Origin of the sequence: Bradyrhizobium sp. AUGA SZCCT0182, from assembly GCF_018130185.1 — a bacterium.
Classification (GTDB): Bacteria; Pseudomonadota; Alphaproteobacteria; order Rhizobiales; family Xanthobacteraceae; genus Bradyrhizobium.
Map to the genome: position 1 here is coordinate 166,847 of NZ_JAFCLY010000008.1, position 49,881 is coordinate 216,727.

Annotated in this window: 55 protein-coding genes and 1 pseudogene (1 of these 56 running past the window's edge); 18 read left to right on the top strand and 38 right to left on the bottom strand. The window is 62.9% G+C overall.

Annotated elements, in window-relative coordinates:
* The 4 genes in view from uvrA to JQ611_RS11905 are tightly spaced (at most 24 nt apart) and all read left to right on the top strand, a layout consistent with a single transcriptional unit that may run on beyond the window.
* Window positions 1-214, top strand: partial view of an excinuclease ABC subunit UvrA gene (gene uvrA, locus JQ611_RS11890; protein ID WP_212262791.1) — the 3' portion only. 2,786 nt of this gene lie to the left of the window's left edge; the window shows 214 of its 3,000 coding nt (coding positions 2,787-3,000); its start codon lies off the left edge, out of view; its stop codon occupies window positions 212-214.
* Window positions 215-238: 24 nt separating this feature from the next.
* Window positions 239-565, top strand: coding sequence for a DUF4258 domain-containing protein (locus JQ611_RS11895; protein WP_212262790.1), 327 nt, complete (start codon window positions 239-241; stop codon window positions 563-565).
* The gene (locus JQ611_RS11900) at window positions 562-774 is read left to right on the top strand and encodes a hypothetical protein (protein ID WP_212262789.1); all 213 of its coding nucleotides are present in this window, start codon (window positions 562-564) and stop codon (window positions 772-774) included. Before JQ611_RS11895 ends, JQ611_RS11900 begins: the two co-directional genes overlap by 4 nt.
* Before the next feature lie 19 nt (window positions 775-793).
* The gene (locus tag JQ611_RS11905; RefSeq protein ID WP_212465552.1) at window positions 794-1,234 is read left to right on the top strand and encodes a hypothetical protein; all 441 of its coding nucleotides are present in this window, start codon (window positions 794-796) and stop codon (window positions 1,232-1,234) included.
* Here the strand turns inward: JQ611_RS11905 and JQ611_RS11910 are convergent.
* From JQ611_RS11910 to JQ611_RS11930, 5 genes are all read right to left on the bottom strand, one after another.
* Entirely contained in the window at window positions 1,217-1,486 is a 270-nt protein-coding gene (locus tag JQ611_RS11910) for a HigA family addiction module antitoxin (protein ID WP_212262973.1), read from the bottom strand. The genes JQ611_RS11905 and JQ611_RS11910 overlap by 18 nt on opposite strands.
* Before the next feature lie 136 nt (window positions 1,487-1,622).
* The gene (locus JQ611_RS11915) at window positions 1,623-1,955 is read right to left on the bottom strand and encodes a PRC-barrel domain-containing protein (RefSeq protein ID WP_212465523.1); all 333 of its coding nucleotides are present in this window, start codon (window positions 1,953-1,955) and stop codon (window positions 1,623-1,625) included.
* Between the two features lie 99 nt (window positions 1,956-2,054).
* Window positions 2,055-2,996: a cytochrome D1 domain-containing protein gene (locus JQ611_RS11920; RefSeq protein ID WP_212465524.1), complete on the bottom strand. Its 942-nt coding sequence runs from the start codon at window positions 2,994-2,996 to the stop codon at window positions 2,055-2,057.
* A 2-nt stretch (window positions 2,997-2,998) separates the two neighbouring features.
* A complete protein-coding gene (locus JQ611_RS11925; RefSeq protein ID WP_212465525.1) occupies window positions 2,999-3,541 on the bottom strand; it encodes an SRPBCC family protein in 543 nt (180 codons plus the stop codon).
* Between the two features lie 157 nt (window positions 3,542-3,698).
* On the bottom strand, window positions 3,699-3,911 hold the full coding sequence (locus JQ611_RS11930; RefSeq protein ID WP_212262787.1) for a hypothetical protein: 213 nt from the start codon (window positions 3,909-3,911) through the stop codon (window positions 3,699-3,701).
* A gap of 267 nt (window positions 3,912-4,178) precedes the next feature.
* Between JQ611_RS11930 and JQ611_RS11935 the strand changes: the two genes are divergently transcribed.
* A complete protein-coding gene (locus JQ611_RS11935) occupies window positions 4,179-4,382 on the top strand; it encodes a hypothetical protein (protein WP_212390565.1) in 204 nt (67 codons plus the stop codon).
* A gap of 1,151 nt (window positions 4,383-5,533) precedes the next feature.
* Window positions 5,534-5,800 (top strand): hypothetical protein, encoded by a 267-nt coding sequence (locus JQ611_RS11940; protein WP_212269957.1) that lies wholly within the window; start codon window positions 5,534-5,536, stop codon window positions 5,798-5,800.
* A 45-nt stretch (window positions 5,801-5,845) separates the two neighbouring features.
* Here JQ611_RS11940 and JQ611_RS11945 read toward each other — a convergent pair whose 3' ends face one another.
* A complete protein-coding gene (locus JQ611_RS11945) occupies window positions 5,846-6,703 on the bottom strand; it encodes a PCC domain-containing protein (protein WP_212465550.1) in 858 nt (285 codons plus the stop codon).
* 35 nt (window positions 6,704-6,738) lie between these two features.
* The gene (locus JQ611_RS11950; protein ID WP_212465526.1) at window positions 6,739-8,379 is read right to left on the bottom strand and encodes an acyl-CoA synthetase; all 1,641 of its coding nucleotides are present in this window, start codon (window positions 8,377-8,379) and stop codon (window positions 6,739-6,741) included.
* A gap of 212 nt (window positions 8,380-8,591) precedes the next feature.
* Between JQ611_RS11950 and JQ611_RS42435 the strand changes: the two genes are divergently transcribed.
* Window positions 8,592-8,720: a hypothetical protein gene (locus tag JQ611_RS42435; RefSeq protein ID WP_283813479.1), complete on the top strand. Its 129-nt coding sequence runs from the start codon at window positions 8,592-8,594 to the stop codon at window positions 8,718-8,720.
* A 112-nt stretch (window positions 8,721-8,832) separates the two neighbouring features.
* On the opposite strand, the gene JQ611_RS11955 is transcribed toward JQ611_RS42435, so the two are convergent.
* Window positions 8,833-9,237 carry an SPW repeat protein gene (locus JQ611_RS11955; RefSeq protein ID WP_212465527.1) on the bottom strand — a complete coding sequence of 135 codons (405 nt, stop codon included), beginning with the start codon at window positions 9,235-9,237 and terminating at the stop codon, window positions 8,833-8,835.
* Window positions 9,238-9,381: 144 nt separating this feature from the next.
* Window positions 9,382-10,191: a tetratricopeptide repeat protein gene (locus JQ611_RS11960; RefSeq protein WP_312011938.1), complete on the bottom strand. Its 810-nt coding sequence runs from the start codon at window positions 10,189-10,191 to the stop codon at window positions 9,382-9,384.
* A 234-nt stretch (window positions 10,192-10,425) separates the two neighbouring features.
* Here JQ611_RS11960 and JQ611_RS11965 point away from each other — a divergent pair, with 234 nt between their 5' ends.
* Window positions 10,426-10,695, top strand: coding sequence for a GNAT family N-acetyltransferase (locus JQ611_RS11965; protein ID WP_212269953.1), 270 nt, complete (start codon window positions 10,426-10,428; stop codon window positions 10,693-10,695).
* Between the two features lie 132 nt (window positions 10,696-10,827).
* Here JQ611_RS11965 and JQ611_RS11970 read toward each other — a convergent pair whose 3' ends face one another.
* Entirely contained in the window at window positions 10,828-11,616 is a 789-nt protein-coding gene (locus tag JQ611_RS11970; protein WP_212465528.1) for a fumarylacetoacetate hydrolase family protein, read from the bottom strand.
* Between the two features lie 187 nt (window positions 11,617-11,803).
* Here JQ611_RS11970 and JQ611_RS11975 point away from each other — a divergent pair, with 187 nt between their 5' ends.
* Complete coding sequence (locus tag JQ611_RS11975; protein WP_212465529.1) at window positions 11,804-11,968, top strand: DUF1127 domain-containing protein; 165 nt, start codon at window positions 11,804-11,806, stop codon at window positions 11,966-11,968.
* Between the two features lie 81 nt (window positions 11,969-12,049).
* Here JQ611_RS11975 and JQ611_RS11980 read toward each other — a convergent pair whose 3' ends face one another.
* Window positions 12,050-12,424 (bottom strand): DUF3597 domain-containing protein, encoded by a 375-nt coding sequence (locus JQ611_RS11980; protein WP_192739852.1) that lies wholly within the window; start codon window positions 12,422-12,424, stop codon window positions 12,050-12,052.
* Between the two features lie 292 nt (window positions 12,425-12,716).
* Between JQ611_RS11980 and JQ611_RS11985 the strand changes: the two genes are divergently transcribed.
* Both JQ611_RS11985 and JQ611_RS11990 read left to right on the top strand, forming a co-directional pair.
* Window positions 12,717-13,742 carry a DUF2189 domain-containing protein gene (locus JQ611_RS11985; protein WP_212465530.1) on the top strand — a complete coding sequence of 342 codons (1,026 nt, stop codon included), beginning with the start codon at window positions 12,717-12,719 and terminating at the stop codon, window positions 13,740-13,742.
* Between the two features lie 182 nt (window positions 13,743-13,924).
* Window positions 13,925-14,740, top strand: a complete 816-nt coding sequence (locus JQ611_RS11990) for a lytic transglycosylase domain-containing protein (RefSeq protein WP_212465531.1) — start codon at window positions 13,925-13,927, stop codon at window positions 14,738-14,740.
* A gap of 57 nt (window positions 14,741-14,797) precedes the next feature.
* On the opposite strand, the gene JQ611_RS11995 is transcribed toward JQ611_RS11990, so the two are convergent.
* Window positions 14,798-15,061: a hypothetical protein gene (locus tag JQ611_RS11995; protein ID WP_192739849.1), complete on the bottom strand. Its 264-nt coding sequence runs from the start codon at window positions 15,059-15,061 to the stop codon at window positions 14,798-14,800.
* Entirely contained in the window at window positions 15,051-15,419 is a 369-nt protein-coding gene (locus JQ611_RS12000) for a hypothetical protein (protein ID WP_212465532.1), read from the bottom strand. The genes JQ611_RS11995 and JQ611_RS12000 overlap by 11 nt, the downstream gene beginning before the upstream one ends.
* 482 nt (window positions 15,420-15,901) lie before the next feature.
* On the opposite strand from JQ611_RS12000, the gene JQ611_RS12005 reads away from it, so the two are divergent.
* The 3 genes from JQ611_RS12005 (at window position 15,902) to JQ611_RS12015 (ending at window position 18,752) form a co-directional block, all read left to right on the top strand.
* Window positions 15,902-16,054, top strand: a complete 153-nt coding sequence (locus JQ611_RS12005) for a DUF1127 domain-containing protein (protein ID WP_016846063.1) — start codon at window positions 15,902-15,904, stop codon at window positions 16,052-16,054.
* Between the two features lie 135 nt (window positions 16,055-16,189).
* Window positions 16,190-17,623: a methylenetetrahydrofolate--tRNA-(uracil(54)-C(5))-methyltransferase (FADH(2)-oxidizing) TrmFO gene (gene trmFO, locus JQ611_RS12010; protein ID WP_212465533.1), complete on the top strand. Its 1,434-nt coding sequence runs from the start codon at window positions 16,190-16,192 to the stop codon at window positions 17,621-17,623.
* A 4-nt stretch (window positions 17,624-17,627) separates the two neighbouring features.
* Window positions 17,628-18,752 carry a serine/threonine protein kinase gene (locus JQ611_RS12015; protein WP_212269946.1) on the top strand — a complete coding sequence of 375 codons (1,125 nt, stop codon included), beginning with the start codon at window positions 17,628-17,630 and terminating at the stop codon, window positions 18,750-18,752.
* Here JQ611_RS12015 and JQ611_RS12020 read toward each other — a convergent pair.
* The 5 genes from JQ611_RS12020 to yajC all read right to left on the bottom strand — a co-directional run bounded on the left by JQ611_RS12020 (window position 18,749) and on the right by yajC (window position 23,183).
* Entirely contained in the window at window positions 18,749-19,612 is an 864-nt protein-coding gene (locus JQ611_RS12020; protein WP_212269945.1) for a phytoene/squalene synthase family protein, read from the bottom strand. The two genes, JQ611_RS12015 and JQ611_RS12020, sit on opposite strands and share 4 nt — an antisense overlap.
* The gene (locus JQ611_RS12025; RefSeq protein WP_212269944.1) at window positions 19,609-20,004 is read right to left on the bottom strand and encodes an Mth938-like domain-containing protein; all 396 of its coding nucleotides are present in this window, start codon (window positions 20,002-20,004) and stop codon (window positions 19,609-19,611) included. The genes JQ611_RS12020 and JQ611_RS12025 overlap by 4 nt, the downstream gene beginning before the upstream one ends.
* 45 nt (window positions 20,005-20,049) lie before the next feature.
* Window positions 20,050-21,051 (bottom strand): protein translocase subunit SecF, encoded by a 1,002-nt coding sequence (secF, locus tag JQ611_RS12030; protein ID WP_212269943.1) that lies wholly within the window; start codon window positions 21,049-21,051, stop codon window positions 20,050-20,052.
* A 122-nt stretch (window positions 21,052-21,173) separates the two neighbouring features.
* Window positions 21,174-22,778, bottom strand: coding sequence for a protein translocase subunit SecD (secD, locus tag JQ611_RS12035; protein WP_212392112.1), 1,605 nt, complete (start codon window positions 22,776-22,778; stop codon window positions 21,174-21,176).
* A 39-nt stretch (window positions 22,779-22,817) separates the two neighbouring features.
* The gene (gene yajC, locus JQ611_RS12040) at window positions 22,818-23,183 is read right to left on the bottom strand and encodes a preprotein translocase subunit YajC (RefSeq protein ID WP_192739505.1); all 366 of its coding nucleotides are present in this window, start codon (window positions 23,181-23,183) and stop codon (window positions 22,818-22,820) included.
* Between the two features lie 178 nt (window positions 23,184-23,361).
* On the opposite strand from yajC, the gene JQ611_RS12045 reads away from it, so the two are divergent.
* Window positions 23,362-24,333, top strand: a complete 972-nt coding sequence (locus tag JQ611_RS12045) for an ATP-binding protein (protein WP_212392113.1) — start codon at window positions 23,362-23,364, stop codon at window positions 24,331-24,333.
* A 174-nt stretch (window positions 24,334-24,507) separates the two neighbouring features.
* Here JQ611_RS12045 and JQ611_RS12050 read toward each other — a convergent pair whose 3' ends face one another.
* Entirely contained in the window at window positions 24,508-25,890 is a 1,383-nt protein-coding gene (locus JQ611_RS12050) for a peptidoglycan DD-metalloendopeptidase family protein (RefSeq protein WP_212392114.1), read from the bottom strand.
* A gap of 110 nt (window positions 25,891-26,000) precedes the next feature.
* Window positions 26,001-26,645, bottom strand: a complete 645-nt coding sequence (locus tag JQ611_RS12055) for a protein-L-isoaspartate(D-aspartate) O-methyltransferase (protein WP_409363352.1) — start codon at window positions 26,643-26,645, stop codon at window positions 26,001-26,003.
* A gap of 256 nt (window positions 26,646-26,901) precedes the next feature.
* Between JQ611_RS12055 and JQ611_RS12060 the strand changes: the two genes are divergently transcribed.
* Window positions 26,902-27,279 (top strand): response regulator, encoded by a 378-nt coding sequence (locus JQ611_RS12060; protein WP_212269939.1) that lies wholly within the window; start codon window positions 26,902-26,904, stop codon window positions 27,277-27,279.
* Window positions 27,280-27,408: 129 nt separating this feature from the next.
* Here JQ611_RS12060 and surE read toward each other — a convergent pair whose 3' ends face one another.
* From surE to JQ611_RS12120, 12 genes are all read right to left on the bottom strand, one after another.
* Window positions 27,409-28,176, bottom strand: coding sequence for a 5'/3'-nucleotidase SurE (gene surE / locus JQ611_RS12065; RefSeq protein WP_212465534.1), 768 nt, complete (start codon window positions 28,174-28,176; stop codon window positions 27,409-27,411).
* A gap of 91 nt (window positions 28,177-28,267) precedes the next feature.
* Window positions 28,268-28,798 (bottom strand): hypothetical protein, encoded by a 531-nt coding sequence (locus JQ611_RS12070; protein WP_212465535.1) that lies wholly within the window; start codon window positions 28,796-28,798, stop codon window positions 28,268-28,270.
* Between the two features lie 11 nt (window positions 28,799-28,809).
* Window positions 28,810-30,249, bottom strand: coding sequence for a serine--tRNA ligase (serS, locus tag JQ611_RS12075; RefSeq protein WP_212465536.1), 1,440 nt, complete (start codon window positions 30,247-30,249; stop codon window positions 28,810-28,812).
* A gap of 144 nt (window positions 30,250-30,393) precedes the next feature.
* On the bottom strand, window positions 30,394-31,221 hold the full coding sequence (gene tatC / locus JQ611_RS12080) for a twin-arginine translocase subunit TatC (RefSeq protein ID WP_211996703.1): 828 nt from the start codon (window positions 31,219-31,221) through the stop codon (window positions 30,394-30,396).
* Window positions 31,218-31,739, bottom strand: a complete 522-nt coding sequence (gene tatB, locus JQ611_RS12085) for a Sec-independent protein translocase protein TatB (protein WP_212392118.1) — start codon at window positions 31,737-31,739, stop codon at window positions 31,218-31,220. Before tatB ends, tatC begins: the two co-directional genes overlap by 4 nt.
* A 139-nt stretch (window positions 31,740-31,878) precedes the next feature.
* A complete protein-coding gene (locus JQ611_RS12090; RefSeq protein ID WP_192739514.1) occupies window positions 31,879-32,118 on the bottom strand; it encodes a twin-arginine translocase TatA/TatE family subunit in 240 nt (79 codons plus the stop codon).
* A gap of 230 nt (window positions 32,119-32,348) precedes the next feature.
* Window positions 32,349-33,080 carry an SMC-Scp complex subunit ScpB gene (gene scpB / locus JQ611_RS12095; protein WP_212392119.1) on the bottom strand — a complete coding sequence of 244 codons (732 nt, stop codon included), beginning with the start codon at window positions 33,078-33,080 and terminating at the stop codon, window positions 32,349-32,351.
* A 21-nt stretch (window positions 33,081-33,101) separates the two neighbouring features.
* A complete protein-coding gene (locus JQ611_RS12100; protein ID WP_212269933.1) occupies window positions 33,102-33,932 on the bottom strand; it encodes a ScpA family protein in 831 nt (276 codons plus the stop codon).
* Complete coding sequence (gene nagZ / locus JQ611_RS12105; protein WP_212392121.1) at window positions 33,929-34,951, bottom strand: beta-N-acetylhexosaminidase; 1,023 nt, start codon at window positions 34,949-34,951, stop codon at window positions 33,929-33,931. The genes JQ611_RS12100 and nagZ overlap by 4 nt, the downstream gene beginning before the upstream one ends.
* Before the next feature lie 47 nt (window positions 34,952-34,998).
* Window positions 34,999-36,453, bottom strand: coding sequence for an SPOR domain-containing protein (locus JQ611_RS12110; RefSeq protein WP_212465537.1), 1,455 nt, complete (start codon window positions 36,451-36,453; stop codon window positions 34,999-35,001).
* Between the two features lie 120 nt (window positions 36,454-36,573).
* The gene (argS, locus tag JQ611_RS12115) at window positions 36,574-38,367 is read right to left on the bottom strand and encodes an arginine--tRNA ligase (RefSeq protein WP_212465538.1); all 1,794 of its coding nucleotides are present in this window, start codon (window positions 38,365-38,367) and stop codon (window positions 36,574-36,576) included.
* A 23-nt stretch (window positions 38,368-38,390) separates the two neighbouring features.
* Window positions 38,391-39,599: a deoxyguanosinetriphosphate triphosphohydrolase gene (locus JQ611_RS12120; RefSeq protein WP_212392124.1), complete on the bottom strand. Its 1,209-nt coding sequence runs from the start codon at window positions 39,597-39,599 to the stop codon at window positions 38,391-38,393.
* 107 nt (window positions 39,600-39,706) lie between these two features.
* Here JQ611_RS12120 and erpA point away from each other — a divergent pair, with 107 nt between their 5' ends.
* Window positions 39,707-40,036 carry an iron-sulfur cluster insertion protein ErpA gene (gene erpA / locus JQ611_RS12125; RefSeq protein ID WP_212465539.1) on the top strand — a complete coding sequence of 110 codons (330 nt, stop codon included), beginning with the start codon at window positions 39,707-39,709 and terminating at the stop codon, window positions 40,034-40,036.
* 6 nt (window positions 40,037-40,042) lie between these two features.
* Here the strand turns inward: erpA and JQ611_RS12130 are convergent, their stop codons facing one another.
* From JQ611_RS12130 to JQ611_RS12140, 3 genes are read right to left on the bottom strand one after another with little or no spacing between them, the layout of a single operon-like run.
* Entirely contained in the window at window positions 40,043-40,882 is an 840-nt protein-coding gene (locus JQ611_RS12130) for an amidohydrolase family protein (protein ID WP_249133105.1), read from the bottom strand.
* A gap of 17 nt (window positions 40,883-40,899) precedes the next feature.
* Window positions 40,900-44,028, bottom strand: coding sequence for an efflux RND transporter permease subunit (locus tag JQ611_RS12135; RefSeq protein ID WP_212465540.1), 3,129 nt, complete (start codon window positions 44,026-44,028; stop codon window positions 40,900-40,902).
* A 3-nt stretch (window positions 44,029-44,031) separates the two neighbouring features.
* Entirely contained in the window at window positions 44,032-45,162 is a 1,131-nt protein-coding gene (locus JQ611_RS12140; protein ID WP_212465541.1) for an efflux RND transporter periplasmic adaptor subunit, read from the bottom strand.
* A gap of 157 nt (window positions 45,163-45,319) precedes the next feature.
* Between JQ611_RS12140 and xth the strand changes: the two genes are divergently transcribed.
* Entirely contained in the window at window positions 45,320-46,111 is a 792-nt protein-coding gene (xth, locus tag JQ611_RS12145; RefSeq protein WP_212392127.1) for an exodeoxyribonuclease III, read from the top strand.
* A 54-nt stretch (window positions 46,112-46,165) separates the two neighbouring features.
* Here the strand turns inward: xth and JQ611_RS12150 are convergent, their stop codons facing one another.
* From JQ611_RS12150 to JQ611_RS12160, 3 genes and pseudogenes are all read right to left on the bottom strand, one after another.
* On the bottom strand, window positions 46,166-47,026 hold the full coding sequence (locus tag JQ611_RS12150) for a tetratricopeptide repeat protein (RefSeq protein ID WP_212269925.1): 861 nt from the start codon (window positions 47,024-47,026) through the stop codon (window positions 46,166-46,168).
* Window positions 47,013-47,654: pseudogene (locus JQ611_RS12155) on the bottom strand (dihydroxy-acid dehydratase); the annotation flags it as partial. The pseudogene JQ611_RS12155 and the gene JQ611_RS12150, both read right to left, overlap by 14 nt.
* Before the next feature lie 322 nt (window positions 47,655-47,976).
* Window positions 47,977-49,218, bottom strand: a complete 1,242-nt coding sequence (locus JQ611_RS12160; RefSeq protein ID WP_212465543.1) for a cytochrome P450 — start codon at window positions 49,216-49,218, stop codon at window positions 47,977-47,979.
* Window positions 49,219-49,881: the final 663 nt, after the last annotated feature.

The following is a 49,881-nucleotide window of genomic DNA, read 5'->3' on the forward strand; positions in this document are numbered from 1 at the left end:
CGAGCACAACCTCGAAGTCATCAAGACCGCCGACTGGGTCATCGACCTCGGCCCCGAAGGCGGCGACGGCGGCGGCGAAATCGTCGCCTGGGGCCCCCCGGAGGACATCGTCAAGGCGCCGCGGAGCTACACGGGCAAGTTTCTGGAGCCGGTGCTGAAGCGGGCGGCGGGGAAGCCGAGGAAGAGTGCGGGGGCGAGTGAGGCGGCGGAGTAGCATGCCTGGACGAGGGCGGGAAAATTGAGTGATGTTCTTGCCCGGATCAAGATCCTTGTGGCACGCCGCGAGGTTCGTTCCTCTCTGCACGGCTTTCGCGAATTGGCGGCGGATGATATTCTGCTTGACGATCTACTCGACGGCATCGCATCAGCCGTTGTAATCGAGGATTATTTTGATGCAACTCGAGGTCCGACAGTTCTAGTATTGCAGCGCGACTCCTCTGACCGCCCCGTGCATGTCGTTTGGGGTATTCGGAGAGGCAGTGACGGCCCGGCCGTGCTTGTGACGGCCTATAGGCCCGATCCGCTGCGATGGTCGCCGGATTTCATGAAGCGCAGGACGCCATGACACGAACGAAAATCGAGCTGGTCCGTGACGGTAAATACGTCGCCGAAGTGTCCGTCGAACTCATCGAAGATGAAGGCGGATGGTCGCCATATCTTTCGCTTGATGATGCTAAGAAGCTTGAATCGGTTCGGCTTGCATTGCACGAAGGCGATATTGCCGAGGCGTCGAAATACGGCCGGGTATTTGAGCTGACTCCCCTATCCGCTTGATCGGCGCTTAGGCCGGAATATGGAATCGGAACGATATTTCTCTGGCGAGATCGTCGTCGTTCTTGCGGATGGGTCGCGGCGGTCCGCTAGAGTTACCGCCGATGAAATTTTGGAAGTCGATAAAGAGATATATCGGTTTTTTTTCGAGCAAGGCGCTGAAACCAAGGTCGCCGAGTCCGAAGAGGACTTCTTTGAGGCGCTGAAAAACCTGCGTCACGACTTGGAAAAAACTGGCGCATTGCTCCATTGCTTTGGTGCCAGCGAGAATGTTTATCCGTCTGGAATGCAGAAATCTATGGGGCCAGCGATCTTAGCATACAGGATGCACATAGGGTCTCCGGCCTTGCGGAAAGATATTGTCAACATTTTTGAAGCAGATCAAACGGTCGTTCCGTCCACGGTGGAGCAGCAGAAACAGTTTCACGAACGATGGATAAAAAGCTTATCCGGCAAAGCTTGAGCCTGATTTTCGGCTCCGCTCAACGACGCCAATATCGTATTGGCCCTGCAAGTCGAGCCAGAACTGCGCGCCATTGCCAAAATAGCAGCCAAGGCGCATCGCCGCGTCAGCCGTAATCGAACGGCGACCGTTGAGAATGCTGGTGACGCGGCCTGAGGGTACGCCGATGTCGAGCGACAAACGATTGGCGCTGCGTTTGCGAGCAGCCAGTTCGCGCTTCAATAAACGGCCGGGGTGAGCGACGGGAGCCATGACGGTCAACCTTTGTGGTAGCGCGTAGGATTGGGTCGAGCGCAGCGAAACCCATCACAGAATGGTGGGTTTCGCTTCGCTCTACCCACCCTACCCGCTCCGATTGGAGACTCGTGGGGCTAACCCCGCCGCCCCCCTACACCGTCCAATAATGCGGGTGCCGATACGATCTTGAGCGGTCGCCCCAGTCGAAGCCGTCTTCGTCGAACTCGGACGGGCCGGCGCGCAAATCGTCCAACGTCAGCTCGACCACGAAGGCCTGACGCGCGGGATCAAACCTGAGTTCGTCCCACCGCACCGGATAATGGTGGTGGGGGGCGAGCATGCCGCCGGTTTTGATTACGGCATACGCGACCGTTCCGCTCACCTTGTCCAGCATCAGACGTTCGATCGTGCCGAGCTTTGCGCCGTCTCGTCCGTAGACGTTCGCGTGCTCGACGCGATCACTTGGCACCAGGGTATGCTGCATGGCATCCTCCCTGTTTTCTCTGTTCTCCCGCCAATCATAGCACCAACGAGCCCGGCCTGCGCGCGCGTCCGGTTGCCGCGGAGCACCACCCAGTGCCGACTACCGCCGTAAAAACATCCCGAACGCCCGCGGCCCGTCGCCGACCTTGATTTCGCCGGTCACCTTCAGCTCGACTGCATCGATCACGCTGATCGAGTTGCTCTCCCAGTTCGCCACGATGATCTGCTTGCCGTCCGCCGTCGCCGCGATCCCTTCCGGATAGTCGCCGACATGGATGCGCTTGACCGGCGCAAGCGTTGCGAGATCGAACACGCTGACGGTGCCGTCATACTGGTCGCTGACGAAGCCGCGGCCCTGGGCGAGCGCGACCGCGTAGGGGCGCAGGCCCGTCTTCACGCGCCCGATCTCGCTGCCGGCGGCGATGTCGATCACGGAGACGTCGTTCGATCCGACATTGGCGGTGTAGGCCCGCCGGCCGTCCGCATCGATCGTGATGCCGAAGGGGCGCGTGCCGACCTTGATGACCGCCCGGCGTTCGCGCGTCGCGGTATCCACGACGGATACACTGTCGGCATCGCGGTCCGCCGAGAGCAGGAGCCGCCCGTCTGGTGTTACCGCAAGCCCCGACGGCGATGCGCCGACCGCGATATCGGCGATCACGCGCTGCTCTTTCGGATCAATCACCCGCACCGCCGCGGCGTACCAGTCGGCGACATAGACCGCGCCGCCATCCGGCGCCACCGCAACGCCGAGCGGACCACCGCCGACATTGATCCTGCCGACGACCTGGCGAGAGGCGGCATCGACCACGGTGAGCGCCTTGGCGTCGGGGCTCGTCACATAGGCGAAGCGTCCATCCGGCGTGATGGCAACCCCGGCCGGCTTGCCGCCGATCGCGATGGTCGCGACCGGCCGTGACGTCGCGAGGTCGACGACGGTGAGATTTTCGCTGAGCTGATTGGTGACAAACGCCTCCTCGGCCCGGGCGGCCCACACCGTGCCGATGCTGGCGACCGCAGCCGCCAGGACGATGGCCCGCACGATCAGCTTCCGCTTTCGACCTTCTTCTTCAGCGCCTCGAGGCCGGCTTTATAGAGACCGCTCACCGCCTTCACGGCGGCCTGGTCGCTCAGCTCCGGCGGCGGATCGTTGTTGGGAAAACCGCGGTAGAACGCGCCGGCCCACTCCAGGCTGCTTCCCTTGCCGTCGGCGCTGGGCGTGACCGTCAGGGTGGACGAATAGTTGGTGACCGGCAGCACCTTCACGTCGACGGCGGTGATCCGGTAGGAATAAGTCATCTTCTCGGCATCGTACTTGTAGAGTTCCTCATCGACGGTCGCACCGTCAGCCAGCGTCAGACGCCGCGTGGCCTCGATCGCGTTGCCTTTCGTGCCCTCGGTCTTGCCGACCGGCGGCAGCCAGCTCATGTCCTGGAAATTCCCGATCGCAGCCCAAACCTTGGCCGGCGGCGCGTTGATCTCGATCGATTCCCGCACCTTCTGGCGGGTCGGCCCGTGCGCCCAGGCCACCCCCATCACTGCCAGCGCCGCCACCACGGCCCCCACCCTCGCGGTCGTCATCCTCATGTCGTTTCCCCATAGTCGTTATCGCCGCGCAGGCACGCGGCGTTATCGTCACGCATTTTCATACCAAAGGAGGCTGGTTTGTGGCGCCGCCGGAACGCGCGGCGTATTCCGCCTGGGGGCACCGCTCGTGCGGCGCGATACGCTTCGCTATTGCGCCCTACTTCTCCCGCTTCTCCAACGACGCCGCGATCCGCTCCAAAAAGCCGTTCATCCGCCGGGTCTCCGCGACCTGCTGTTCGTACAGCTCGATCATGGTCGAACCGGACGATCCACGCGCCTGCATGCCGTTGCGGCGCGCGAACCAAAACCACACGGCGATCGCCGCCAGGAACGGCAACCATGTGACCAGCGAAGATATCCATTCATTCATGACAAGCGTCTCCGACTTCATTCTCACGGGGCTATTGAGAGCGGCAGCACACCACGGCGGCGGCTTGGTCTAAAGGCTCGCTCACATGTTCCCTTAGTAGCGGTCGGCAGCCTCAAGTTCACCCGGTGTGCAACGGGAGCTTTTGCCCCAGAACGAAGCCCCGCAAGTTCTCGAATGTGCCCGAAGTCACAGAGCGACGCGACCGCATCGCGTAGCCCTTATCATCGCGGCGGGAATGGTCTCGCCCCAGACAAAGAGGGGAATGACATGGCCAATCTGAACAACGACATTCGCGAACTCGCAACGGACGAACTGAACGGCGTCAGCGGCGGACGGTCCGACCTTGGTCAGCAACTTCAGCTCGCGCTTCAGGAAGCGAACAACATCTATACGCGGACATCGAAGGCCCAGTCGGACATGAGCTCAAAATGGTCCCAGACCCTCGACGGCATCGCCCAGAATTTGAAGTAACAGGCGCTCTGAAGGCCTGCTCTGTCGGCGGTCTCCTCAGGTAGTTTCGTAGCGCGCATGAGCGCAGCGAGATGCGGGAAAGACGAGACCCGGATATCGCGTTGCTCATCCGGGCTACGGGCTCTCTCCGTCATTGCGAGCGCAGCGAAGCAATCCATATTGCGCCAGGCCGAGGCTTGGATTGCTTCGCTCCGCTCGCAATGACGGCTGGCTGCGACAAATCAACCCGTCGGGCAAATCAGTTCTGATTTACGGAATTTGTGTCAAGTCCAGAATTTCCGAAAATCAAAAATATTTCCCTTTCCTTCGACCCAAATCACCGGCACATTCTCACCCATCCCGTCCCACTCAGAGGGGCGTCGGCCGTCGTCACGACGAGGGACGGGTCGCGGTGGACGCAGACGTTGCGATTGACGGTCGTGGCTGAAGCGTACGGCGAAAGCGTGTGGTCCTGGCGCCCGTAACGGCGTCAAGTCCTGCGGGAGCTAACGCTTCCGAGGGGCGACGGTGGCAATAGAGGCCGTCTCACCGGGGAGAGCGCGTCATAAGCCGTAAAGCCACTGCGCAGGGAATGTCGGATGTTCTCCGCTGCCCTGTATGCTCGTGTGCAGCTTTCTTTGCACTATTCGCACACGAGACCGCGGGTGCAGCGCGCATCCGGCATTCCCTGCGCCCTCTGAATTTCGAGGGCGGAAGATTTCGAGCAAGCCTCGGGCGCATCGCGCCGCGAGAATGCGAAGCTATTCCCGCGTCGTCCCGGCGAAGGCCGGGACCCATAACCCCAGGGAGTAGTTTTGCGGAAGGTCTCTGCTATCGAGCCACTATTGAGAGATCACGCGGTATGGGTCCCGGCCTTCGCCGGGACGACAGCAACATATATCTGAATGATCGTCTCTGTTTGAAATGTGAATCAGTACCTCGCGCACGAGATGCACGCCATCTGCATCTCTCACCCAGCAAAAAGGTTCAGGACAAACCCGCGACGTTCGATCTCGTCAGTGATCCAACTCACACATGATGCCGATTGCTCCGTGAACCCATGAAACTTTTCCCGCCACCAACCTCCCGCAAACAGGACGCCAGCAATCCAGCGAGCGGCCGTTGTGAAAACGCCCACGCGACAATCGCGCCGGGCCAACAGAGGAAGTGTCATGAAGAAGTTCGTACTCATCGCTGCCGCTGCCGCCGCGCTCGCCGTGTCCGCAGCCTCCCCGGCCAGTGCCCTCACCATCATCAAGCCCGGCGTTGTCGGCGGTGGCCACCACCATCACCACCACGGCCACGGCTGGTGGGGTGGCGGATTGTCGATCGGCCTGATCGGCGACACCGGCTACGCCAGCGATTGCTACTACGCGCGTCGCACCGCGTTCGTCCCCGGCATCGGCTACGTCGCCAAGCGCCAGCTGGTCTGCTACTAAACGTCGTTCAGGTGGGAGGCTGGATTACCAGCCTTCCCACGCTGATCAGAGCACTTCGAGCACCAGCTCCATCGTCATCAACACCGGATTGTCGCCGCGCATCAGCCGGCCTTCGGCGATGCCGCCGAGATAATCCACCAGCGCGACATCGAGCGCGGCCTCCAGCGTACCGTCCGCGGTTGACGTGACGGTGCCGGAACGGATCGCTAGCTCGGTCGCGAACGGCACGACGCATCGGCCATCGGTGAACTGCGCGCCGATCGTGCTGCCGACCCCGCCATGAATCCGGGCGTGAAAGATTCCGTGCTGCCGGCAGAAGGATTCCAGCGCGCACGCGAAATCCTGGTTCGGCCGCAACCGCAGCGCAAAGGCCCGGCTCGTGGTGTCGGCATCGGTCGCCTCGCGCGGCACCGGCCCGAACAATTTGAAATTGGTCTCGCTATCCACCTCGGCGATGAAGACAGCACCATCGACCCCGAACGCTTCCACCGCGAACGGCTCGGCGACGATGCTCTCCTCGGGCAGGATATGACCGCCATGCAGGTCGCCATCGATCTCCGTCCACAGGCCGTGGCAGTGGAAGAACGGCGCGCCGTCGCGCTCTCCAAAAGTCATCGCCGCGAATTTGAGCTGCGTGACGCCTTCGGGCCGGAAGGTGTCGCTGTAGAACGCGGCATTGGCGCCGGTCTTGGACAGCGCCGGCATCACATAGGCAAGCGGCCCGAGCGCCCCGCCCCGCATGCTCAGCACGCCGCCGGCAAATCCGGCCCCGGCAAAGCCGCGACGCACGGCTTCCAGCAGCGGCAGGCCGGCTTGCAGCGTGAACGAGAACGCGCGGCCGCGCGCCTCGACCCACTGGATGCGTTCAGGGTTGGGCGGACCGGGCTGGACGATGCTGCGCATCGGCTCGGGCGCCGGCCGGTTTGCCTTCGCCGCCGTCATCGTGGCGCGTCTTGATTGGTGAGGTCGAGCAGCCCGCGCGCCTCGAGTTCGTCGCGCACCAGCCGCTTCGGAATCTTGCCGTAGCCGGATTTCGGCAACGCCTCCCAGAAGAAGAACCGCTTCGGCATCTTGTAGCGCGGCACCTTCGGCGACAGGAACGCGGCCAGCTCAGCCTCGCTCACCGCAGCGGCACCCTCGCGCGCGACGCAGACGGCGACGCCCACCTCGCCCCAGAACGGGTCGGGGACCCCAAGCACGGCGACCTCGCCGATCCCGGGATGAGTCAAGATCTTCTCCTCGACCTCGCGCGGATAGATGTTGGAGCCGCCCGAGATGTACATGTCGGAGGCGCGGCCGGTGATGTAGACAAAACCTTCCTCGTCCATATGGCCGAGATCGCCGGTGCGGAACCAGCCGTCGCGAAACGCCTTCGCGTTGGCATCGGGGTTGTCGTAATAGCCGGCGAACACGGCGGGGCCGATCACGCAGATCTCGCCGGTCTCGAAAGCTTTAAGTTCGCGCCCGTCATCGCCCTGGATCGAGACCTGCATGCCGGTGCGCTCGAAGCCGCAGGTGCCGATCCGCGCATGCGGGCTATCCTCGGGATCATGCAGATTGGCCGGCATGACCGTGATGTTGCCGGTGACTTCGCCGAGCCCGAAATACTGCACCAGAACCTTGCCCAACTTGTTCAGCGCGGCCTTCTGGTCCTCGCGGTACATCGGCGCCCCCGCATAGATGATGAAGCGGAGCGAGGAATGGTCGTAGCGGTCGACCGCGGGATGCTCGACCATCATTTTCAAAATGGTCGGCACCGTAAAAATGTTGCTGACGCGATGCGCCTCGATCAGCCGGAACGCCTCGTTGATATCGAATTTTTCCGACGGCAGCAGGATGGTCGGCACCCCGCGCGCGGCCTGCACCAACTGGTGCACGCCGGCGCCATGCGACAACGGCGCCACCACCAGCGAGGCGTCCTGCTCGGTGGTGCCGGGCATCAGGTCGGCGAGATGGTTGGTGACCACAAAGGCCATTTGGCCATGGGTCAGCACCGCCGCCTTGGACCGCCCCGTCGTGCCGGAGGTGAAGAAGAACCAGCAGGGGTCGTTGTAGTCGACCGCGGCATTGGCAAAACTCTCGCCCGCATGCGCCGCAATGGCGGCGCTCACCGACTTCTCGCCAAAGGCGCCCTCGCCGATCCGCCAGATGAACTCCAGCGCCGGGTTGGCGGCCGCGGCGGCATGCTCCGGGAAATCGCCGTGGCACAAAAACCCCTTGGCGCCGGAGGCGGTGGCGAGATAGGCGACCTCGTCCGGCATCAGGCGGAAATTGGTCGGCACCCAGACCACGCCGAGCCGGAACGCGGCAAACATCGACCAGAACATCTCGTCGCAATTTTTGGAATGCACCAGCAGCCGGTCGCCCTTGACGAGGCCGCGTTCGGCAAGCGCCGCCGCCAGCGCCGAGACGGCGCGGTCGATCTCGCGCCAGGTCCAAGTCCGGTCGCCGTAGATAAAGCCGGTGCGATCGCCATGGCGGCGGGCGTTCTGGGTCACCAGATGCGCCAGATTCATCACCCGGTTCGACATCCGTGCCAAGCCGCCGCGCGGCGCGGCTGTGGTTGCGGTTCCCGTCATGTCGGCACTGCCGCACTGCACAAGCCAAGCGAAATCATCATCGTTACGCTTCTCAATACTGATTTGAACGTCCCAGCCGGACGTTAGCAGAAAGCCCGGCCTCTGCCAGCGCGTCCAGGCGTCCCGGTGCTGGTTCAGGCTGCGTGCTTATAGACGCGGCTGCGGGGCTGGCTCATGGTGCCCTCAGTCAAAAACGCCGCTGGGAGATCATGATGGCCAATGAAAAAGGCCCGAACATCAAGAAGAAGCAGAAATGCAAGAATTGCGAGGGCAAGGGCCTGGTGAAGAAGGGCGACAACGTCGTGAAATGCCAGCGCTGCAAGGGGACCGGCGTGCGCTGACCTCCCGATTTCCTGAACCGGGGCCGTGGCCGATCCGGCGGGTATTGGCCGCCCCACCTCCCGAAAGACCAGCGGACCTGCCGCTCGCAGACCGGCAGGTCCGTGGCAGGATTTACTGCGGATGGTTGGCGAGTTCCTGGTCGCTCAGGCGCCAATCCTGCCACAGCTGAAGCGCGCCGAGCAGAGCCACGATTGCGCCGAGTATCGCGTGCCAGGCCGGTAGAAACGCGTCGCCGGAATAGCCGAAAATCCACGGTGAAGCGATCAGCCAGAGTCCGAGGACGATCTCCGCCACCTCCTCCCAGCGCTGCAATGCGACATATTCCAGCTGGGCGAGGCCGAATACCAGCATGCCGACCACGAACGTGTTGAGGATCATGGTGCTGCGATCGGCGGTCATGACCTCGTTGGCCGGCTGCAGGGGAAACCAGGGCGACACCACGATCAACACGCCAAGCAGCATGCCGAACCAGTCCTCCCACGATCGATGCGTTCTGAAGAAACGAAAGTCCGACATGTAAACCTCCCATTGAAAAGAGGCATACGTCAGCGGCCGGCCATACCTGACATTTCCGATCTCGAACCACATCCGGCCGCATCGGGGCGTATGTCTTGCAAAAGACTTAGGCACACCCTTCCCGGTTGCAAGACCTCAACGGACTTATTGCGCTGCGCCAAGTAGCTGCAGGCCGTCACGGGCGGTGCGCAGGCTGGGATCGATCTCCAGGGCTTTGCGGAAATCCACGACCGCGCCGGCCTTGTCGCCCAGCCGCATCTTGGCCTGGCCGCGGTTGTTCCAGGAATAGGCGTCGGCCGGATCGTATTGCAACGCCTTGTCGTAATCGGCAATGCCGCGCTTGGTATCGCCCTGGTACAGCCGGATCATGCCGCGGTTGCGCCAGCCCCGCGCATCGGTCGGTGCGATTTTCGCCGCCGCGCCGTAATCGGCGGCGGCACGCTCCAGTTGCTCGGTATCGCGGTAGACATTGCCGCGGTTGATATAGGCCAGCACGTCCGGCTTCAGCTTGATCTGCATGCTGTAGTCGGCGATCGCACGGGCCGTGTCGCGCTTGCGATGATGGAGATAGCCGCGATTGCCATAGGCGATGGCGAGCGACGGGTTGTGTTTGATGGCGGCGTCGAAGTCGGTCAGCGCGCGATCGAGGTCGCCTTTGCCGAACCAGGCGTCGCCGCGGTTGTTGTAGGCCAAGGCGAAGGTCGGATCGATGCGGAGCGCCGCGTCATAGTCTGCCATGGCGTGATCGAGATCGCGCTTGAAGGCGTAGACCCGTCCGCGATTGGAATAGGCACAGGCATAGTCCGGATCGAGCTTGATCGCCTCATTGAGATCGGCCATGGCGGCGTCGAGCTCGCGTTTCTCGGTAAGGCCGTGGCCGCGGTTGCAATAGGCGCCGGCGAGCCTCTTGCCGGTCTCGGTCTTGCCATCGATCACGACGCTGCAGGCCGTCACCCTCTCATTCGGCGCGCTCGTCGTGCCGGTGCAGGCCTGCCAGTTCCGGTCGCCTTCGGCGGATGCGGCAGGCGGTTGCGAGAACGTCAGGGATGCGCCCAGCAGCGAAACGGTCAGGCAGGGTCAAAATTCGCATGTTGTCACCCCGGCAAGCGATTTTCCCGTTGGTCGCTCGTTTGCATCACGGGGTTCACATGCCTAGATGATTGAGGTGAACCGCATGGGAACCCCTCGATGGCCGTCCGCGACAACAAAGCCCAAAACCGCTTCGAACTCGATGTTGAGGGTGCGGTAGCGTTTGCGAATTATCGGCTGACCCCGTCGGCTGTTATCATCACCCATACCGAGACGCCGAGGGCGCTGCGCGGCCGCGGCATTGCCTCCGAACTGGTCAAGGGTGCGCTGGAATTGATCCGCGCCGACGGCCACAAGGTGATCGCCGGCTGCGGTTTTGTTGTCGACTATCTGCACAAGAATCCGCAGTTCGCCGATTTGACGGGGTAATCCCTTGTCGTCCCGGCGAACGCCAGGACCCATAACCACCGGCCGTCCTTATCGCGAAAGGTATCAACCACAACCTATCAAAATCGAGAAGCTGCGGCGTATGGGTCCCGGCCTTCGCCGGGACGACAACATCTACACAATCTTGATCGACATATCCGGCAGCCCTTCGAGCTTGCACAGCAGCACATCACCCTTCACGACCGGACCGACATTTTCCGGCGTGCCGGAATAGATGATGTCGCCAGCCTTCAGCTCGAAGGCATCAGACAATTTGGCGATCTGCTCGGCGACACTCCAGATCATGTTCTGCAGGTTGGAGTTCTGCTTGACGGTGCCGTTCAGCGCCAGCGAGATTGCGCCCTTGGTGAAATGGCCGGTCTTGGCGGCTGGGTGGATCGGGCCGAGCACCGCAGAACGGTCAAAGCTCTTGCCGATCTCCCAGGGCTTCTTCTCGTCGCCCAACGCGCGCTGCAGATCGCGCCGGGTCATGTCGAGCCCGAGCGCATAGCCATAGACGTGATCGAGCGCCTTCTCCGCCGGGATGTTGGTGCCGCCCGACTTGAGCGCTGCCACCAGTTCGACCTCGTAGTGATAGTTCTTGGTCAGCGAGGGATAGGGATGATCGGCGACACTGCCGACCGCGACGTTCTGGATCGCATCCGTCGGCTTCTGGAAAAAAAACGGCGGTTCGCGGGTCGGGTCGGACCCCATTTCACGCGCATGCGCGGCGTAGTTGCGCCCGATGCAGTAGATGCGGCGGACCTGGTACACGTCGGTCTCGCCGACGATCGGAATGGTCGTCGCCGGTACCGGAAACATCGACTTCGGGCCGGCCTGCGCAGCGGCGGGAACGCTTGCCGCCGCCCCCGCCAATGCGAGCGCTCCCGTCGTTAGAATGGTCCTGCGGTCGAGGCTGTTCATGATGGTCTCCTTGGTTCGCGTTTCTTGGGTCCGCGTTTTCTGTTCAAACGCCGTCTTTACAGCGTTTTCGCACAAATTGCATGGCACCTGCGCTTTGCTGCATTGCAGTGAACCGCGTCGCCGCAGCTTGCGACCAACGGCCATCAGCACCGCAAAGGTGCCTCTCACATCCCGATAGGAAAAGACCATGTTGATCTCTCTGATTGCCGCCGTCAGGCGATACGCCCGCTACCGCTCCGAACTCGCAAGCATCAGCCGGCTTGACGAGCGTATGCTCCGCGACATCGGCATCAGCCGCGCCGACCTTGCTAACTCCGCCCCGCGCTACACCGGGCGCCGGCCGTATCCCTGAACGATCGTTCTCGCGCGCATCCCAAAAGAAAGAAGGCCCGCGTCACCGCGGGCCTTTTGCCTGTTGATCAGAACGAAAGCGTCAGTGAATTTCCGGCGGCAGCTTGCCGCCATTTGCGGCTAACTTGGTCATCACCTGCTTGTGCAGCCAGATGTTCATGCTCGCCGAATCATTGCTGTCGCCGGTATAGCCGAGTTCCTTGGCGAGTTCCTTGCGCGCCGTGAAGCTCGAATCGATGTCGAGCGCCTTCATCAGATCGACGATCGAGGTGCGCCACGCCAGCTTCTCGCCCTTGTCAGCCACGGCCTTGTCCAGGATCGGAGCAACATCGATCGTTGCCGCCGGTGCTGCGGATCCGCCGGCGGCAGCTCCGCCTGCAGCCGCTCCGCCGGAAGCTGGCGCCGCGTCTGCCTTCGTACCGAAAATCGCGCCCATGATTTTTCCGAAAATGCTCATCGTTGGCTCCCAGTGGAATTGAATAGGTATGTCGCTAGCGGCACTGTTTGACCGGCAGCACCAGGCCGGGCTCGCCTTGTAGTTTAGCCAGCGAATTGTGGCTTGCCAATGAAACATTCACCGAAGCGTGAGTGCTATTGTCCCGGTTTGGGGGTACGCTGCTGGCTCAGTTCGCGGCATGGCCTGTTATTCTTCCCTGTCTTCGCGTCTGGCCTGATCGTGATCATGTTTGGAAACGGCACGTTTGCGCCCTCCAGCGAGCGCAAAATGCGGCCGCCAAAGGGAGACGACCATGGCGACTCCAATTCAAGGCACCTCATATCAAGGCAATGTCACATCTCTGACGCAGAGCGGACAGGAAACCGCGAAAGCGCCAGTGATCCGAACCATCGGCCTTTCCGATTTGCACCGGGCCTTGCAGCTCGGCTGGGAGGATTTCAAGGCCGTTCCAAGTCACGCCATTGTCCTGTGCGTGATCTATCCCGTGCTCGGATTGGTGCTGGCGCGCACGGTGCTCGGTTACTCGGTGTTGCCGCTGTTGTTTCCGCTGGCCGCAGGCTTCGCCCTGCTCGGCCCCTTCGCTGCACTGGGCCTGTATGAGATGAGCCGCCGTCGTGAGACTGGCGCACAGGCGTCTGCGTGGGATGCGCTCCAGGTGCTGCGCTCGCCCTCGTTCGGCGCCATGCTCGGGCTCGGCGTCCTCCTGCTGGCATTGTTTGTGACCTGGGTAGCCACCGCGCAGGCGATCTACATCGCGGCGTTCGGTTATGAAGGCGCGACCGGCATGCGGGATTTCGCGACGCGCGTGCTGACGACGCCGCAAGGCTGGTGGCTGATCGTGGTCGGCTGTGGCGTCGGCTTCCTGTTCGCCATCGTTGCGCTCTGCATCAGCGTCGTATCGTTCCCGTTGATGCTCGATCGTCACGCCGGCGCCGGCGACGCGATGGTGACGTCCCTGCGCGCGGTCGCACGAAATCCCGTGCCGATGGCGGTCTGGGGTTTGACCGTGGCGGTGCTGCTGGTTGCAGGAACGCTGCCGTTCTTCCTTGGCCTTGCCGTCGTCATTCCACTGCTTGGCCACGCCACCTGGCATCTCTACCGGGAAACCATTGAACCGGAACTCAATCCTCAGCCGCTTCCGCCCCGCGCGCCGCGCGAGCGCAAGCCCGCGGCGGACTTCCCGGCCAATCTGTTTCCCTGGCGGCGCAAAGGAAGGCGCATAGGCCTTACAGCGGGTAGCGAGATCTCAAACCGCCGGTCGGTTGTCGACCGGCGGTTTGGCGTCCATTCATGCAAGCATCGCGCAAGACCAACCTAGGCCGCCCCACGGCCTCGGCCTTCGGGTTCAGAATTGCCTATGAATTGAGCGCCTGTGCCAATGACACGTTTGTGTCAGCGCCGGCGAAATGGCGGCCTTGTTTTGGCCGCTGTTACTCCGAACATTCGGTGTGGTTTCGAGACTAATGTCGATCATGAATCGACTTTGGAGCGAACGACACTATGACCTCTCGCGTTTCTGTTCGGACTTTGGCGCTGGCTGCACTCCTCCTGACTTCGGCAAGCCCATCGATTGCAGCATCCTGTGGCACCGGCACGTTTGAGGGCTGGCTCGAAGACTTCAAGAAGGAAGCCGCGGCGAAAGGAATTTCGCCGGCGGCCATTCAAACCGGACTGACCGGTGTGGCGCTCGACAAGGCCGTCATTACGCGGGACCATTCGCAGAAGGTTTTCAGCCAGAGCTTTGAGGAATTTTCCGGCCGCATGGTCCCGCCCCGGCTCGCGCGCGGCGCCAACATGCTCAAGCAATATGGATCGGTGCTCGGGCGCATCGAACAGGCCTATGGCGTGCCCGGCGAAGTGCTGGTGGCAATCTGGGGCCTGGAGACCGATTACGGCGTCAACACCGGAAAATTCCCGACGCTGCGCTCGCTGGCGACGCTGGCCTATGATTGCCGTCGCACCGACTTGTTCAAGGCCGAGTTGATGGACGCGCTCCGCATCGTCGAGCGCGGCGATATCTCACCACAGGATATGCGCGGCGCCTGGGCCGGTGAAATCGGCCAGACCCAGTTCATGCCGTCGTCCTACATCAAGTATGCGGTCGATTTCGACGGCAATGGCCGCCGCGATCTGCTGCGCAGTGCGCCCGATGTGCTGGCCTCGACGGCGAACTACCTCAAGAGCTATGGCTGGCAGCGCGGCAAGGACTGGGAGCCCGGCAGCGCGAATTTTGCCGTGATCCAGCAGTGGAATAAGAGCGAGGTCTATTCCAAGACCATCGGCTATTTCGCGACGCAGCTTGCGCGCGCGCCCTGAAGGATCGGGAAATCGGAGGGCCAGGCACCGAGGCAACAGGCCCTCCGCCGGATACGTCTACTTCGCCGTACCTATGTGCATCGCCTTGCTCAGATGCGCGCCGCATACGCCCATCTTGCCGCTCAGCATGGCGTCCTGAGCCAGGGCGATTTCCTTCTGCGCGACAATCTTGCCCTCGCCGTCCGCCATCGCTTCGATGGCGGTCTCGGTCTTTTCGAGGTTGGGACCGCTGCAGCCGGCGTTCACCTTGGCGGCGTTTGCGGGAGCGATGGCGTAGGCAATGGCAGCCATTGCGGCTGCTGCGATTAATTTATTGAGCATGTTGTTTTCCGTTTTCTGTTTTTGACAGCACCAGCGTCATTGCCGGAATCTGCGCGATGATTGTTTTCCGGTTGCAGAAAATTTCGGAATAACGTTCGCGCGAGGTGCTGAGCGCAGCATGCAAGGCGCTTATGCGAAACGACGCTTTTTCATTACGGCTGCGTAATTCATTACAGCCGCGTAACGACGCGGCGCAGCATGCGCGTTGATCGATCCAGCGCTGCAGTGAGCGTTCGTTCTCGCCACGGTGCGTGCAACACCGGTGACGATGACCAACGCATCTTGGCGCGGTGTCGCATTCACATCGCGATCGGTTGTTCGCACCGTCTTCGTCTAGCGCCAGGAGAGCTGTCGTCACCCGCGATCGGCGCAAAGTTCGCCAGCCGAAGCACGACACCGGCGGCGACCCTGCCTTGGGCCGTCGCGGTACGCTTGGTGCGGTCCGCAGGCAAGATAGTGATTTTTAATTCATTTCTATGCTGCGGAGTGCATGCGAATCACGCATGCAGAAATTCTTTACGCAGAGAGACGGGCTCGACGAGTTTCAAGTCCGTTTGCGGCGATTTCAGACCACGGAATCAAGCAGTGATGGTTGCGTCGTGATTGCGTCAACGCCGCGATCTTACAGGATAATTCGTATCAATTGACTGGCCAGACACCCCTTCGGCCACTTGATGAGGCAGCCCTGCCGAAAGGTTAATCGGATCTTACCTTAGCCATGCGCTTTTGGATTAGCTGCACCGCAACATCGGAACTTCTGCACTGCAAAATACCAGCTATATTCATTTCAACGATGAGGCTTCCCTCCAAGAGCTGAATCGTAATTTCAAGGAGACTACCATGTTACTCTCGCTCATCCGCATGATCCAGGCGTTCCGGGACTATCAGCGCAATGTCAGCGAACTGTCCCAGCTTAGCGATCGCGAACTGGCCGATATTGGCCTTGATCGTTCGGACATTCCGCGCGTTGCAGCCGGGACCTACAACGGCTGATCCTTTGTCAGCCGCCTGACGAACGGATAACGCCCGCCTCGCTGCGGGCGTTGTCGTATCTGAGTCTGGATTCCTGTTTTGAAAACGCCATTGCCGCAGGTGCACTTGGCGAGAAAACGCGCTAACCCTGCGCGCATGACCGCAGCCAAGAATCCAACTAACACCGTCCATGTGATCGGCGGTGGCCTCGCCGGCTCGGAAGCCGCATGGCAGATCGCCAATGCCGGCATCCCCGTGGTCCTGCACGAGATGCGCCCGGTGCGAATGACCGAGGCCCACCAGACCGAAGGGCTTGCCGAGCTCGTCTGCTCCAATTCATTCCGCTCCGACGATGCCGCCAACAATGCGGTGGGCCTGCTGCACGCCGAAATGCGGCGGCTGGGCTCGCTGATCATGCGATCAGCGGACGCCAACCAGGTGCCCGCCGGCGGCGCGCTGGCGGTTGATCGCGACGGATTTTCGGCCGCCGTCACCCGTGCCCTGCACGATCATCCCCTGATCGAGATCGACCGCACGGAAATCGCCGGACTGCCGCCGGCCGACTGGGGCAATGTGATCGTCGCGACCGGCCCCCTCACCTCGGCGCCGCTGGCGGACGCGATTCGCGAGCTCACCGACGAGAACGCGCTGGCGTTCTTCGACGCCATCGCGCCGATCGTGCACAAGGATTCCATCGACATGTCGGTGGCCTGGTTCCAGTCGCGCTACGACAAGGTCGGGCCCGGCGGCACCGGCGCCGATTACATCAACTGCCCGATGACCAAGGAGCAGTACGACGCGTTCGTCGCTGATCTGTTGGCCGGCGAGAAGGTCGACTTCAAGGACTGGGAGACCAACACCCCCTATTTCGACGGCTGCCTGCCGGTCGAAGTGATGGCCGAACGCGGCCACGAGACGCTGCGCCACGGGCCGATGAAGCCGGTCGGCCTCACCAATCCGCATAACCCGACGGTGAAGGCCTACGCCATCGTGCAGCTGCGCCAGGACAACAAGCTCGGCACGCTCTACAACATCGTCGGCTTCCAGACCAAGCTGAAGCACGGCGCGCAGCAGCGCGTTTTCCGCACCATTCCCGGGCTCGAGGGGGCCGAATTCGCCCGCCTCGGCGGGCTGCATCGCAACACCTTCCTGAACTCGCCAAAACTTCTGGACGGCCAATTGCGGCTGCGCGCGCAGCCGCGGCTGCGTTTCGCAGGCCAGATGACCGGCTGCGAAGGCTATGTGGAATCCGCCAGCATCGGCCTGATCGCCGGGCTCTATGCCGCGGCGGATGCGCGCGCGCAGTCGCTGGCGCCGCCGCCGGCAACGACAGCGCTGGGATCCCTGCTTGGCCACATCACCGGCGGTCACATCGAGACGGTCGACGCAGGTCCGCGTTCGTTCCAGCCGATGAACATCAATTTCGGCCTGTTCCCGCCGCTTGCCAGTCCGCCGACCAAGAAGCCGGACGGCACACGGCTGCGCGGCAACGAGAAGACGGTCGCCAAGAAGCAGGCGATGAGCGCGCGGGCGCTGGCCGATCTCGACCGCTGGATCGCCGATCACCTGCGCGTCGCAGCGGCGGCGTAGGATCATGGCTTTGCCAAAGGATGACGCCGCGATTCTGTCGGCGCGATGGACCGAAGGCGTGCTGCTGAAGCGCGACGTGTTTTCGACCGTCGAGCGCGGGCGCTTCAAAAGCGACGCCGGCGAGGTCGATGCGGTGTTGCGCCGGCTCGATCAGGTGCCGGTATGGTCTTATCTCCTCGCCCGACATTTGTTCGCCCGCGAGCGCCGCGCGCTGGCGCTGGCGCGCGACCTGAATGTCGGCCCGAAGCTGCTGTGGGCCGGCCGGCAGGCACTGGTGCGCGGCTTCATCGATGGCGTCGCGCTGCAGATGGCCAAGCCCCACGGCGACCTCGGCTATTTCCGCTCGGCCAAGCTGGCGCTTCGAAAGCTGCATCGCGCCGGCATCTGCCATAACGATCTCGCCAAGGAGCAGAACTGGCTGCGCGGCAGCGACGGGCAGGCCTATCTCACCGATTTCCAGCTGGCCGCCTGCTTCAAGAGCCGCAGCCGGCTGTTTCGCATCGCGGCCTACGAGGATCTGCGGCACCTCTTGAAACACAAGCGCAGCTACGCGCCTGCAGCGCTGACGCCGATGGAACGCAAGATCCTGGCGCGCAAATCCGTCGTCGCCAGCGTCTGGCTGATGACCGGCAAGAAGGTCTATCAGGCCATCACCCGCGGCCTGTTCAATTTCACCGATCGGGAGGGCGGCGGCCGTCGCCTGGTCAATGACGCGCCCGTGCTGATCGAGATGATCCGGAAGAACCCCGACGTGCGCGACACGGCTATCGTCGCCTTTGCTGACCGCCGCACCGGCGTCGGGCTCTATGCGTTCGTCGAGGCCGATCAAGTCTCGCTCGAAAAGCAGCTGCGCAGCGAGCTTTCGTCCGCCAAGGGCGTCAAACCGCCGGAGCATATCCAGGTCGTGCACGCGCTGCCGCGCGACAGCGCCGGCAAGCCTCGCACCGAGATCCTGCAGCTTGTCGCGATGAACCAGCTGGACCTGATCGAGCCGATGATGAAGAACGACACCGACCGCGCTTTCCTGAAGGACATTCTGGAGAGCCGCAAGAATTTGCGGGACCGGTTCAATTTTGAAGCGGCCGATATGGACTCGCCGTCGGGCGCATCTACGCGAGCAAATTCCTAGCCGCCGAACTCCGGCGAGCGCGACGCGCGCCACAGCGTCCACAGCGTCCGCAATCGCGACGTGGTCTTAGGCACGAACGGATCGGAATCGGCCCGCGACATCCGCTTCAGGTCGCGGCGGACCAGCGCCAGCGGCAGGAATACCGGCCTCACCTCCGTCGGCACGCCGGCGAGCAGTTCGAAGGCGGTTTCCAGATGCTCCCGCGCCTCGCCGATCAGCTGGTCGATCGCCGCACGCGCCTGCGGCGTCTGTTTGCCAGTAAACACCTCTTCCACGCCACTGCCGTGTTGCTGCAGCAATTGCAGCGGCAGGAACAGCTGGCGCCGCGCCGCATCCCACGGCAACTTCTCGATCACCTGCACCAGGCCCTGGGCGAAACCGGCGTGGCGCGCGAGGTGATCGACCGCTTCCGAAGGCCGCGCCGCGATACGCCCGGCCAGCGAAAACAGCGCCGACGAGGTGTCGTTGATGTAGCCTTCGAGTGCTGCCATCGACGGCATCGGGTCGTTGTAGAGATCGAACTGGTGTTCGTCGATCAGGCGGGACAGCGGGTCGACCGGCAGGCGGTTGTCGCGGATCACCTGCAGCAGTTCGGCCGCGACCGGGTTGCCTTCGATGCCGCCATGGCCCGCGCCGGCCAGCATGTCGGTCCACCATTGCAGCCGCATCTCGCCGGGCAGCGGCTGGCTGACCTGCTCGCGCACCCGTGAAATCTCCGCGTTAAAAGCGTAGATCGCGAGCAGCGCGCGGCGCTGGGCCGCCGGCATGAACAACGTCGACGCGTAGCGGACGAAATCATGGGTGCGCACCAGGTCGGCGCAGAAGCCGGCGGAATCCTTAGGTGCCTCGCTTGCGCTCATGGCACCGCGATCAGCGCGGCGGCAACGCGCCGGCGCTCACCCATCATGATGTTGTAGGTGCGGATCGCCGGCCCGGTCTGCATCGAGTCCAGCACCACCCGCACAGCACGCAACGCCTCGCGCAAATGTTTGGGCGGAATCCAGACGTCGGTGCCGGTGCCGACGACCAGGGTGTCGATCGCATTGGCCGATTTGAAGACGCGCGCCAGCGAGTACTCATCGATTTCGCTGGGCTTTGTAACATCCCAGGCCCAGATGCCGTCCGGCAGGCACAAAAGCGAGCCGCGATGCGACATGTCGGCGAACGCAAAACCGCCCTTGCCGTAGGCCTCGATCGGCGCCGACCTCGGAAAATGCGGTACGTCCGACGAACCAGTGTTTTGATTAGGCATGATCACGTCCGAAAACCGGCTCCCACTTTTCGGGATCATGCCGGCCTACTTCTTTGCAGGCTTCTCCGGCGCGTCGCGGTGCTCGCCGACGCCGAGATAGATCAGGATCGGCGCCGCGATGAAGATCGAGGTGTAGGTGCCGACCAGCACGACGCCGAACATCATGACCGCCGTGAAGCTGTGGATCGCGTGCCCGCCGAACAACAGCAGCGCCAGCAAGGCCAGCGTCACCGTGACGTGGGTGATGATCGAGCGCGACAGCGTCGAATTGATGGATTCATTGAGCAGTTGCGGCATCGGCATCTTCTTGTAACGCCGCAGCATTTCCCGGATCCGGTCATAGATCACGACCGTGTCGTTCAGGGAGTAGCCGAGAATCGTCAAGAGCGCCGCGATACTGGTGAGGTCGAAATCGACCTGGGTGAGCGACATGAAGCCGATCGTCAGCACGATGTCGTGGACGTTGGCGATCATGGCGCCGAGCGCGAACTGCCATTCGAACCGGAACCAGAGATAGATCAGGATCGCGAAGATCGCGAGCATCAGGCCGAGCATGCCGTAAGCCAGCAATTCGCCGGAAACGCGAGGTCCAACCACTTCGACGCGGCGATACTCCACGCTGTCGCCGAGGGCGGTGCGGACTTTCGTCACCGCATCCTGCTGCGCCTTGTCGCCGCCGGGCTGCTCGGCAACCCGGATCAGGACGTCGGCCGGACCACCAAACTGCTGAAGCTGCACCTCGCCGAGGCCGAGATTGCTCAAGGTCGCACGCATCGTGGCGATGTCGGCGGAGCCCGACTTGGACTGCACCTCCAGCAACGTTCCGCCCTTGAAGTCGATGCCGAAATTCAGGCCGTGGGTGAAGAACAGGATGATCGCCACGATCGAAAGCGCCGCCGAGATCGGAAAGCTGATACGGCGAAAGCGCGTGAAATCGAAATGCGTATCGTCGGGGACGATCCGCAGCGGCGGCAGCAGATCGAATATGGCGACCACGGTAAGCACGGCAATCAGAATGCCCAGCCCGATGAGGACGTATTGTGTCAAAGCTGGCTCCGCATTCTCCGCGCGAACATGATCCAGCTACGCTGGATCATGTTCGTCGCTCTATTTTCGTTTGGAAGCATGATCTGTTCCGAAAACCGGTGTCCACTTTTCGGGATCATGCTTCAGATTGGCACGGTCTTCGGCCGCTTCCATCGTACCCAGCCGGCGACGATCAGGCTGGTCAGGGTAAACGCGGTGAACACGGTGGTGATGATGCCGATGCCGAGTGTCACGGCGAAGCCGCGCACCGGCCCGGTGCCGATATAGAACAGCACCGCGGCGGCGATGAAGGTCGTGATGTTGGAGTCGAGAATGGTCGACAGCGCGCGCCTGAAGCCGGCGTCGATCGCCGAAATCGCGGTGCGGCCGCCGCGCAACTCTTCGCGGATGCGCTCGTAGATCAGCACGTTGGAGTCGACAGCGATACCGACCGTGAGCACGATGCCGGCGATGCCCGGCAACGTCAGCGTGGCGTTCAGCAGCGACAAGATGCCGAAGATCATGGCGACGTTGATGGCGACCGCAATATTGGCGAACACCCCAAACAGCCGGTACGTCACCAGCATGAACACGATGACCAGGATCGACCCGACATAGGCCGCAAGCTCGCCCTTCTCGATCGAATCCTGACCGAGGCCCGGACCGACGGTGCGTTCCTCGATGATGGTCAGCGGCGCAGGCAGCGCGCCGGCGCGGAGCAGAATCGCCAAGTCGTTGGCGGCCTGCACCGTAAAGTTACCGGATATCTGTCCGGAGCCGCCAGTGATCGGTTCCTGGATGACCGGCGCCGAGATCACCTTGCCGTCCAGCACGATCGCGAACGGTTCCTTGACGTGTTCTGTTGTCGCCGCCGCGAACTTCCGTGATCCGGAGCTGTTGAACTTGAATGAAACGATCGGCTGGTTGGTGCGCTGGTCGAAGCCCGGCTGGGCGTCGATCAGGTCACCGCCCGAGACGAGCACCTGCTTCTTGATCACATAGGGCTGCGGATACTGCGGGTCGGCGCTGGGCAGCAACTCCGAGTCCGGCGGTACGCTCCCCCGTTGTGCCTGGTCCGGCGGCACCGTCAGATCGACCATCCGGAATTCCATCTTGGCGGTCTTGCCAAGAATGTCCTTCAGTCGGGTCGGATCTTGCAGGCCCGGCACCTGCACCAGGATGCGGTCGATGCCCTGACGCTGGATCAAGGGTTCGACCGTTCCAAGTTCGTTGACGCGGCGCTCGACGATCTGGATCGATTGTTCGACCGACTGGCGGATGCGCTCCGTGACCGCGGCCGGAGGGACTGTCAGCCGGATCACCCCACCGCCACCGTCAGCGACCTCGAGGCCACGCTGGCCGCTCGACCCTAATAGGCCGCCAAGCGGTTGCGACAGTTCGCGCAGTTTGGTCAGCGCGGTCGGCACATCGGTGTCTTTGGTGATGCGCACTTCGACGACATCGGCACGGGCACTGAGGCCGGTATACTGGATCTTGGCCTCACGCAGCACACGGCGGACGTCGTCGCGCACCTGGTCGAGCTTTTCCTTCTTGACGTAATTGGAGTCGACTTCCAGCAGCAGCGACGAGCCACCCTGCAAGTCGAGGCCGAGCACGATGTGGCGCTGCGCCCATTTCGGCCAGGTCTTTACCTTGGCCTCGGGGAAGAAATTCGGAACGGCGCACAGGCACACCACCAAGGCGGTCAGAATGATCGCCAGCGCCTTCCACCGCGTGAAATACAACATCGAGTTGACCCGTCAGATCAGGAGTATGCAGAGCGCAAATCAGCTCGCGGACGTCTCGTCCTTGGCGGTTTCGGCCTTTTCCTTGGCCGGCTCCCCCTTGGCGCGAACGCCGGAGATCATCTGCCGCATCTGGCGCACGCGAACGCCGTCGGAAATCTCGAACTCGATCTGGTCGTCGTCGACAACCTTGGTCACCTTGCCGACCAGGCCGCCGGAGGTCACGACGGTGTCGCCGCGCCGGATGTTTTTCACCAGTTCGGCATGGTCCCTGATCTTCTTCTGCTGCGGGCGCAGAATCAGGAAGTACATGATGACGAAGATCAGCGCGAACGGCAGCAGCGACATCAACATGCTGTTGGCATCGCCACCGGCTGCAGCCTGGGCGTACGCAGGGGTAATCAGCATTCGAACAATCCTCGTGAGACGGGAAACGACCGGCGACGCAAGCGTCTGGCCGGTCCGGGCAAATTCGCGCGGACTATAGCGGCGGCCGTCCCAATTGCAACGCTGCCAGCCCCCTCATTTAGGCCGCTTGCGGGAGCTTCCAAGGCCCGTTATGGCTGCGCGGTCAGGAACAGGGAAAATGTCGAAAAAGCCCAAGAAAACAGCGGCTCGCGCCACCTTCAAAGCAGCCCCGCGGAGGACTGCGAAATCCGCGACAAAACGTCCGGCAGCCCCCTCCAAAGACGCCACCGCCGAGCGCATCGCGGACGCGCTGGAGGCCATCGCGAACCACCTTTCCGCGGCCTCCCCGGCGACCTCGGGGCCTGAGTCGTTCGGGGCTGCGGACGCCTTCGTCTGGCACCCGGACGGGCGGCTGGCGCCGGTGCCGCGCGTCAGCCGGGTCGACCTCGGGTTGCTCAAGGGGATCGACCGGATGCGCGACATCCTGATCGAGAATACCGAGCGGTTTGCCGACGGCCTGCCGGCCAACAACGCGCTGCTGTGGGGCGCGCGCGGCATGGGCAAGTCGTCGCTGGTCAAGGCCGCGCATGCCGACATCAACCTCAAGCGCAAGCCGGCCGAAAAACTCAAGCTGATCGAGATCCATCGCGAGGATATCGAGAGCCTGCCGGGCCTGATGGACCGGGTGCGCAGCTCTTCATTCCGCTTCATCGTGTTTTGCGACGACCTCTCCTTCGACGGCAACGACGCCTCCTACAAATCGCTGAAGGCGGTCCTCGAAGGCGGCATCGAGGGACGCCCGGACAATGTGATCCTCTACGCCACCTCGAACCGCCGGCATCTTCTGGCGCGCGAAATGATCGAGAACGAACGCTCGACCGCGATCAATCCCGGTGAAGCGGTCGAGGAAAAGGTCTCGCTGTCGGACCGCTTTGGTCTGTGGCTCGGCTTCCACCGCTGCAGCCAGGACGAATATCTGGCGATGGTCCGCGGCTATTGCGGCCATTACGGCATCAAGCTTGCCGATGAGGAACTGGAGCGCGAAGCACTGGAATGGTCGACGACACGCGGCTCACGCTCGGGGCGCGTCGCCTGGCAGTTCACGCAGGAGCTGGCGGGACGGCTGGGTGTGCGGCTGACGGAGAAATAGTTCGTTACGCGCAAACAGCACACGACTGTCGTCCTCCGCGAAAGCGGGGGACCCAGTACGCCGCAGCCTCTCGGCTCAATCACGCGTCTCTGGAATACTGGATCACCCGCTCCAGTGCGCAATTGCGCACAAGGCGGGCGACGACAGTTCTGGATGTGGACGCTCTTGAGCGCCTCACGCCCCGTTCAGGAATTGAAGCGGGTCAACCGGTGAAGATCCTTTGCGGATCTCGAAGTGGAGTTGCGGCGACCCCACCTCACCCGATTGGCCCGACTTGGCAATGATCTGGCCGCGCTTGATCGTGTCGCCGCGCTTCACCATCAGCTCACTCGCATGGGCATATGCGGTGACGTAACCGTTGGAGTGCCGAACCAGAATGAGATTGCCGTAACCCTTCAATTCATTGCCCGAGTAGGCGACGACGCCGTCTTCGGCAGCCTTCACCGGGGTACCTTCCGGCACCGCCAGATTGATGCCGTCATTGGCCTTGCCGTTGGTCTTGGCGCCGTAGGTCGTGATGACCTTGCCGCGTACCGGCCAGCGGAAGGTCGGCAGCGCGCCAGTGGCTTCGCTGGACTTGACCGCCGGCGCTTCGGCCGCCGGTTTTTCCTCGACATTGACGGTCGACTGCGCCAGGCGCGCGCTTTGCGGCTGTGCGGCGGGTGTCAACGGCTTGGCGGCAGGCGCTGCGACCGCTGCGACTTGCTGCACCGGTGCAACCGGCTGCGCCGCAGGTGCGGCGGCGGTCTTGGCGCCGGGCACGGTCAGCTTCATGCCGAGGCTGAGCTTGGCCGATGTGTCGAGGTTGTTGGCCTTGGCGAGATCCGCCACCGGAAGGTTGTTGCGGCGTGCAATGCTCATCAACGTATCGCCGCGATTGACGACGTGTACGCTCGACGGCCCTGCCACGGCCGCGACCGGCTTGCTGACCGGCGGCGCTACCGCCGGCGCGGGCGCGGCGGCGACGGCCTGGCGCGGGATGATCAGTTGCTGGCCGGGCGATAGCGCGCGCGGTCCCTTGTAACCATTGGCCTGCAGGATCGCGGCCGGCGAAACGTTGTAGCGCTTGGCCAGGATGTCGAGCGTGTCGCTGGTACCGACGATGATCGTGGTGCCGCCATGTGCGGGCGCAGCGGCAACCGAGCGCGGCGCAACGGTGGCGGTGGTCTCAAGCTTGGGTTGACCCGGCGGGGTATAGGACGAAAGCCCGCGGCCTCCTCCCGACACGCCGTTGCCTGCGGCCTGATAGGACCGCGGCGCCGTGACCACGGGCGGCGGTGGCGGCAAGGCCGACGACTGGTATTGCGACTGATACTGCGGAGCCTGGGCTTGCGGCCGCGCATATTGCGGCAGTTCGCGACGCTCGACCTGGGGCGCCGGCGCCTGCTGCACCGTACCGGTCGCGTCCGGCTGATAGTTGAACGGGTTTGATAAAGTGTTTTGGGACAAGCGCGTCTGCATATCGGCGCTGCAGCCGGCAAAGCCAACCGACATCAGCGTCAGCACCGCAATCTGCGGCATGCGACGCGAGCGAAGTAACTCGGCGACACGGGACATGGTTACTCACTTGTACGCAACAAAATACTCTTTTGAGTAAACACGTCCCGAGTAAATAACCGCTTAACCCTTCAAATAAGATGTTGGCGGAAACCGCCAATCCCGTGCTTCTACAGTTCGCGGGCAATTCCCGGCAGTGCCGGCACGAAGCGCACGTCGACCAGCGCCTTGCGATCGAACCCTGCGTCAGTCCTCGTGACGCGCACCAGCGTCTGGACGCCCTGATGCGGCCCCACCGGCGCGAGCAGGATGCCGCCCGGCTCCAGCCGCGCCAGCAGCTGTTCGGGAATTTGCTCCATTGCCGCGGTCACGATGATGCGGTCGAAATCCCCCGCACCAGCAGGGATATCGAAACCGTCGCCAAGCAGGACCTCGATATTGTCGTAGCCCAGCTTTTCCAGCCGGGCGCGCGCGCTGTCGGCCAGCGTCCGGTACCGCTCCATGGTCAGGACATGCTTGCAAAGCCGGGACAGGACCGCGGCCTGGTAACCGGAGCCGGTGCCGATCTCGAGCACCTTGTGTTGCTTCTGCAGCTGCAATTGCTCGGTCATGTAGGCGACCACGAAGGGCTGGCTGATGGTTTGCCCGCAGGCGATGCCGAGCGCGCTGTCGCGATAGGCATGGCCGCGATCGGCAGCGGTCACGAACGTCTCGCGCGGCACCTCTTCCATGGTGCGCAGGATGGTCTGGTCGCTGATCCCCCGCCGCCGCAGGGTCAGCTGGAACATCATCTTTTCGGGCGGTTCTTGCGACATTAGCGACTCAAAGGTCACGGCTGGCCATTCATCTAGTGCTTCGGCAGAGATTGGATGCAATAGCCACCAGAGCTTTAAGGAAGAATTTCCTCAAAAATGGGTTCCGATCGCGGAACCAGGGTCCGGAAGCAGCGTTAGAGCCCGGAAAATCGGACTCTTGACGGGTGGGCCGCAGGCCTTGGCCTATCCCATCTTGTCGTTGCGCCGACTGGTGTTATTTGCGAACCTTGAGCTCGGGAAGGGCAAGGATTCCATCATGATGGCGACGCGGCCGCAGGGCTGTTCAGTGTTTCTCGTCGAAGACGAAGTCATGATCCGGATGATGGTGGCCGACATGCTCGAAGAGCTCGGCTACAGCGTCGCCGCCGAGGCCGGCGAAATCGGCGAAGCCGTCAAGCTCGCCCAATCGACCGACTTCGATCTCGCCATCCTCGACGTCAACGTCAACGGCAAGGTGATCACGCCGGTGGCCGAACTGATCAAGGCGCGCAACCGCCCGTTCATTTTCGCGACTGGCTACGGTTCCTCCGGCCTGCCCGAGGAATATCGCGACCGCCCGGCCCTGCAAAAACCGTTTCAGCTGGAAACGCTGGCGCAGATGATCAACAGCGCGCTGAAGAGCGCTGCGGCTTAGCCGCTCTATCCACACACCCTGCCGGTCACCATCCGCGAAAGCGGATGATCCAGTACTCCAGAGACCGTCGATTGAACCGCGCTGCCGCGGCGTACTGGATACCCGCCTTCGCGGGTATGACGCTTCGTCTCACTTCAACGTCGTCGTCAGTGCTTCCGAAAATGCTTCATCGGTGCGGTCGAGCCGCAGCGGCGTCACTGAGACGTAGCGCGCGGCCAATGCGGCGAGATCGGTGCCTTCGGCCGGCGTGTCCAGCACCGCGGCGCGTTCGAAGCCGATCCAGAAATAGGGGTTGCCGCGGCCGTCGTGACGCTCGTCGACTTTCAGGAAACCGAGATTGCGCTTGCCCTGCCGCGTGACGCGGATGCCCTTGACCTGGTCGGGGGTGCAGGCCGGAAAGTTGACGTTGATCACGGTGTTCTTGGGCACGCCGGCGTCGATCACCTTGCGCACGATATCCGGTCCGAATTTCACCGCCGTGTCCCACAGCGGCGCGTGGCGCGTGTCGATGGAAAATTCTTGGCTCAGCGCAAATGACGGAATGCCCAGAATGGTGCCTTCCAGCGCGCCCGCAATGGTGCCGGAATAGACCACTTCCTCGGCGACGTTGCGGCCCTTGTTGACGCCCGACAGCACGAGATCAGGCAGCTTCTCGCCGAGGATGTGGCGCGCGCCCATGATCACGCAATCGGTCGGCGTGCCGCGCACTGCAAAGTGTCGGGGGCCAACTTCGCGCAGCCGCAGCGGATCGTTCAGCGACAGCGAATGCGAGACGCCGGATTGATCGAGTTCGGGCGCCACGATCCAGACGTCGTCCGACAGCGCGCGGGCGATCTCCTCGACGACCTTCAGACCGGGAGCGTGAATGCCGTCGTCATTGGTGCAGAGAATGCGCATCCGTCAAAATGCCTTCTGGTTCGAGTCGAGGCCGGTTTCCGGGCGCCGTATTATCCGGCTATCGCCGCCGAGGCAAACCGCCAAAATACCGTCACTCTTTCATTCGGACCCGCCAGGGACGAATGAACTTGCCATAACCCAGAAACTGCATCTGAAATTTTCCCAGCGCCGATTTTGCCGGCTCGATCATTTCAGCCTCTTGCGACAGCGGTTCTGCAGGCGTCGTGATTTGCGCAGGCGCCGGCGCTTTTCTAACCGGCTTGATCGATGTGATAACCGGAGCCGCTACGATGGGCGGAGCCGAAGCAACTGATGTCAACGGTGGAACGGGCTGAGCCTCCGGAACTGCCGCCAATGCGGCCGGCTGCGCTGGGGTGGCCGCCGCCGGCGGCGACGTCACGCTGCCCGGAGGAAACCGCTTTCGCGCCACCTCGAGCCCCTTGTCGAAATCCGCGACGTTGAGCCATTCCTTGGCGCGCGTGGTTTCGATCAGCGCCTCGTCCCACAATTGCGGGACCTCGATATCAAAGAAGCCCTTCAGCTTCTGGTCGATCAACTGCATCCCGAGGCCGGTGACAGCCCATTGCCGGCCGATCCAATGGATGTCGCGATGCAGGGCCATTTTCGACTTTGCTATTTGTCGTGCTCGATCACTTTGAGGCCGCCCATATAAGGTTGCAGCACGTCGGGCACCGCAATCGATCCATCCTGTTGCTGATAGGTTTCCATGACCGCAATCAGCGCGCGGCCGACCGCAGTGCCGGAACCGTTCAGCGTATGCACGAAACGCGGCTTGCCGTCGGGCCCGCGATAGCGCGCATCCATGCGCCGCGCCTGGAAATCGCCGCACACCGAACAGCTGGAGATTTCGCGATAAGCACCGCCGTCGCCCTGCCCCGGCATCCACACTTCGATGTCGTAGGTTTTTTGCGCGGAGAAACCCATGTCGCCCGCGCACAGCGTCATGACACGATAATGCAGGTCGAGGCGGCGCAATACTTCCTCAGCACAGGAGAGCATGCGTTCGTGTTCGTCGCGGCTGTTCTCCGGCGTGGTGATCGAGACCAGTTCGACCTTGGTAAACTGATGCTGGCGGATCATGCCTCGGGTATCACGGCCGGCGGCACCTGCCTCCGCACGGAAACACGGCGTCAGCGCCGTGAGACGCATCGGCAATTCCTTGTCGTCGACAATGGATTCGCGGACGAGATTGGTCAGCGAGACTTCGGCGGTCGGGATGAGCCAACGACGATCAGGGTTGGACCTATACCTAAATCCCAGAACCTTGTGCTCAGCGTCGCGGGCAGCCTGAATTCCATGTTTCTCGGCATAATCCAAAACAACTTTTCGATCTTGCTCGAAATTTATGTAAGCATGTCTTATCTGGTCGTCCTCAGTCTCAACCCGAAATTGATCGTTACTAAACTTCGGCAGCTGAGCAGTACCGAGCATTGCCTCATCACGTACAATAAGGGGCGGATTGACCTCGGTGTAGCCGTGCTCGTTGGTATGGAGATCGAGCATGAACTGCCCGATCGCGCGCTCCAGCCGCGCGAGACCTTTCTTCAAGACCACAAAACGGGCGCCGGACAATTTCGCCGCCGCCTCAAAATCCATATAGCCGAGCGCGCCGCCGAGATCGTCATGCGGCTTCGGCGCAAAGCCATAGTGGCGCGCCTTGCCGAACACCTGACGCTGCACATTGCCGTGCTCGTCCGAACCATCCGGCACCTCGGCGAGAGGCAAGTTCGGTATTTCCTCAAGTGCCCGTTTCAACTCTTCTTCGTATAATCGAACCTTAGCTTCAGCCTCAGGAAGCTTCGCCTTTAACTCATTGACTTCGGTCATGAGGCCGCTCGCGCGCACGTCGTCTTTGTTCTTTTTGGCTTCGCCTATTTCCTTCGATGCTACATTGCGGCGCGCCAACATTCTCTCAGCAACAAGAATGGCGTCCCGCCGATTTGAGTCCAGCCCAATTATTGCAACGGTCAAGGCCGAGGGATCGCCGCCACGCCGCGCCAATGCCTCCATGAAGAGATCGGGGTTGTCGCGTATCCATTTGATATCGTGCATGGCCAAATTCCTGCGTCATGGCCGGGCTTGTCCCGGCCATCCACGTCTTCATTGCACGGTCTGTAAAAGACGTGGATGCCCGGGACAAGCCCGGGCATGACGAATCATGGGCCGCACGTCGGGTGAAACGCAGGCGAAGCCGCCCTACTCGGCCGGATTGGCCGCGGGCGGCGGGGTCGCGGAGGGCGGCGTACCGGTCGCAGCCTTGGCTGCGGCGGCGGCCCGCTTCTCCACCAGGGCGACCGCGAGGATCGAGCCTTCGTAGAGAACCAGCAAGGGCAGCGCGAGTGAGGCCTGGCTCAGCACGTCGGGCGGCGTCAGGACGGCCGCGATGACAAAGGCGACCACGATGAAATAGCGCCGCTTTTCGCGCAGCTGTTTTGCGGTGAGGATGCCGATCCGGCCGAGTAGCGTCAGGATCACCGGCAGCTGGAACGCGATGCCGAAGGCGAAGATCAGCCCCATCATCAGCGACAGATATTCGCCGACCTTCGGCAACAGCTGGATCTGCGCGGTCTCGTCGCCGCCGGACTGCTGCATGCCGAGCGAGAAGCGCACCAGCATCGGCAGCACGATGAAATAAACCAGGAGCGAGCCGAGTACGAAGAAGAACGGGGTCGCCACCAGATACGGCAGGAACGCACCGCGCTCGTGCTTGTAGAGCCCGGGCGCCACGAATTTGTAGATCTGCGTGGCGATGATCGGGAACGAAATGAAGCCGGCGCCGAACAGCGCGAGCTTCAACTGCGTGAGGAAGTATTCCAGCAGCGCCGTGTAGATGAACTTCGAATTCTCGGGGCCGGCGACCCAGACGAACGGCCACACCAGCACGTTGTAGATCTGCTTGGCGAAGAAGAAGCAGAAGATGAAGGCTATACCGAACGCCAGCAGCGCCTTGATCAGCCGCGAGCGCAGCTCGATCAAATGGTCCATCAGCGGCGCTTTGCTGGCCTCGATGTCTTCGTCGCTCATGACGCTTTGGCGTCCTTGAGAATATCCGGCGCCGGTGGCGCGATGTCCTGCTGCTGCGCGGCCTGAACTTCACGTGTAATCACCAGCGGCTCGGAAGCAGCCTGATGGGTTTCGGCCTCGACAAAGGTCTCGGCCGTCGGGGCGGCCGGCGTGGTCGGCGCGACGATTTCGGGCGTCACGGTTTCACCGATCGAGGTTTCCACCTGCGAATTGACGGGCTTGTCGATGTCGCCGATCTGCAAGGCGTCGCCGACGTCCTTTTGCAGCGAAGTCATCAGATTGGTGGGAGACATGCCGGTCGCGACGTCCTTGACCTCGTCAAAGCTCTTCTTGAGGTCGGCCATTTCGGCCTCGCGCATCGCTTCCTGGAACTGGCCCTGAAATTCGCTAGCCATCTTGCGGGCCTTGCCCATCCATTGCCCGACCATGCGCAGCACGCCCGGCAGCTCTTTCGGGCCGATGGCGATCAGCGCGACAACCGCGATGACGACCAGTTCACTCCACCCGATGTCGAACATGAAAATTTCCGCTTACGCGACCCCGCCCCACCCAAATCTCCATAGCAAGATTTTGGGGCGGCCCACGTCTTTTCTCAACCGGCGTCCATGGCTTCACCGGACACCGGTCCGCGCCAGACGGGCGCCTACGACTAAACCGTCAAACAGCCTTGCTGCCGACATCGGTGCGTGCCGCCGTCGGCGCCGCATTGTGATCGATGGTCTTGGTCGGCTCGACCGCAGGCTTTTCCGCAGGCTTGTCATCGTCCTGCAAGCCTTTCTTGAAGGACTTGATGCCCTGCGCGACGTCGCCCATCAGGTCCGAAATCTTGCCGCGGCCGAACAACAGCAGGACCACTGCGATCACGACGATCCAGTGCCAAATACTAAGCGAACCCATCCTGCAACCCTCCAAAAGAGACGGCCGGCATCCGGCCCAAGCTTTGCCGGAAGGTAGGCCCGGGAGGTGTCAAAAACAAGGACCTACGCCGCGGCAAATCGCTGTCGCGACTACGTATTATTGCTACCGTTAATCCGGTTTCGAGGACTAACCGGCCCTTGGCGGAACAGGCTCCGAACCGGGCCCGTTCTACTTTGCATGGGGTTGTTTTCGATATTTTTGTCCGCGCCCTAGCCCTCGCTCGGCGTCTCCGGCTCGGCGGCCGGCGCCAGCAGGAGTTCCAGGGTGTCGCCGGCATCCAGCGGATCCTCGTCCTCTCGCAGCGCCACGTCGTCCGACGGGGTCGGAACGCTGAAGCCGGAAGGCAGCCGCGAATCCAACAGGCCCGTGCCCTTCAGCTCTTCCAGGCCCGGCAGATCGCCGAGTGCTTCCAGGCTGAACTGCGACAGGAACCCGTCGGTGGTGCCGAACGTCAACGGCCGGCCCGGCGTCTTGCGGCGGCCGCGGGGACGGATCCAGCCGGTCTCCAGCAACACATCCAGCGTGCCCTTGGAGGTGATCACGCCGCGGATCTCCTCGATCTCGGCGCGCGTCACCGGCTGGTGGTAGGCGATGATCGCGAGCACCTCGATGGCCGCGCGCGACAGCCGCCGCGTTTCCGTGCTCTCCCGCGTCATCAGCCACGCCAGATCGCCGGCGGTGCGGAACGTCCATTTGTTCGCGACCCGCACCAGATTGACGCCGCGCGTGGCGTATTCCGCCTGCAGTTGCGCCAAGGCGACCTTGACGTCGACGCCGTCGGGCATGCGCTTGGCCAGCGCCGCCTGATCGACCGGCTCGGCGGAGGCGAACAACAGCGCTTCCAGCAGCCGCAATTCTTCGGGCCGCGCTTCGGGCTCGTTCGTGGGATCGACGGAATGTTCCTCGGCTTCTTCCATTCGCTTTTCCGCGAGGCTCGCCATGGCTAGGTCTCCTTCTTCCACTTACTCGACCGAGAGATCCGAAGCGGACATCGCCCCGGACGCTTGCGGCTGACGCTTACGAAAATACAGCGGCGCGAACGCCTCTTTCTGGTTCAGTTCCATCTCGCCTTCCCGCACCAGCTCAAGCGCTGCGGCAAAGGTGGATGCAAATACCGTCGCCTTCTGCGAGGGATCGACGACATAGCTGAGGAGATACTCGTCGAGGCAGCTCCAGTCATCGGCCACGCCGACCAGCCGCTCCAGCGACGCGCGCGCTTCCGACAGCGACCACACCGTGCGCTTGGCCAGATGCACCGTTGCCAGCACCTTCTGTTGACGCTGCGTCGCATAGGCCGTGAGCAGGTCGTACAGGGTCGCGGTGAATTTGGGGTGGCGGATTTCCGCGATCGATTCCGGATTGCCGCGCGGGAAAATATCGCGCTGGAACTGCGGCCGGTTCATCAGCCGGTTGGCTGCCTCGCGGATGGCTTCCAGCCGGCGCAGCCGGTTGGCGAGCGCGGTCGCCATCTCCTCGGCGCTCGGGCCGTCGGGCGTCGCCGGCTCGGGCAGCAGCAGCCGCGATTTCAGGAACGCCAGCCAGGCCGCCATCACCAGATAGTCGGCCGCCAGTTCGAGGCGAATCTTTCGCGCCGCCTCGATGAAGACGAGATACTGGTCGGCCAGCGCCAGGATCGAAATCTTGGACAGGTCGACCTTCTGTTGCCGCGCCAGCGTCAGCAACAGGTCAAGCGGCCCCTCATAGCCCTCGACGTCGACAACCAGCGAGGGCTCGCTGTCGGTGCCGTCAGCGGCGGGCCGTCCGGTCTCAAACGATAGAATCTCCGCCGTCATACCGTCCCTACCCGATTCATCAACGCGTCCAGTTCAGCCCGCGCCGCCTGCCGGTCGAGCGGCAGCGGCGCCTTTCGCGAGGCCAGCGCCCGGTTGGCGCGATTGAGGGCCTCGCCCGTCAGTTCCGGCGTCTCGGCTGCGACATCGCGCATCTCGTCGAGCTTGCCGTTGCAGTGCAAAACCATGTCGCAGCCGGCGTTGACGATGGCTCGAGTCCGCTCGGCGATCGATCCCGCCAACGCATTCATGGACACGTCATCACTCATCAACAAACCCTGGAACCCGATTACGCCGCGAATCACCTGCCGGATGATTGTCGCAGAAGTCGTCGCCGGATGGACGGGGTCTAGCGCGCTAAACACAACATGTGCGGTCATCGCCATCGGCAGGTCCGCCAGCGGTTGGAAGGCGGCAAAATCGGTCCGATCGAGCTCTTCCCTCGTCGAATCAACCGTCGGCAGCCGAAAATGGCTGTCCGCTGTGGCCCTTCCATGGCCGGGAATGTGCTTCAGGACCGGCAACACCCCGCCCTGCTCGAGCCCCTCGGTGACGGCGCGGGCGATCGCGGCGACCTTGCCCGGGTCGGTTCCATAGGCCCGGTTGCCGATAACAGCGTCGGCGCCGGCGATCGGCACGTCTGCGAGCGGCAGGCAGTCCACCGTGATTCCGAGGTCGATCAGGTCGGCTGCGATCAGCCGTGAACTCAAACGGGCGGCCTTGAAGCCCAACTTGGGGTCAATGTCGTACAACGCCCCAAAGACGGCGCCTGGCGGATAGACCGGCCAATGTGGCGGTCCGAGCCGCTGCACCCGCCCGCCTTCCTGGTCGATCAGGACGGGCGCCTCGGCGTTTCCGATCAAATCGCGTAATTCGCCAACAAGCGAAGCAACTTGCGCGGGGGTCTCAATGTTTCGTTTGAATAGGATAAAGCCCCATGGAAGCTCGGCACGGATAAAAGCGCGCTCGTCGGCGCTCAATTCCAGTCCGGATATGCCTGTGATGAATGCGCGGCTGCTCATGGGGGCCGATTAGGCCCCTCACAGCTCCCGGGTCAAGGAAACGGCCATTAATTCCTGAGGATGACGCACTGTCCGCCGGCGGTTTTCAGGTTGCCGCACAGCTGCGCCGCCTCCTCCTGAGAACCAAAGGGTCCGACCATCGAGCGGTAAACGACACCCTTTTCGCCGAGATCCGCCCGCCTGATCGAAGCCGAACGTGTCCCCAGCACGGATGGATACTTGCCCTGCAGCGCCCGGTAGGAAGCCAGCGCATCGGCCTCGTTCTTCTGCGAGGAGACCTGGACGAGGTATCCGACGCCGGAAGGCGCAGCCTGTGCCGGATTGGTTGCGGCGACACGGGTGGGCGCCGGATCGGGCGCTGCGCCGCCTTGCGGCGTCAACGCGAGCGGACCATTGGCGCTGGCGTTGGCGGATGACGGGTTGCGCGGCGCCGCGGCCGGGGCTGGCGCCGGTGCGGCCGTACGGGCAGCCGGCGCCGGCTTTGCCGATGCAACCCCTGCAGGAACGCCGCCGTTGTCGGCGTCGCCCTTCACGGCAAGGGTCTTGATCTTCCGTGGTTCGTTGTTCGGCAGCGAGCCGTTCGCGGCGGCAGCTGGCGGCGGAGCGGCCGGAGAGACGCTTGCGACCGAGGGCGGGCCGCCATTCGGGTTCAGCGGCGGAAACACCACGCGCGGGCCGGACCTGGAATTGACGTCGACCGGAGCCTCTTCACGCGAAACGATCTTTTCGCCGCCATCGCCGGGCACCATGCGGTCCGGTGTCTTGCCAGCGGCGCCATCGCCGGGCGTCGCCATGACCTTGGTCGGGCTGTTGTCGGCCTTGATGATCGGCGGCTCGCCGCTGCGGGGTGAACCGACATAGGTTCGATAGGCGAAGGCAGCCCCCGTCCCGACCACAGCCAGCGCCAGCACCGCGGCGACCGTTATCAAGCCGTTGCTGCGCTTGCGCGGCGGCTCGGGCTCTTCCTCATAATCGCTCTGGTAGGCGTAGGGATCATCCGGAAAGGCCGGATCACGGGCATATTCATGCTGCCCGGATTCGAGCTGGCCATACAGCGCGTCGTCATACCGCGAAGGATCCACGGGCTGCTCAGCCGCGTATTGCTGCGCCGGCTCGTGATAGTCCTGTTCATGTGCCGCCGGCTGCTGAGCGGCGTAGCGGTGCAAGGGATGCACGGGGCTCGGCTGGTATTCCGGCTCCGGCTCTTCGTATTCCTGTTGCGGTGGCGGCGCATCGTGCCTGGCGCGCTGCATCCATGGCGGCGGGCCCGCGGCCACGCTGACCTCTTCCTCGTCCACGGGGTCGTATTGCGGGCGCACGTTGGCCCGTGACTGCAGTGGGTGCGGGGTCTTGGTGCTGCCGTCAAACGGGTCGGACTGCCCGATCAGCCGCGCCAGCTCCGCCAGCGGATCGCTGTCGCCCCTCGCCGGGGCAGCCGGGTTCGCGCCGCGATCATCGTCGGCGTCGGAAGGAAAAGGTCGTTCCTGATATCGATCAGCCATCGTGAAGATGCATCCCCTTCGGGACAGCGCCAACCCGCCATGACCATACGAGCCATGAAATACGAATTGGCCCCTGCCAGATACCCTCACAATCCCCATTGTGAGGGCCTTCGCCCCTGCCTACCGCATCTCGGTCGGAGCGTGGACGCCGAGAACGGCTAAGCCCGATGCCAGAACCGAGACGACGCCCTGGACCATTGCCAGTCGCGCCTTCGTAATCTGTGCATCATTAGTGATAATGAAGCGTAAATAGGGCAAATCCCGCCCCCTGGTCCAAAGCGCGTGAAATTCACTCGCGAGATCATAGAGGTAAAAAGCGATTCGGTGGGGTTCATGCGCCACCGCCGCCGCCTCGATCATCCGGGGATAGAGCGCCAGCTGCTTCAGCAGGCTGAGTTCCGCAGGGTCCGTCAGCCGCTCCACCGCGGCATCCCCGAGATAGGCCGCCCGGGCGGAATCGCTCTCCGGCAGGTCGGGAACCAGTTCCCGGGCGTTCTTGAAGATCGAATGGCCGCGGGCATGGCCGTACTGGACGTAGAACACCGCGTTGTCCTTGGACTGCTCGATCACCTTGGCGAGGTCGAAATCCAGCACTGCGTCGTTCTTGCGGAACAGCATCATGAAGCGAACGGCGTCCGAGCCGACCTCGTCGACCACCTCGCGCAAGGTGACGAACTCGCCGGAGCGCTTTGACATCTTCACAGGCTCGCCGTCGCGCAGCAGCTTGACCAGCTGCACGATCTTGACGTCGAGGGCCGCCTTGCCCGAGGTCACGGCCTTTACCGCGGCCTGCATGCGCTTGATGTAGCCGCCATGATCGGCGCCGAACACGTCGATCAGGTTGGTAAAACCGCGATCGAATTTGTTCTTGTGGTTGGCGATGTCGGACGCAAAATATGTATAGGCGCCGTCCGACTTGATCAGCGGACGATCGACATCGTCGCCGAATGCGGTGGCCCGAAAGAGCGTTTGCTCGCGGTCCTCGTAGTCGTCGACCACCTTGCCTTTGGGCGGCGCCAGGCGGCCTTCATAGACATCGCCTTTGGAACGCAGATAATCGATGGTCTCGGTGACCTTGTTGTTGCCGGACTCGATCAGCGAGCGCTCCGAGAAAAACACATCGTGCTTGATGTGGAGCGCGGCGAGATCGGTCTTGATCATGTCCATCATCATGTCGATGGCCTTGAGCCGCACGATCGGCAGCCAGACGTTTTCCGACATCGCCTTGAACTTGTCGCCGTATTCGGCGGCAAGCGCCTGCCCGACCGGCACGAGATAGTCGCCGGGGTACAGGCCTTCCGGTATAGCGCCGATGTCCTCGCCGAGCGCCTCAAGGTAACGCAGATAGGCGGAGCGGCCGAGCACGTCGACCTGCGCGCCGGCGTCGTTGATGTAATATTCGCGCGTGACGTCATAACCCGCGAATTGCAGCAGGCTGCATAGCGCGTCGCCGAACACCGCGCCGCGGCAATGGCCGACATGCATCGGCCCGGTCGGATTGGCCGAGACATATTCGACATTGACCTTTTCGCCGCCGCCGATCGCGCTCGCTCCGTAGGCGGCGCCTTCGCGCAGCACCGTGCGCAGCGCGTCGGCCCACACCTCTGGCTTCAAGGTGAGATTGATGAAGCCTGGCCCGGCGACTTCGACGGAGGCGATCAGATCGTCCGCGCGCAGCTTTTCGGCGAACTTGTCGGCGAGATCGCGCGGCTTTGCCTTAGCGTCCTTGGCGAGCACCATCGCGGCATTGGTCGCCATGTCGCCATGGGTCGCATCGCGCGGCGGCTCGACCACCACGCGGGAGAAATCGATGCCGGCGGGCCAGTTTTCCTCGGCCGCTAGCACGGCACAAATCCTGTGCACGCGTGCAAGCACATCGGCAAAAAGGTGCGGAGAAGTGGGTTTTTCGGCCATTTTTTGAAGTCCTCGGCCGCCGCCTAACGCAAATCCGGGGTCGAGTCAAAAAGCCTTTGATGCTCGGTCAGGGCAAAACGGTCGGTCATCCCGGCAATGAAATTGCCGATCCGGCGGATACGTTCGCCCTCGGTCTCGTGCTCGGTGCCCTCGACCCACTCGGCCGGCAGGTCATCCGGAGATTTCTGGTAGCGCGCGAACAGGTCGAACACGATCTGCTCCGCCTCGCCCATCACCCGCATCACCCGCTTGTGGCGGTACATCCGCAGCTTCAGGAACGCCTTGATGTCGGCCTCTTCCGCCGCCACGGCAGGCGGAAACGCGACCAGCGGCTGAGCGCAGTGGCGTACATCATGGGCCGATTGCGGTTTGGCGGCCTCGATCCGCCTGCCGGCCTCCGCCACAACAGCCGAGATCATGTAGGAAATCAGCTCGCGCACCAATTCCGCCCCGCGCCTGCTGTCATCGAGATCAGGATAGTGCTTGCCGATGTCAGCGATGATGGCTGCCGTGAGCGGCATCACCTTGAGGTCGTCAACGCTGAACAGGCCCGCGCGCAGGCCGTCATCGATATCGTGAGCGTCATAGGCGATGTCGTCGGCGAAGGCTGCGACCTGGGCCTCCAGCGAGGCGTAGGTCCACAACTCCAGATCATATTTGCGGTTGAAATCGGCGATCCCGACCGGGATCCCACTGTCGCTGTAGCGCCCGGCCGGGGCCCCGCTCCGCTCCGTCAGCGGGCCGTTGTGCTTGACGATGCCCTCCAGCGATTCCCAGCTCAGATTGAGGCCGTCGAACTCGGGGTAGCGATGTTCCAGCGAGGTGACGACGCGCAGGGTCTGGGCGTTGTGATCGAAGCCGCCATGAGCCAGCAGGCATTTGTCCAGCGCCCGCTCCCCGGCATGGCCGAACGGGGGGTGGCCGAGGTCATGGGCCAGCGCCAGCGTCTCGGTGAGGTCCTCGTCGAGCCCGAGTTGGCGGGCCAGCGCGCGGGCGATCTGGGCCACCTCCAGCGAATGGGTCAGTCTTGTGCGGTAATGATCGCCTTCATGGAACACGAAGACTTGAGTTTTGTGCTTCAGGCGGCGGAAGGCGGTAGAATGGATCACCCGGTCGCAGTCGCGCCGGAACGGGCTGCGGGTCTTGCTCGGCGGCTCCGTAAACAGCCGGCCGCGGCTGCGATCGGGATCGCAGGCATAGAGCGCGCGGGGGGCAGCCATTCCGACCGACAAGTTTTTTTAGTCCTTATCCATTTGATTCTGCGAGATTACATACTTAACTATGGGGAGCGCGGGATACCAAATGAATTGGGTATGACGCCTTCGACCGGAGACCACGCATGACCACTACCATCACCGTCAGCGAGCGGGCCGCCCGCCGCATCGGGCAAATCCTCAAGACCGAGGGCGACGGCGCCATGCTGCGCATCTCCGTCGAAGGTGGCGGCTGCTCCGGCTTCCAGTACAAGTTCGACGTCGAGCACGCCCAGGCCGAGGACGATCTGGTGATTGCGCGCGAGGGCGCGGTGGTGCTGGTCGATCCGGCATCGGTGCCGTTCCTGGCCGGCTCGGAGGTCGATTTCGTCGACGACCTGATCGGCGCGTCGTTCCGGGTGGTCAATCCGAACGCCACCGCCTCCTGCGGCTGCGGCACCAGTTTTTCGATCTGAGCGATATCAGCGCGGCGCGGCGAATAGCGCCTTCGCATTGCCGCTCGCGATCTGCTCGGCGATTTTTGGCGATAGCTGCGCCAGCCATGCGCGATAGCTCGCCATGATCTCACCATAGCTCGCCCAGCGCTCCGGCACCCAGGTGTCCGAACCGAGCAGGAAGCGATCAGGATAGCGTTCGAACAGCGTCCGCCACTCAGCCGTCAGCTTGCCTGCGCCGTCGGTGATGCCGCTGCGATACGACAACTCTCCCCACAGCTTTGGGTATTTCGACAGCATCGCCGTGACGCGATCGGTCGACAGCCCAAAGCCGGTATGCGCCCAGATGATCCGGGCTTTCGGATTGTGCCGCATCAGGATCTCGACCGCCTCGTCATCGGCATGGGCATGCAGATAGAGGTCGTTGGCGACAGCAAAATCGACGGTCTTCTTCACCCACTCGTTTTCCGCCGACTTGCCCGACAGATGGAATTCGCCGATGCCGCGGTAGTAGCCGCGCTTGAATTCGTCCTGCACGAGATCGAAGATCACGGGATCGCCGAACCAGCTCTGGATATCTGACCGGACGCGGTACGGCCGAATGAAAGGCACGACCTGCAGGCCATCGGCCTTCGCATCCACCAGCGCATGCGTTCCACTGTTCGGGCGGCTGGTCGCGAGGATGCCGGTGACGCGATGCTTCTTGAACAGCGCGAGCACCTCGTCGAGCTGGTAAAAGGGCTTCGGTTCCCAATTGTAATGCAGATGCGCATCGAAGATTTCGATCGGCTCGGCCGCAACGGCCTTGGTCCCGGCACTGCACGCAAGCGCGATCAGGACGACGACGCACCCCAAAGCGGTCTGCATTGCCCGCGCAGGGACCATTACTCGGCCGCGACCACGCGCGGCCGCTTGTCGCCGTCGGTTTCTTCGAGCTGCGGCTCGAGCCGGCGCTTCAGGCGGCGGTCGATGCGGTCGAGATAGATGTAGATCACGGGGGTGATGTACAGCGTCAGCAGTTGCGACAGGCACAGACCGCCGACTACGGCGACGCCGAGCGGCTGGCGCAGTTCGGCGCCGGCGCCGGCGCCGAGCGCGATCGGCAGCGTGCCGAAGATCGCGGCGAACGTCGTCATCATGATGGGGCGGAAACGCAGCAGCGCGGCTTCGCGGATCGCATGCTCGGCGCTGAGGCCGACGCTGCGGCGTTCCAGCGCAAAGTCCACCATCATGATGGCGTTCTTCTTGACGATGCCGACCAGCATCACGATGCCGATCATCGCGATGACGGACATCTCCATTCCGAACAGCATCAGGGTCAGGATCGCGCCGATGCCGGCCGACGGCAAGCCGGAGATGATGGTGATCGGGTGGATGAAGCTCTCGTAGAGTATGCCGAGGATGACGAAGGCCGCGAACACGGCGGCGAGGATCAGGACGCCCTGCCCGCGCAGCGAATCCTGGAACACCTGCGCCGTGCCGGAGAAGCCGGTGGCAATGGTCGCCGGCAGGTTGGAGCTCTGCTCGAGCGTCGTGATCTTGTCGACCGCATGCCCGAGCGAATAGCCCGGCGCGAGGTTGAACGAGATCGTCACCGCCGGCTGCTGCGCCTGATGGTTGATTTGCAGCGGCCCCACCGTCGGAACCAGCTTCGCCACCGCTGACAGCGGAATGGTCTGGTTGTTCTGGGTCTTCATGTAGAGCTTGGACAGGTCGGACGGATCGACCCGGAACTGCGGCTGCACTTCCAGGATGATCTGGTAGTCGTTCGACGGCATGTAGATGGTGCCGACCTGGCGCGAGCCGTAGGCGTTGTAGAGCTGGTTGCGAACCTGGTCGACGGTGACGCCGTAAACCGCGGCCTTCTCGCGGTCGATGTCGACCGTCATCTGCGGGTTCTTGATGTAGAGATCGGTGGTGACGTCGAGCAGGCCCGGCACCTTCTCGATCTTGTCGCGCATTTCCGGCGCCAGCCGGTACAGCGAGTCGGTGTCGCCGCTCTGCATCACATACTGGTATTGGCTCTTGGAGATCCGCCCCCCGATATTGAGGTTCTGGATCGGCTGGAAGAACGCCTGCATGCCTGGAATCTGGCGGGCTTTGCCCCGCAGCCGCCCTATGATCGTCGTGAGGTTGTCGCGTTCCTTCTTCGGCTTCAGCGCAATGAACAGCCGTCCGTAATTCGCCGTCGTGTTCGGTCCGCCGGCGCCGACGGTGGAGTTGATGTATTCGATCGCGGGATCGCTTCTCAGCACCGCGACCAGCGCCTGCTGCCGCTCCTTCATCGCATCGAAGGACGTGTCGGTCGCAGCCTCGGTCACGCCGATCAGGAAGCCGGTGTCCTCCTGCGGAAAGAAGCCCTTCGGCACGATCATATAGAGGTAGACGGTGCCGCCCAGCGTCGCCAGCGTCACGGCCAGCATCAGCGCCTTGCGCGCCAGCACCCAGTCGAGCGTCCATTCATAGGCACGCAGCCAGGATTCGAACATCGCCTCGAAAACGCGAAGCACGATGTTCGGCTTCTTGTTCGGGTCGTGCGCCCGCAACACGCGCGCGCACAGCATCGGCGTCAAGGTCAGCGAAACGAATCCTGACACGATGATCGCGACCGATACCGTCACCGCAAACTCGCGGAACACCCGGCCGACGATGCCACCCATCAGCAACACCGGGATGAACACGGCGATCAGCGAGAACGTGATCGAAATGATCGTGAAGCCGATCTCGCGCGCGCCTTTCAGCGCGGCTTCAAACGGCTGCATCCCGCGCTCGATATGGCGGACGATGTTCTCCAGCATGACGATGGCGTCGTCGACCACGAACCCGACGGAAAGGGTCAGCGCCAGCAGCGTCATGTTGTTGATCGAATAGTCGAGCGCGTACATCACCGCGCAGGTGCCGAACAGCGAGATCGGAACCGCCAGCGCCGGAATGAAGGTCGCCGACGCCGAGCGCAGGAACAGGAAGATGACGAGGATGACCAGCCCGATCGCGATCAGCAGCGTCTCCTCGACGTCGGCCACCGCCTGACGAATGGATACCGAGCGATCCATCAGCACGTTGATCGACACCGATGGCGGGATCTGCGCCCGCAGCACCGGCAATTTGGCCAGAATGCCATCGACCACCGCCACCGTGTTGGCGTCCGGCTGTTTCTGGATGCCGAGCACGATCGAGCGCTCGTCGTTCAGCCAGGTTGCGATCCGCTCGTTCTCGACGCTGTCGTAGATCTTTGCGACCTCATCGAGCTTGACCGGCGAACCGTTGCGCCAGGCCACCACGATCTTGCTGTAGTCAGCCGCCTTGTCCATCTGGCCGGAGGCCTGCAACGCCACGTCCTGCTTTGGTCCATTCAGCGTGCCGACCGGGGTCGACGAATTGGCGGCCGAAACCGCGGCGCGAATGTCTTCGAGCGACAATCCGCGCGCCGCGGCGGCTTCCGGATCGGCCTGGACGCGAACGGCGAACTTCTGCGCGCCGTAGACGCTGACCTGCGCGACGCCCGGTATCTGCGACAAAGTCTGGCCGATGGTGATTTCGCCATATTCGTTGACCGCCGACAGCGGCAGCGTGGACGAGCCAAGCACCACGAACAGGATCGCGAAATCGGCCGGGTTCACCTTGCGGAAACTCGGCGGGATTCTCATCTCGATTGGCAACCGGCGTTGCGCGATGGTCAGCGCCGTCTGCACGTCGAGCGCGGCGGAATCGATATTGCGGTTGAGATCGAACTGGATCGTGATCTGGCTCGAGCCCTGCGATGAGTTCGACGACATCGAGGAGATGCCGGCGATGGTCGAGAGCTGGCGCTCGATGACGCCGGCCACCGAGGCTGCCATCGTATCCGCGCTCGCGCCCGGCAAGGTCGCGGTCACGGCAATGGTCGGGAAGTCGACCCGCGGCAGCGCCGATACCGGCAGCAGGCGGAAGCCGAAGATGCCGAACGCAATGATCGACGCCGTGATCAGCGTCGTCATGACCGGCCGGCGGATGCAGAGCTCCGAGAGCGTCATCGGCTACGCCCCCGCCTTCTTCGCCCGCGGCTCGACCCGCGTTCCATCCGACAGCAGCAATTGTCCGTCGACCACCACGCTCTCGTCGCCGGCGAGCCCTTCTGAAATCACCGACATGCCCTGCGAGGTACGATCGACCGTGACCGATTGAACCTTGGCTGTGCCGTCCTTGACGATGAAGACGAAGTTGCCGGTCTGGCTACGCTGCACGGCGACCGTCGGAACCACGATCGCATCTTCGCTGCGGATCGTCAGTCGGGTCGCGACCAGGGTGCCCGGCCACAAGGTCTCGTTCTCGTTGTTCATGATGCCGCGCACGGTAACCATGCCCGTGGTGGCATCCACCGTGTTCTCGACCATCGCGATCTTGCCGCTTTCCGAGCGCTGATGACCCGGGATCGTCGCGGTCACCCCGGATGCCCCCTTCGCCATCGACTCGCGCAGATCGACCAGCACGCGCTGGGGGACGGCGAAGGTCACGTAGACCGGCGCCATCTGGTTGATGACGGCGAGCGCCGCGAGATCGGCCGGCCGCACGAAATTGCCGACCTTGACGTTGGCGGCACCGACCCGGCCTGAGAACGGTGCGCGGATCGTGGTGTAGCTTTTCTGGACCTTCAGATTGTCGAGCGCCGCCTGGTCGGCCTTGATGGTTCCGGCCAGGATGTCAGCCGTCGTCTTGGCGTTGTCGAGATTGACCTGCGTGGTGGCGCCCTTGCCGATCAGTTCGCTGTAGCGCCGGACATCGCGCAGCGCGCCTTCGAGCTGCGCCTGGTCCTTCGCCAGCACCCCCTCGGCCTGCTCGATCTGGGCGTCGATCTGGCGCGCATCGAGCGTGAACAGCAAGTCGCCTTCGTTGACCTTGGCGCCGTCCTGGAAATGGACCGACACGATGGTGGTTTCCAGCCGCGACTTCAGCGCCACGCTGGAGATCGGCGTGACGGTTCCGTTGGCGTCGACATCGACGGGCACGGACTTGCGCTCCGCCTTCGCCAGTTCGACCGAGACCATGCGCGGGCGCTGCGGCCCCTGTGCGCTGGCGTTGCTCCCCATCCACGACGAGCGGGTTGTGTAGGCCGCGACGGCAGCAATGCCGATAATGCCGGCGAAAAGTATCCAGTTACGCTTTTTCATAATTTTTCACGTCCGCCGGTCCGCAAAGGGCGGGACAGTTGCTCCCGGCCCCCTTGACGGCGACTTTTACGCCTTATTTCTAGATAGTTATCACAGCCTCGCGGCACATGGTATGCCACTGCAGCGAAAATGTGTGATTACAATCCGGGCTTTTGCAATGCGTATTGCTACGTGGAACGTCAATTCGGTCCGGCAGCGGATCGACCATCTCCTGACCTGGCTGAAGGACTGCGCGCCTGACGTCGTCTGCCTGCAGGAAATCAAATGCATCGATGACGCCTTTCCGCGGCTCGAGATCGAGGCGCTCGGCTACAACGTCGTCACCCACGGCCAGAAGACCTTCAACGGCGTTGCGTTGTTGTCGAAGCTGCCGTTCGAGGAAACCAAATCCGGCCTCGCCGGCGACGACGAGGATGCCCATGCCAGGTTCCTCGAAGGCGTGATTCCCCTGAAGAAGGGCGTGCTGCGCATCGCTTGCCTTTATCTGCCCAACGGCAATCCTGCGGATTCAGATAAATATCCCTATAAACTCAAATGGATGTCGCGGCTTCTTGAGTACTCCAGGGAGCGACTTAAAGCGGAGGAGCCGCTGATCCTGGCGGGCGACTTCAACGTCATCCCGGCAGCCCGGGACGTCTACAATCCCGCCGCCTGGGCCAATGATGCGCTGTTCCGCCCGGCGACCCGCGAATCCTTCCAATCGCTGCTCGGGCTTGGCCTGACGGACGCGCTGCGGGCCGTGAACGACGCCCCCGGCCAGTACACCTTCTGGGACTATCAGGCCGGTGCCTGGCAGAAGAACTGGGGCATTCGGATTGACCATTTGCTGCTGTCGCCGCAGGCCAGCGACCGGCTCACCAATGTCGGTATCGACAGCTACGTGCGCGCCTGGGAGAAGCCGTCGGACCATGTCCCGGTCTGGGCCGATCTCGATCTCGAAACCGCCTGAGCGAATAAGCGCCGCTCAAGCCAGGCCGCGGCAGAAACCAAGCCGCGGCGGGAATCAGTCCCGGCGGCCCTGCACCCAGTGCTCGAGCATCTGCAGCGCCATGGCGCGGTCGTCGCCGGAGGCTTTCGACATCGCCCGGGTGTAGCTTTCCTTGATCCAGACCTCGTCCGGCGTCGCACTCTCACTCGCCAGGGTCAGCCACATCAGCCCGCGCGCGCGCTGCGGCGGCAGCCGGTCGCCGTTGAACAGCATCTGGCCGAGCAGCGCCTGCGCCTGATGCTGGCCCTTCTGGGCGGCCAGACCAAGCCAGCGGGCGCCATAGCGGAAATCTTCCCGCGAGGCGTCGGGGGTCTTCAGATAGAGCCGCGCCAGGTCGTACTGGGCGTCGGCGTTCCCGAAATAGGACGCGGCATAGGAGAACATCTCCCGCGCCCGCTCCCTGTCGACCTTGACCTTCGAATTGGGAATGCCGTTGAGGTAATACCGCCCCAGCGCCACGAACGCGTTGGCCACGATCGTCGCCTGAGGCGCCGACGGGCTATCCTCGGCGTGCTGGTTGGCAATGCGGCTGAAATATTCGAACGCCCGCAGGTCGTCCTGGGTGACGCCATCGCCGTTGGCATACATCCGGCCCAGCTTCCACTGGGCCACGGGATGACCGCCTTCAGCGGCGTATTGCAGGGAGGTCAGCGACGGCGCGGAGGCGGCAGCCGCCGCGGTTGCCGGCGGAATCGCCTTTTTTGCCCCTGGAATACCCAAGGCCTGGGCGTTCAACGCCTGGGCGGCGGGCTGGGAAACCACGGGAAGAGCGGCATCTTTGGGATTTACCGGCGCACCATCGAACGCGAATCCGGAGCCCGCCACCGGCGCGGCCCCTAACATCAACGCAAGAATGATACGCCTAGATGTCCGCATAACACTGTTTCTCGTGCGCACCGTCTGGATGGGAAACAGCGCCATCCATCGCCTGCCCGGTCCTTTGGGCGTCCTTCCACAGCGCAGCCGATTTGAAGTTAGTCGCTCGGGACTGCCGTTTGGTCTCATGTTCAGGGGCGTCGGCGCCGGTCAACTTTACGTTAAGACTCGCCGCGGCGTTCTTTTCGCGGTCCAAGCCGCGGACAGAACTTGAAAATTCAGAACCTGAAAATATCGGCTTCGACATGCCCGCGACCTTCACGACCGCACCTTCCTGCGCAAAATCTTTTTGGCCAACGATACCGCCGGTGGCGGCCATCGGCTTTACGCTCTTGAGGTTTTCGGCGATCGTCCGGCCCGTGGCGGTAAGGCAATTCCCGCGCAGGTGGCCGTTGTCGAGCAGCGTCTTCATCAGAAGCGATATGCTCCCAATTTCCTGCATGTCTTTGGCAACATAACGGCCGCTCGGCTGCAAACCCGCGGCACACGGAGTCTTTTTGAAGATTTTTCCCGCGAAGATTTCGGCGCCGTCGATCAAATCGAATCTGGTGCGGCAGCGATTGGCGATCACAGGCGAGTGCGATGCAGCATTGCCGGTGCCGAAGGAAGCCGCGATGACGGCGGCTGCGACATAGGTTTGGGCTTGGGCTTGGGCTTGCGGCGCGCGCGCGGGTCCCGCCGTCACGTGACAGCTCGGCAGCCTGTCCTTGATGTTGGTCCCTGCGTGCATCGCGAACCTGTTTCCCCAGCCGACTCGTCTTGGCGAGCGCTGTGGCCATCAGCCTATGAAGGCATGATTTCATGCAGGGGTGTGGCTAAAAAGCGGCGCAGGCAATAGCTGGCTGATTTGACGGTTAAATGTTCAGGAAGTGTTGCGGCCACGCAACAATCGTAGCAAGCGGGCAACGATCGATGGCACAACCCGCACAGGCTGTGGAACCAAAAACCCGCTACTCCTGCTTTACGCCACCCGGACCGCGTGTTTGCCTGATCACCACAACCGGCAACCGGTCGATCGCGCGCAGGCCAGGCCGCTTGCGCCATTTGATTTCGGATGGATCGACAGCCAGCGCCAGCTCGGGCCAGCGCCGGAACAGCGATTTCAGCGCACATCGGCCTTCGATCCGCGCCAGCTGATGGCCGAGGCAAAAATGGATCCCGGTGCCAAACGCGATGTGGCGGTTGGGCCTGCGCTGCAGGTCGAGCCGCTCAGGATGCGGATTGGCTTGCGGGTCCATGTTGGCGGCGGCGAGCATTGCCATGACCTTTTCGCCCTTCCTCACCTGCACGCCGCCAAGATCGACATCCCGGCGCACATAGCGCGGCTTGGTGAATTGCACCGGCGTGATGAAGCGCAGAAATTCCTCGACCGCCAGATCGAGCCGGCTTTCGTCCTCACGCAGCCAGTGGCGCAGTCCGGGATTCTTCAGAAGCTCGAACGCCGATCCGCTGATCAGATGCGTCGTGGTTTCGTGGCCGGCGAACAGCAGCAGGAACACCATCGACACGATCTCGTCGCGGCTGATCTTCCCGCCGTCCTTTTCGACGCGCACGATCTCGGCGATCAACCCCTGCCCGCCCTGCCGGCGGACGGTTTCGAGATGCTGCTCGACGTAGCGCCGCATGGCAAAAATCTTCGGCATCATGCCGAGAAAGCCGAGCGCGCCGGTGAAGCGGGTAAAGCCGCTGGCCCAGGCGGTGAATTTGGCGCGGTCGGCGAGCGGCAGCCCGAGCAGTTCGCAAATCACCGACAGCGGCAGCCTGCGCGCAAAGCGCTCGACGAGATCGGCCGGAGTGCCATCGGCAAACAATTCATCGGCAAGCTGGTCGCCGATCGCCTGGATATGCGGCTCCATGTCGAGCACGGCACGGCGGCGGAACGCTTCGTCGACGATGTCGCGCAGCCGCTTGTGATCGGGCTCGTCCATCGACAGCATGCTGTTGGCGAGCGTGCGCACGATGCCCGGCATCCACCATTGCAGCCCGGCGACATTGCCATCGTCGCGGCGGATGGTGAAGGTCTCGGTATCCTTCAGCACCTGATCAGCGAGCGCTTGCGTGGTCGTGGCCCACACCTTGCCGATGATGGGAAAGCGCACTTCCACCACCGGCCCGGTGGTGCGCAGCTTCTCGATCGCGGTGGCGGGGTCGCGAAAGAACTCCTGGCTGGTGAAGTCGGCCTGTAAACTCATGTGCGGTTCCTTCGCTGAAGTCCGATGCCCGATATGCGAGCTCGACGTAATAATTCCAGCCCCAATGGGTAACGTCATTGCGAGGAGCGATAGCGACGAAGCAATCCATGCTGCCCGCGCGGATGGATTGCTTCGCTCCGCTCGCAATGACGGCGACGGAGCGGCTCCACACAATGCCGTCATCCCCGCGCAGGCGGGGATCCAGTACGCCGCGGCTTATCGGTTCAATCATCAGCGTCTCTGGAATACTGGGTCACCCGCCCCCCATGCGCAATTGCGCACTCGGGCGGGTGACGACGACCGAATATGTCTATGCAATCTCGCGACGCGATGCGCCCGAGGTTTGCCAGAAACTTCCCGCCCTCCAATGAGAGGGCGCAGGGAAGACCGGGTGCGCGCTGCACCCGCGGTCCCGTGTGCGGTTTGCACTAAGTAGGCTGCACACGAGCATACAGGGCAGCGGAGAACACCCGGCCTTCCCTGCGCAATGGCTTTACGGCTTATGCCGTGCTCTCCCCGGAGACGAGTTCTTGGTTGACTCCGTCACCGCCGGTTCAGCTCACGCTTAGCCGACGGCTTGACGCCAGCAACGGGCGCCAGGACCACACGGTTTTGCCGTACGCTTATCCACGCCGTCGTCGAGGCGTAAACCAGCGTCCACCG

Excerpts from the sequence above, each read along its gene's own strand:
- JQ611_RS11900 (WP_212262789.1), top strand. The coding sequence starts at position 562 with ATGACACGAACGAAAATCGAGCTGGTCCGTGACGGTAAATACGTCGCC.
- JQ611_RS11905 (WP_212465552.1), top strand. The coding sequence starts at position 794 with ATGGAATCGGAACGATATTTCTCTGGCGAGATCGTCGTCGTTCTTGCG.
- JQ611_RS11910 (WP_212262973.1), bottom strand. The coding sequence starts at position 1,486 with ATGGCTCCCGTCGCTCACCCCGGCCGTTTATTGAAGCGCGAACTGGCT.
- JQ611_RS11915 (WP_212465523.1), bottom strand. The coding sequence starts at position 1,955 with ATGCAGCATACCCTGGTGCCAAGTGATCGCGTCGAGCACGCGAACGTC.
- JQ611_RS11925 (WP_212465525.1), bottom strand. The coding sequence starts at position 3,541 with ATGAGGATGACGACCGCGAGGGTGGGGGCCGTGGTGGCGGCGCTGGCA.
- JQ611_RS11930 (WP_212262787.1), bottom strand. The coding sequence starts at position 3,911 with ATGAATGAATGGATATCTTCGCTGGTCACATGGTTGCCGTTCCTGGCG.
- JQ611_RS11935 (WP_212390565.1), top strand. The coding sequence starts at position 4,179 with ATGGCCAATCTGAACAACGACATTCGCGAACTCGCAACGGACGAACTG.
- JQ611_RS11940 (WP_212269957.1), top strand. The coding sequence starts at position 5,534 with ATGAAGAAGTTCGTACTCATCGCTGCCGCTGCCGCCGCGCTCGCCGTG.
- JQ611_RS11945 (WP_212465550.1), bottom strand. The coding sequence starts at position 6,703 with ATGCGCAGCATCGTCCAGCCCGGTCCGCCCAACCCTGAACGCATCCAG.
- JQ611_RS11950 (WP_212465526.1), bottom strand. The coding sequence starts at position 8,379 with ATGACGGGAACCGCAACCACAGCCGCGCCGCGCGGCGGCTTGGCACGG.
- JQ611_RS42435 (WP_283813479.1), top strand. The coding sequence starts at position 8,592 with ATGGCCAATGAAAAAGGCCCGAACATCAAGAAGAAGCAGAAATGCAAG.
- JQ611_RS11955 (WP_212465527.1), bottom strand. The coding sequence starts at position 9,237 with ATGTCGGACTTTCGTTTCTTCAGAACGCATCGATCGTGGGAGGACTGG.
- JQ611_RS11965 (WP_212269953.1), top strand. The coding sequence starts at position 10,426 with ATGGCCGTCCGCGACAACAAAGCCCAAAACCGCTTCGAACTCGATGTT.
- JQ611_RS11970 (WP_212465528.1), bottom strand. The coding sequence starts at position 11,616 with ATGAACAGCCTCGACCGCAGGACCATTCTAACGACGGGAGCGCTCGCA.
- JQ611_RS11975 (WP_212465529.1), top strand. The coding sequence starts at position 11,804 with ATGTTGATCTCTCTGATTGCCGCCGTCAGGCGATACGCCCGCTACCGC.
- JQ611_RS11980 (WP_192739852.1), bottom strand. The coding sequence starts at position 12,424 with ATGAGCATTTTCGGAAAAATCATGGGCGCGATTTTCGGTACGAAGGCA.
- JQ611_RS11985 (WP_212465530.1), top strand. The coding sequence starts at position 12,717 with ATGGCGACTCCAATTCAAGGCACCTCATATCAAGGCAATGTCACATCT.
- JQ611_RS11990 (WP_212465531.1), top strand. The coding sequence starts at position 13,925 with ATGACCTCTCGCGTTTCTGTTCGGACTTTGGCGCTGGCTGCACTCCTC.
- JQ611_RS11995 (WP_192739849.1), bottom strand. The coding sequence starts at position 15,061 with ATGCTCAATAAATTAATCGCAGCAGCCGCAATGGCTGCCATTGCCTAC.
- JQ611_RS12005 (WP_016846063.1), top strand. The coding sequence starts at position 15,902 with ATGTTACTCTCGCTCATCCGCATGATCCAGGCGTTCCGGGACTATCAG.
- trmFO (WP_212465533.1), top strand. The coding sequence starts at position 16,190 with ATGACCGCAGCCAAGAATCCAACTAACACCGTCCATGTGATCGGCGGT.
- JQ611_RS12015 (WP_212269946.1), top strand. The coding sequence starts at position 17,628 with ATGGCTTTGCCAAAGGATGACGCCGCGATTCTGTCGGCGCGATGGACC.
- JQ611_RS12020 (WP_212269945.1), bottom strand. The coding sequence starts at position 19,612 with ATGAGCGCAAGCGAGGCACCTAAGGATTCCGCCGGCTTCTGCGCCGAC.
- JQ611_RS12025 (WP_212269944.1), bottom strand. The coding sequence starts at position 20,004 with ATGCCTAATCAAAACACTGGTTCGTCGGACGTACCGCATTTTCCGAGG.
- secD (WP_212392112.1), bottom strand. The coding sequence starts at position 22,778 with ATGTTGTATTTCACGCGGTGGAAGGCGCTGGCGATCATTCTGACCGCC.
- yajC (WP_192739505.1), bottom strand. The coding sequence starts at position 23,183 with ATGCTGATTACCCCTGCGTACGCCCAGGCTGCAGCCGGTGGCGATGCC.
- JQ611_RS12045 (WP_212392113.1), top strand. The coding sequence starts at position 23,362 with ATGTCGAAAAAGCCCAAGAAAACAGCGGCTCGCGCCACCTTCAAAGCA.
- JQ611_RS12050 (WP_212392114.1), bottom strand. The coding sequence starts at position 25,890 with ATGTCCCGTGTCGCCGAGTTACTTCGCTCGCGTCGCATGCCGCAGATT.
- JQ611_RS12055 (WP_409363352.1), bottom strand. The coding sequence starts at position 26,645 with ATGTCGCAAGAACCGCCCGAAAAGATGATGTTCCAGCTGACCCTGCGG.
- JQ611_RS12060 (WP_212269939.1), top strand. The coding sequence starts at position 26,902 with ATGATGGCGACGCGGCCGCAGGGCTGTTCAGTGTTTCTCGTCGAAGAC.
- surE (WP_212465534.1), bottom strand. The coding sequence starts at position 28,176 with ATGCGCATTCTCTGCACCAATGACGACGGCATTCACGCTCCCGGTCTG.
- JQ611_RS12070 (WP_212465535.1), bottom strand. The coding sequence starts at position 28,798 with ATGGCCCTGCATCGCGACATCCATTGGATCGGCCGGCAATGGGCTGTC.
- serS (WP_212465536.1), bottom strand. The coding sequence starts at position 30,249 with ATGCACGATATCAAATGGATACGCGACAACCCCGATCTCTTCATGGAG.
- tatC (WP_211996703.1), bottom strand. The coding sequence starts at position 31,221 with ATGAGCGACGAAGACATCGAGGCCAGCAAAGCGCCGCTGATGGACCAT.
- tatB (WP_212392118.1), bottom strand. The coding sequence starts at position 31,739 with ATGTTCGACATCGGGTGGAGTGAACTGGTCGTCATCGCGGTTGTCGCG.
- JQ611_RS12090 (WP_192739514.1), bottom strand. The coding sequence starts at position 32,118 with ATGGGTTCGCTTAGTATTTGGCACTGGATCGTCGTGATCGCAGTGGTC.
- scpB (WP_212392119.1), bottom strand. The coding sequence starts at position 33,080 with ATGGCGAGCCTCGCGGAAAAGCGAATGGAAGAAGCCGAGGAACATTCC.
- JQ611_RS12100 (WP_212269933.1), bottom strand. The coding sequence starts at position 33,932 with ATGACGGCGGAGATTCTATCGTTTGAGACCGGACGGCCCGCCGCTGAC.
- nagZ (WP_212392121.1), bottom strand. The coding sequence starts at position 34,951 with ATGAGCAGCCGCGCATTCATCACAGGCATATCCGGACTGGAATTGAGC.
- JQ611_RS12110 (WP_212465537.1), bottom strand. The coding sequence starts at position 36,453 with ATGGCTGATCGATATCAGGAACGACCTTTTCCTTCCGACGCCGACGAT.
- argS (WP_212465538.1), bottom strand. The coding sequence starts at position 38,367 with ATGGCCGAAAAACCCACTTCTCCGCACCTTTTTGCCGATGTGCTTGCA.
- erpA (WP_212465539.1), top strand. The coding sequence starts at position 39,707 with ATGACCACTACCATCACCGTCAGCGAGCGGGCCGCCCGCCGCATCGGG.
- JQ611_RS12130 (WP_249133105.1), bottom strand. The coding sequence starts at position 40,882 with ATGCAGACCGCTTTGGGGTGCGTCGTCGTCCTGATCGCGCTTGCGTGC.
- JQ611_RS12135 (WP_212465540.1), bottom strand. The coding sequence starts at position 44,028 with ATGACGCTCTCGGAGCTCTGCATCCGCCGGCCGGTCATGACGACGCTG.
- JQ611_RS12140 (WP_212465541.1), bottom strand. The coding sequence starts at position 45,162 with ATGAAAAAGCGTAACTGGATACTTTTCGCCGGCATTATCGGCATTGCT.
- xth (WP_212392127.1), top strand. The coding sequence starts at position 45,320 with ATGCGTATTGCTACGTGGAACGTCAATTCGGTCCGGCAGCGGATCGAC.
- JQ611_RS12150 (WP_212269925.1), bottom strand. The coding sequence starts at position 47,026 with ATGCGGACATCTAGGCGTATCATTCTTGCGTTGATGTTAGGGGCCGCG.
- JQ611_RS12160 (WP_212465543.1), bottom strand. The coding sequence starts at position 49,218 with ATGAGTTTACAGGCCGACTTCACCAGCCAGGAGTTCTTTCGCGACCCC.